Below are 42173 nucleotides of genomic sequence, written 5' to 3'. Positions count from 1 at the left end.
TTTGGAATTTTTGGAATTTTTGGAATTTTTGGAATTTTTGGAATCCCGCCGCCGCGACTTAAAATTTTGGCAGCGGAATTTAGAAAGCTTTGCTAGCTTTAATAGCCCGTGCAAGGCTAAATTTAAACCTTACGCGGTTAGAATTTGTACGCCCGCGCGAAGAATTTTACAACTTATAGTTTGCTCGCATTTTTGCCTAGATAATCCGCGACGCCTTTAGGGTCTGCTTTCATCCCTGCGTCGCCTTTGTGCCAGCCTGCCGGGCAAACCTCGCCGTGCTCGTTCGTAAATAGCATCGTATCGACCATGCGAAGCATCTCGTCGATGTTTCTACCGAGTGGTAGGTCATTGATGACGGCGTGGCGAACGGTGCCGTCTTTATCGAGCAAGAAACTACCGCGAAGCGCTACGGCGTTGCCGAACAGCACGTCGAAACTGCGCGCGATGTCCTTCGTGATGTCTGAGACGAGTGGGAACTGCACTTTGCCGATACCACCTGCATTTACCGGAGTATTTTTCCATGCAAGATGCGTAAATTCGCTATCGCAGCTAACGCCGATAACTTCGATACCCTTAGATTTGAAATCTTGATATCTGTGATCGAATGCGATGATCTCGCTCGGGCAGACGAAGGTAAAATCTTTTGGATAAAAGAATACGACCGCGCCTTTTTCGCCGATATTTTTATAGAGGTTGAAATCCTCAACTATTTCGTTGTTGCCTAAAACCGCAGTTGCCGTGAAATCAACGGCTTTGTTGGTTACTATCATTTGTTTCTCCTTGTTAATAAAATTTATGATGGCGATTATACATTTTAAAACTTTATATTTGCTGAAATTTGATGAAAATTTTTATATAATAAAATTTATTTGCTTGATAATATTAAATTTTATCATTTTTTAAATTTAGTATGTTATCATCACACTTCATTTTTTGATAAAGGAGAAAAAATGGCTGTAAAAATTACCGATATTTGCATTAGCTGCGGCTCATGCATCGACGAGTGTCCGGTAAATGCGATCGTGGACGATAGCGATAACCCAAGCGGCGAGGATAGCTACTATGTATATGCTGATAAATGCGTCGAGTGCGTCGGTTACAACGACGAACCGGCTTGCGCTAGCGCCTGTCCGACCGACGGCTGTATCGTCTGGAGTGACATCGTAGCGGGTCAACCTAGCAGGGATAGTATAGGTGCGGATCTGCGCAGCGGAGATACCCCGGTATTTGCTTAGCAGATAAAATTCCGCGATCAAATGCGCGGAATTTTAATTCATTCAATCCTTAAATAAATTTTAACCTATTTTTCGATACAATCCGCCTTTCACTTTAAGGAGATTATATGCAGCAAACGCTTTCTATTATTAAGCCTGATGCCGTTAAAAAGGGCGTTATCGGCAAAATTATCGATCGTTTCGAAAGCCACGGACTAAGAATCGCAGCGGCTAAAAAATTATGCCTAAGCGCTGAAGATGCGGGTAAATTTTATGAAATTCACAAGGATCGCCCTTTTTATAAGGATCTGATTGAGTTTATGACTAGCGGTCCGGTGGTCGTAATGGTGCTAGAAGGCGATGATGCCGTAGCTAAAAATCGTGCGCTAATGGGCGCTACCGATCCGAAAAAAGCCGATAAAGGCACGATCAGAGCGGACTTTGCGGACAGCATCGACGCTAACGCCGTTCACGGCAGCGACAGCCTAGAAAACGCAAAAACCGAGATCGCATTTTTCTTTGCAAAAAGAGAAATTTGCTAAGAGTACCGCGTGAAGATCGCTTTTGCTAAAATTTCCGCCGCGCCCGTGCCGTTTGAAATTTCGAGGGACGGACTTAAGCTTAGCGGAAATTTAAAACGAAAGGACTCTAAGTTTGTAGAGTGCAAGGGCGAAATTAAGGGTAAAATTCCATACATTTGCGACCGCTGCGGCAAAGAATTTGATCTTGACGTAAACGAGAGCGTAAATTTGCTTTTAAGCGAAGGCGTTTTTAACGACGAAAGGCACGAAAGCTTGGATGTTATGGAGTTTTTCGGCGCCGAAGTTGATCTGGATGAAATTTTAAGAAGCGAAACGGAAGCTTTTAAAAGCGACTATTTTTATTGCGAAGAATGCAAGAACTAAATTTATAAAGGAGAAAAAATGGCAGTTCCAAAGCGAAGAGTTAGTAAAACTCGTGCGGCGAAAAGACGCACTCACTACAAAGTGACCCTTCCGATTCCCGTCAAAGATAAAGACGGAAGCTGGAAAATTCCGCATAGAATAAACAAAACTACGGGCGAATATTAATCCGATGATTTCCGTTGCTATAGACGCGATGGGCGGTGATTTCGGCTGCGAGCCGATAATAAACGGAGTCGTAGATGCGCTGCGAGAGCGTAAATTTAATGCATTTTTGGTAGGCGACGAAGCGCAAATCAAGCCTTTTATTCCACAAGATCAAGGCTTTGAGAAATATATTACTTACGTAGCTGCAAGCGAAGTTTTCGAGATGAAAGAGGGCGCAACCGACGCTCTCAAACGCAAAGAGAGCAGCATCTTTAAAGCGGTCGATCTAGTAAAAGACGGCACTTGCAAAGCCGTGGTATCCGCAGGACATAGCGGCGCTACGATGAGTCTTGCGACGCTTCGCATAGGAAGGCTCAAAGGTATCTTGCGCCCGGCGATTGCTACGCTGATGCCAAATTCCATAGGCGGTCGCACGCTTGTGCTAGATGTGGGCGCTTATGTGGATTGCAAGCCTGAGAATTTGTTTCAATTTGCGATTATGGGCGAAGCATATGCCAAGGAGATTATGGGTTTAAACGCACCACGCATCGGCTTATTATCCAACGGCGAGGAGGATAGTAAAGGCAACGAGGTAACAAAAGAAACCTTTCATATGCTTAAGAAGATGCAAAATTTTATCGGAAATGTCGAAGGCAATCAAATTTTTGACGGCTCCGTGGATGTCGTAGTTTGCGATGGATTTATCGGTAACATTATGCTAAAATCCAGCGAAGGTGTCGCAAGCGCTATCGGAAAACTTATTAAAAACGAAACGAAAAAATCCCCGATCGCCATCGCTGGCTCCATCTTGATGAAGCGCGTCTTTAAGATAATCAAAAAAAGCACGGACTACGACGAATACGGCGGCGCGCCACTTTTAGGCGTCAAAGAATGCGTCATCATAAGCCATGGCAAAAGCACTCCGAAAGCCGTTAAAAATGCGATCTTTCAGGCGCTTAAATTTGCAGATTCCAAAATCAACTCCGCGATAGAAAGCGAAATTTCTTCAAACGAATAGGAAAACGAATGCAAAAAGCCTCGATGATCTCAATCGCAGCATACGCGCCGAGCGAAATTTTAACCAATTTCGATCTTGAAAAGATGGTTGAAACGAGCGATGAATGGATCGTCAAGCGAACGGGCATTCATGAGCGCCGTATCGCAAAGGGCGAAACCACTAGCGATCTAGGCGCGAAAGCGGCGTTAAAGGCGATCGAGCGTAGCGGCTTACAAAAAAACGAGATCGATGCGATAATTTGCGCCACGATCTCGCCCGATTACTTCTGTATGCCCTCGACTGCGTGCGTCATAGCAGATAAACTGGGCTTAAATTTCGGCATCACGGCATTTGATATAAATGCCGCCTGTACGGGCTTCATCTATCTTTTGGAGCTCGCAAAATCCCTCATCGAAAGCGGTGCCAAAAAACACGTGCTGATAATCGGCACGGAAAAACTAAGCTCGATAGTCGATTGGAGCGACCGTGCTACGTGCATACTTTTCGGCGACGGTGCGGGCGCTGCGGTTATCGCGGCGCGCGACGATAACGAAATCATCGACGTTCATACCGCTAGCGACGGCAGCAAGGGTGATCTTCTCATTACCGCAGCCCCAGGCAGCGTCAATCCACTCAGCCAAAAAATCATTGACGAAAAGCTAGGCTTCATGCAGATGGCGGGGCGCGAGGTCTTTAAAATCGCGGTGCCGACGCTTAGTAACGACGTCGTGGAGATTTTGGCGAAAAATAAAATTTTGCCCGAGCAGGTCGATCTTTTCATCCCGCATCAGGCAAATTTACGCATCATCGAGGCGGTTAAGGCGAGACTAGAATTTAGCGACGAGCAGTGCGTACTTACGATCGGCAAATACGGCAACACGAGCTCGGCGTCTATCCCGATGGCGATAAATGACGCTTATGAGAGCGGCAGGCTCAAAAACGGCTCGCTTATGCTTTTGGATGCGTTCGGCGGCGGCTTTACGTGGGGCAGCGCGCTTTTAAAATTCGGTGGCAAGAGCATAAACTAGTGCTTTTTAAATTTCATTATCTTTGAATTTCGCCATATTTAAGAGTTAAAATTCCAAGCTTATTTACAAAACTAATTTCAAATTTATATTTATTCCGAGTTAGGTTTCAAAATTTTAAAATGAAGCGTTTGCGATTGAAAGCATATTATAATCTTGCGCAGTTTGCGTATCGGCTTCTGCGTGAGATAGTAAAACGACGTTAGTCTTAGGTCTGCTGCTTTTTGGTGGCGGGCTTTTAGAATATAAAAGAAATCAAATATGCAATAGCTTAAATGGGTGTTAATTTCAGCTGATTCTATACATTAACGGCTTGTAATTAGCTGCAAAGCTCGGCAAGTATTTTTACGGCGGCGTATGGTGGATCTTTTTAGCGACTTACATATAGGCTGTAGAATAAAATTCAAATACCAAAACGCTCACAACAGCAAGCATCAAATTGCCTTAGATTTGAAATTTAGCATAAATGCCGGTAAATTTAAATCAAATACTACGAATGGAACAATAAAGGACGCTATGCCATGAGCGAAGAGGCGTCGTATCTCTAAATCTATAGGGCGTTAAAATCTCCAGCTATCTCCCGTTATACAATATACATTTATCCCTGTGTAGATAGCGGCGAGCCGGAGGGCGCGTTCACATCAGCTGCATACTAAAGCGGTCAATGCACTTAGCTTTAGTGCGAAAGCTACAGCGATTTATAGGTTTGATGATATGCCTAGCTCAATGTCATTGTAAGCATTGGGAAATTTTAGCACGAAATATCATCTTGCAGTTACGGACGACAGGTATTAAAGCATATTATTAAGGCAATTTTTTATAAATTTTAAGTTCAAATTCCATTCGGATAAAATTTCGATTATTTTTTAAAAAGCGATCCGAAATTATCTAAAATTCCTCCGCTAGCTTGGACTATCTAGCGTTTTACTCGTGTACCCGATTTAAAATTTTAAATAACGTAAAATCCCAAATTCTCGTGCTTAAGGATAATTTTTCTGATCTCTTTTAGTAAGCTGAGCGAGGCTTCGATTTCGACGCGGCGGGTGCTTACGCTCTCGACGTTTGCGCCCACGCTCACCCCTTTTGCGAGGGCGTATTTATAGATGAAATCAAACATCTCCGCGCACAGTGCTGTTGAACTTTGCAAGATATCGACGCTGCTTTGCAGTCGCTGCTGCAGAAAATCTGGCACCGAGATGCCAAGCCATTTCATAAACTCAAGCGTCTTTAGGCTACCGCACGGCGTGAAAGTAAAGATTATAGGCACCTTTTTGCACTCCAAAGCGGCGTAATCGTCGATGAAATCTTTGGCGTTTTGTACATTATAAACCGCCTGAGTGATAAAAAATTCGCACCCGTCCGCAGTCTTCTCCGCGATTTTAAGGTGCTCGTCGCGGCTCTTTTCGTGGCGCTCGGGTATGCAGATGCCGCCTAGACAAAGATGCGGTGCCACGAGTCGCTTGATCTCATAGGCGCGGCTTAGATGCAGTTTGCATTCTTCGTTTTTAGAGCTCGCCCCCACGAAAACACCCAGTCCGCTTGCGGCATGTCTTAGAATTTCGCAAAATTCCGCTTCATCATATTTGCCTACCGCGCGGTAGATGATCGCTTCTTTATCAGTGTGTAGATACTGCGTGTAATAGCGCGCAGGATCGATCGTATGCACAAAAGGGAAGGTCCGCTCATCTTTCGTGCGTGCGCTTTCATCTTGTAGATCGTAGATGACGATGCCGTCGCATTCGCATTCGCCTAGGCGCTGCGACCACGCCGTACCCAGGCGCTCGAGCTCGTCTTGAGAGGACGTGATTTTAGGCGGAACGATGCCATAGAGCAAAATTCCGCTTTTTCCGTTTCTAATTTTTTCTTTTAACACTTACCATTCCTTGATTTTTCGCGCATTTTAGCAAATTTAAATTTAAAAATTTAAATGATATAATGCCGCACAAATTGCAAATTTAAGGAACGCAATGAAAACGCTTCAAGAAAATTTAAAGCTTTTTTATCTGGGGCTTGAAAACGGCGAGCCGTTTTTTTATAAAAACAAGGATCTGACGACTCACGCGCTCATCATAGGAATGACCGGCAGCGGCAAAACGGGACTTGGCATCACGCTGCTAGAGGAAGCCGCGATCGATAATATCCCATCCATCATCATCGATCCGAAAGGCGATCTGACAAATTTAGCTCTTACTTTCCCGCAGATGAGGGCCGAGGATTTTGAGCCCTATATCGACGAGACCGAGGCGCAAAACAAAGGTCTTAGCGTGCGCGAGTACGCCGAGCAAACCGCAAATACCTGGCGCGAAGGGATCGAGGGCTCGTATCAAGACCTGGCGCGGGTGGAGCTTTTGAAAAACAGCGCCGATTTTAGAATTTATACGCCCAAATCAAGCGCAGGGCTTGGGATCAGCCTACTAAGCGATTTTGAAGCGCCGAAAGGCTTAAACGAGGAGGATCTGAATAATTACATCGGCGGTATCGCAACTAGCGTGCTAAGCCTCGCAGGGATCGGCAGCGATAATCTCAGCTCGCCAGAATTTTTACTGATCAGCCAAATTCTCACCTATCATTTTAACAAAGGCGAGGGGGTGAGCGTGGTGGATCTCATCGCGCAGATCGGCAACCCGCCTTTCGATAAGATCGGCGTTTTTGACGTTAATACCTTCTTTCCGAGCGATAAGCGAATGGCGCTTGCGATGAAGATTAACGCGCTCATCGCAAGCCCGAGCTTTAAGCTTTGGTGCGAGGGCGAGCGGCTAAATATCGCCAAGATGCTCTTTGATGAAAACGGCAGGGCGAGGGCGAATATATTTTCCATTGCGCATCTAAACGACGATGAGAGGATGTTTTTCGTCACACTGCTTTTGGGCGAGATGATCAAATGGATGCGCACCACCAGCGGCACTAGCTCGCTGCGCGCGATACTTTATATGGATGAAATTTACGGCTTCTTCCCGCCAAACGGCAATCCGCCGAGCAAAACTCCGATGCTTACGCTGCTAAAGCAGGCTCGCGCTTTCGGTCTCGGTTGCGTATTATCGACGCAAAACCCGGTCGATCTCGATTATAAGGGGCTTAGCAACATCGGTACGTGGTTTATCGGGCGCTTGCAGACTACGCAGGATAAGGAGCGCGTCATCAGCGGCTTAAGCGGTATCGGCTCAAATCCGATCGACAAAAGCGTGCTTATGGAGAAAATTTCAAACCTCAAAAAGCGAAATTTTTTGGTAAAAAACATCAACGAGGACGTGCTGCGGGTAATCGAGACGCGCTTTGCGCTAAGCTATTTAAAGGGTCCTTTAAGCAACGAGCAAATTTCAAATTTAATGAAAGACAAAAAGGCTGAAATTTCGTCCGTGCCGGGTGTTGCGCAAGGCGTCAAATCCGCCGGCGCCGCTAAACCGGTGGTTTCAGCTGAAATTTCGCAGCTTTATAGCTACGGCGCGGGTCTTGAGCTAAGCCCATATTTGTATGCAAGCGCAAAGATGCGATTTTGCGACAAGGGAGTCGATTTTACGCAGCAGCGCTCCTTTTTGCTTTCGCTTTCGGACGGGGGCGAAATAGATTGGAGCGAGGCGAGCACGCGAGAGGTCGCAAATTTAAGCGGACATGAGCAAGCGGGCTCGCTCTACGGCGCGCTTCCTAGCTTCATCGCGGGAGCAAAAAATTTAAACGCTCAGCTTAAAAGCTTTAAGGAGTGGCTATATCGCAATGAAAAGTTAGAACTTTTTAGCGCGCTTGATCTGCTCTCAAAACCGGGCGAGAGCAGGGAGGAGTTTTTCGTGCGCTTAGGCGATAGGGCGAATGAAGCTTTAGAGGCAAAAACCGACGAGATCACGGCTAAATTTGAAAAGGAAAAGGCGCGCCTTGAGGATAAAATTTCGCGCGCTAGCGAAAAGTATGAAAAGGAAAAGGGCGACGTGCTAAGTCGCGGCGTGGATGCGGCGCTAAACATAGGCGGAGCGATCTTAGGCGCGTTTTTAGGTCGCTCGCGCAGCGCTAGCAACATCTCCAAGGCGATCAGCGGCGCCAAGAGCGCACATAAAATTTTAAATGAACGAAGCGAAGCCAAAAATGCCGAAAATAGCCTAAGCGCGCTGCAAGAGGAGCTGGAGGTGCTCACACAGAAATTTGAGGCCGAAGTGGACGCGCTAAAACAGAGCCTGGATCTGAAAAATATTAAACTCGAAACGAAAGAAATTTCGCCGAAGAAAACGGACATTTACGACGAGAAAATTTCGCTACTTTGGAAGAGTTAAAGGGATTTTATGAAAAAATCGGGAATTTTAGAATTTTTACTTAGCATCGTTACGGCGCCGAATTTTTGGTGCTACGTCGCGGCGTATCTGATCGCTGCGATCCCCTTTGGGCTTTTGATCGGCAGATACCTAGGCGGCGTGGATATCAAAAGCGAGGGCAGCGGCTCCATAGGCGCCACCAACGTCCTTCGCGTCTTAAAAACTCGCGATCCGCAAAAAGCAAAAAAGCTCGCGATCCTCACGGTCGCTTGCGACGCGCTAAAGGGCGTCCTGCCGATACTGATCGCGCGGGCTTTAGGCTTTGATGAAAACGTGCTATGGAGCATGGCTGTCTTTGCAGTACTTGGGCATTGCTTCAGCCCGTATCTGAAATTTAACGGCGGCAAAGGCATTGCTACGGGAGCCGGCGTGCTTGCTTGCTTCATCCCTATCGAGCTTATCATCGCGCTTGCCGTTTGGTTTGTAGTCGGCAAGACGGTTAAAATTTCATCCGTAGCATCGCTTGCAGCGGCGCTTGCGCTAGTTATTGCAAGCTACGTGATCCATCCGCAGATGCCCGCGATCAACACTCATGCGCCGATCTTTCTGATAGTTTTCATCGTATTTTACAAACACGCGCCGAATATCGCCAGGCTGCTTAAGGGCGAGGAAAAGCGCGTAGTATGATTAAAATTTTAATCGAAAAGCTGGAATTTGGCACGATAATCGGGACGCTGGATTTTGAGCGCAAGCGCGAGCAGCGCGTCTGGGTGTGGGCGAAGTTCGGAGCGGAGGAATTTATCGACTATGCGCGGGTTTGCGAATATATCAAAGCGGAGTTCCGCGAGAAAAAATTTCGCCTCGTAGAGGACGCGCTAAAATACTTCGCGCAGGAGTTTCACTCAAAATTTCGATCGATGGATTATTTTTATATGAAAATTTTAAAGCCCGAAATTTTACAAGACGCGAGCGTCGGCGCGGAAATAGAGATAAAATTTTAAAATTTCTTTAAAAAATCTTGAAATTTTGCTTAAAATATGTTAAAATCGCCGCAAAATTTTAAGGCAAGGAAATTAAATGAGAATTTTAATAGTCGAGGACGAGGTGACTTTAAACAAGACGATAGCGGAGGGCTTGATGGAGTTCGGCTATCAGACGGATACTTCCGAGAGTTTTAAGGACGCAGAGTATTATATCGGCATTAGAAATTATGATTTGGTGCTAACCGATTGGATGCTAGCTGACGGCAACGGCATCGATCTCATCGCATTGGTTAAGCAAAAATCCGCGCGCACCTCGGTCGTCGTGCTATCTGCAAAAGACGATAAAGAAAGCGAGATCAAAGCGCTTCGCGCTGGCGCGGACGATTTTATCAAAAAACCTTTCGACTTTGATGTTTTAGTAGCGCGCCTTGAGGCTAGACTTCGCTTCGGTGGCTCAAATATCATCAAAATCGACGATCTCATCATCGATCCGGATGAGGAAAAGATCACATATCTAGGTCAAGAGATTGAGCTTAAGGGCAAGCCGTTTGAGGTTCTAACGCACCTAGCGCGCCACAGCGATCAGATCGTAAGCAAAGAGCAGCTGCTAGACGCCATCTGGGAGGAGCCTGAGCTCGTTACGCCAAACGTCATCGAAGTCGCGATCAATCAAATCCGCCAGAAAATGGATAAGCCTCTAAATATCTCTACGATCGAGACCGTTCGCAGACGCGGATATAGATTTTGCTTTCCACAAAAAGCCTAAGAGTCCGCTTTGTAATACAATTAGCATCCGCTTCGTTGATGCTAATTGTCATTTTTTCGGTAATGCTCTATAATTATATGAGAATTACCATCTTTGAAACTCCCGTTCAAAATTTAATCCAAAGAGCGCAAAAAATCGTGGATGCCTCCGTGCCACCGGATAAAATTTCATCTTTTTTGCAAAATACGCCGGGCGAATACGAGAGCAAAATCATCGAAAAGGGAGGGCTGAATAAGCCTAAATTTATCGAAAGCTCCGAGGGCGGTAGGAGCTATTTACAGCTGCACTATCCTTATGGTAAGGATAAAATTTTAAGCATCAAAGCAGACGTGAGCGTCTATGCAAACATCGTAAATCAAATACTCATCGACATCATTTTAGTAAATTTGACTATGATATTTTTGGTGGTGTTTTACGCGATGTTTCTCTCGCGCATGCTGCTGATGCCGATTAAGCTGATCAGCCAAAGGCTCGCTTCGGTGGATGAAAAATTTCTAAAGCCGATTGACGGGGCCGAAATCCCGAGCGAGTTTAATATGCTTTCAAACAGCATTAACCGCCTACTTGAGCGTATCGAGACTTTCATTTTGTATCAAAAAGAGCTTTTTATCGGCATCGCACACGAGCTTAAAACTCCGCTTGCGGTGATGAAAACCAAAAACGAAGTTACCCTCATCAAGCCGCGCGAGAGCGAGAAATATATCGAGGCGCTTAAAAACAATAATGATTCGATCGATAGTATGAATAAGATGATCAGCTCCATTCTGGAGATTGGACGGCAGGAGGGGGCGCAGTTTGAGGCGCCCGAGCAGACCGATATGATCGCGTATCTGCGGGAGCTATGCGTAGGCTTTAAAATTTTAGCGCGTACGGCGGGCAAGGACTTGACGATGGATCTTAAGCCTGAACAGCTTGACATTTCGGTGCAGAAAAGTCTCTTTATGCACGTGATTCAAAATTTTATCCAAAACGCCATAAAATTTTCTCCGGACGGCGAAAAAGTACTGATCGAGAGCGAAATTTCGGACGGAAATTTCATAGTGCGGGTCGCAAACAAAGGCGAGCCGCTTAACGAAGAGATCGATTATTTTGCCCCTTTTAAGCGCTACGGCGGCAAACCGGGAGCCGGGCTCGGGCTATTTTTAGCCAAAAATGCTGCTCAAGCGATGGGCGCGCAAGTAGATCTTAAAAACGACAAAGGGCGCTCGCTAATCGTCGCGATTTTCAAACTTCCGCTAAAAAATTTAAGAAATAGCCCGAAATTCCGCTATTTTAAAACAAAATGAAGCTTTTTATGGTATAAACGCCATAAATTTTTTCGTAAGGTAAAATTATATGTCATTGTTGATTACAAAAGAATGCATCAGTTGCGACGCTTGCCGCGAGGAATGCCCTAATGAAGCGATTTTTGAGGATGAGCCGATATACATCATAGACGCCGATCGATGTTGCGAGTGCGTAGATGATTACTCCGAGCCTGCTTGCATCGTGGTTTGCCCGGTCGAGTGTATCATCACCGATCCCGATAATATCGAGACGGCGGACGAGCTGAAATACAAACACGTCCATATGGAAATTTAAATGCCCAAGCGCGTCGCAGTCATAGATCTGGGCTCAAATTCCGCCAGAGCCGTGATTTTCGAGCGCACGAGCAGGCTCGGATTTTTCATTTTGGCCGAGCACAAGATCAAGATCCGCCTAGGCGAAGGAGCTTACGAAAACGGCGGAATTTTAACCACCGAAGCGATGCAAAAATGCCTGCTGGCGTTTAAAAAATTTAAAACCCTCGTATGCAATTATAAGGTCAAGCGCGTGCTTTGTATCGGTACCTCCGCGCTTCGCGATGCGCCAAATGGGAGCGAGTTTATAAATCTCGTCCGCAAGCAAACGGGCATTACGATCCGCAAGATAGACGGGCAGATGGAGGCGTATCTAGGGGCTTATGCGGCGCAGAATTTGCTTAGCGACTTTTCCGAGGGCGTTACGCTTGACATCGGCGGCGGCTCGACCGAGCTTGCTTACATCAAAAACGGTAGGATAGAAAATAAAATTTCTCTAAATTTAGGCACGGTGCGGCTAAAGGAGCTGTTTTTCGACCGCGGCGACACAAAGGGGCTGGAGAAATACATAAATAGCGCGATCTCGCAGGTAGGCGCCGAGTTTCGCACGCAAAATTTAATCGTAATGGGCGGCTCTGCGCGAGCGCTCTCCGGCGCCGTGATGAGCCTGCAAAACCATCCGCTAAAGATAGTGCATAATTTCAGCTACGATTACGAAAAATACGCGCCGTTTTTTGCCAAGCTGATGAGTGCAAAGACGCTTGATTTGGCGAAATTCCCGATCAAAAAAGACCGCTACGACACGATCAGAGAAGGCGCCATCATCTTTGATAAGATCGTAAGGCGCCTGGGGGCGAAAAAGATCATCACAAGCGGCGTGGGAGTGCGAGAGGGGGCGTTTTTAAGCTCAATTCTGCGCGGCGCAAACCTACCTAGAGGCTTTAATCCGAGCCTAAGAAGCCTCAAAGATCGCTTCGCTTCCGAGCCTAGCGAGGCTCCGAAGTTCGCAAAGGCGTTGTTTTGCGCGCTATCGCCTCTACACGGCTTGGGCGAAAAATATATTAAAATTTTGGAGACCGCAGCATCGCTTTGCGAGATCGGGCGGGCGATCGGCTTTTACGCCAAGCATGAAACTAGCGCAGATATGGTGCTCGGCGGGCTGAACTACCGCACGACGCACAAAGAAAAGGCGCTCATAGCCGCGATCATCTCGATGCACGGCAAGCGCGAGCTGGGCGCTACGTTCGCGCCTTTGAGCGCGATTTTGCCCGATGCCGCCAAGCTTGCGTGGCTCAGCTATATTTTGGAGCTTGCACGCCTCCTAAGCGAAAACGCGCTGAAAAATTTAGAATTTAGCTTTGAAAATTCCACTCTTAAAATCTCCGGTGCCGATAATTTGATAATGCTTAAAGGAAGCCTTAAAAAGCTCGCGAAACCTGCGATTTTCGCCGTAAATTTCGTCTAAATTTAGTCTTAAATTTAACTACTTGCCCCGTATTTGCAGAGCTGCTTTAAATTTTATTTAGCCGCGTTGCGCCTCTTTGCGAAAATTTTAATCAAACATGCAAATATAAATCGGAGCGATTACGCAGAATAATTGCAAAGAGGGGTTTTGCTTTATCTTTTGGTTTGAAATTTAACGCCTGTCGCGATCTGCTAGTTGTGCTCATAGACAGAGCGGCTAAATTCCATAGTTTTAAAATTTCATTGCGCAGTTTACAATATTTCGCAGCGCTATTTGCGGCTATTACGGCTAAATTTAAACTGCGATTCGCGCCTTACGGGGCGGCGTTTTGCGTTTTGGAAAAAAGGAAAGTAGATGGTGAGCGGGTTGGTGCGTAGGCGCACAGACGGGAAAGCAGGCGAGCTAACTAGATGCAGGCAGAGGCACAGGCGGCGCAATTAAATTTAAAATATTGCGCCGCACGGTATTTTGCAAACACAAATCGTTTGATGACGCTCGCCAAATCGCGGTTATGCGGTCAAATTTTAGATCGTGCAAATTTATAACTAAGCGATAATCAAACGACGGTGCGAAATTTAATTGAGTTAAATTTTAAATCGCTCAAATTTAAAACGGCGGCGAGAGTCGCGCTGCAGCATGGATGCCCAGCTATCTACGCAGCGCTCCAGAATTTCGTGCAATATCCCAGTGATCCACGCATCGCTTCAGAATTTAGTGTAGCACTGGGCGATCCACACAGCACTTTGGCTTTTTACGCGGCGCTTCGGACGATTCGCAGAAAAGCACCCCGACAATCCGTGCAGCGTCCGAGGCGATATGCAGAAGCGCCCGACGACGAGTGCAGCGTTCTGGGCAATCCGCAAATATCCTTCGTGCGAGCTCTAAAAACGCCCCAGAGCCTCTTTGACGTGATCCTCCGCCATGTCGATATTCCACATCGGCTCAAAGACGAGATCGATCTCCACCTCACCGATACCATCCACGCTCTCGGCACCCGCGCGCACCCATTCCACCATCATCTCATGCAGCGGGCACGACTGAGTCGATAGCGTCATCGTTACTTTGGCGTTGTTCGCCTCATCTACCGCTACGTCGTAGATGAGTCCTAGCGACACGACGTCAAAGCCCACCTCAGGGTCCACCACGGCGCGAAGCGCGTCGTAAACTTGCTCCTTCGTTACTTTCATTTTTCCTCTCCGAATTTTATGTAGTTAAAGATATTTACGGTGTTGATTAGCACCAAAATTATGCTTACCGCTTGCAAGATCACCGCAGGCGTTAGCGCTCCGAAGCCCGCGCACGCAAGCGCTAAGACGTTCGGCACGCAGGCTGCGTAGGCGATCTTTTTGATTATCATATCCTCAAGCATAGGGATTTTGCGCTTGCCGACGAAGGGCGAGACGTAGTGATACCAGATGAGAAAGGGCGCGATTTTATAAATGTGCGCGACGATGAAGGCGAACAAAAAGCCGTATAGCAGCCAAAACGCCGCCGCATCCGCGCGACCCATGAGCCAAAATGCGCCGCTAAATCCCAAAGCCGCTAGCGAGATGTAGACGTTTAAATTCCAATAATCGATCGCTTTTCGCACCCGCCTGGCTAGGATATAGATCGCCTGAGCCGCAAAGCTCGCAAGCGCGGCAAAGGCGATGAAAATTCCAAAGCCTTTTAGTAAAAACAGCCCCGCGAGCAGATACAGCGCCAGTGAAGCTTTTGCTAGCGCGAAGCTTAGATCGTGCGCTAGGCTAAACATCGGCAGCAGCACGCACGCAGCGCCTACGATGACGAAAAACACAAAGCCCAGCACGAAGTATATGTGATAGGATAAAATTTCTGAAAAATATACTCCGAAAACCTCCACGCCGCTAAGCGCTAGCACGAGCGCGAAGCCAAGGCTGATCCCTACCGCCAAAAACGCAGCCGAGATCGCAAGCGCAACGGCGGGGAAGCTCCATTTGGGCGTGCCGATGAAGCTTAGCGCGTAGCAGATCGTAAAATAAAATAGGCTAAGCAGCAAAACGGCGCCGCCTGCGTGCATCAAATGGATGCTTGAAAGCAGCAATCCCGCGCTTAGCAGCGCCACGCCCGCAGCGTAGACGAGGAGGTTTAAAAATGCAAATTTGACGGTGAAAAATTCCTTTTGGATGATGACGGAGGTGAGCTGATAGAGTGCCCCAATGATTATGCTGATTACAAATCCCAGCAAAAATACGTGAAAAAAGCTCGCCGTCTGCGGCGCCTGGATCGCGCCGAAATCGGCCTTTAAAAAGCTCGCCGCGCTTAGTAGCAAAAAGATAAAGCCGCAGATGAAATAGCCGCCTACGATGCGAAACGGCGGCGAAAAAGTCGTGATATTCATCTAAATTTTAAAGCCCTTTAGCCGTGGCACTTCGCGTCGGTATCGAAGCCCTCATTGACCGCGCCGGGTTTTAGGCTGATGGTGAGCTTGACCGCGTCGCCGTCCAGATCCTCGCGGGCAATGTCAAATTTAGACTCGATTTTTGGGATCAGCCCCATTGGGAATTTATGATTGACCATGACGACCTTTTTGGTTTCGTCTTTTACGAAATTTAACGCCACCAGCGCATTTACCATCGGCTCGGGCGGGACGCATTTGCGCGAATCAAAGCCGATGTACTCCACGCCGCCTTGCGATTTTTTATAAAATTTCACCGTAGCGCCCGCTGCGTCGAACTCCTGCCAGTCTGTGAAAAAATCCATACTTGATCCTTTTTTAAAATTTCGCGCGATTATATAGCAAATTTTAAAATTTTGAAATGAGGCAGGTCAAGTCCTATTCGGAATTTGTAAATTTAGCCGAATTTTAATACACTACGCGTTAAAATTTTAAATCCGAGGACCATTATGCAGACCATCACGATCATCGATACGTTCGGCTTTTTTTTCAGGCTCTACTATGCTATGAGCGGGCTAAAGACCAAAGACGGCAAACCCAGCGGCATGGTGAGCGGATTTGCGAGCTTCATCGCAAATCTTTCGAAGGAATTTAAGAGCGATTATATAATTTTCGCTCTGGATAGCAAGGGCAAGACCTTCCGCTCAGATATCGATCCGAATTACAAAACCAACCGCCAAGCCCCGCCGCCCGCGCTTTTGCAGCAGCTACCGGTCTGCATCGAGATGATCGAAAAGATGGGGCTTTACTCGCTCGGGCGCGAGGGCTACGAGGCGGACGATCTCATCGCAAGTGTCGTTAAAAAGCACGGCGTCACGCATAAAATCAACATCGTTACCTCCGATAAGGACCTGTATCAGCTCATCGGAGAAAACGTTAAAATTTACAGCCACGGCAAAAAGATGCTTTACGGAAGAGACGAGTGCTTGCAGCGCTACGGCGTCTATCCCGAGCAGATCGTGGATTTTTTAGCGATCTGCGGCGACAGCGCCGATAATATCCCGGGCGTGCGCGGCATCGGCGATAAGGGGGCGAAGAAGCTTTTAGATGAATGGGGCTCGCTCGATGGGATCTATTCAAATTTAGACCGCCTGCCGCAAAACAAACAGCGCGAGTATCTGATAGAAGGCAAGCAGAGCGCCTACATAAGCAAGCGCCTGGCCACGCTTTACGACGAGCTGGAAATCCCGCCTTTAGAGGATGCGAAATTTCCGCAGCAAAATCCGCTTTTTAAAATTCGCGAAATTTTAAAAGATTACGCACTAAATAGGCTTCTTTCGGCGTTAAGCCTGCAGGAGCAGAACGGACTTGATCTTTGGAGCGAGGGCAAAAGCGCGGGCGCAAAAAGCTCCGTTTTGGGCGCGGGCGGGAAGGGCACGGGCGCAGAGCCGTCTCGCGGCGGCTCTATCTTGGACGCTGCTGTAGGGGGGCTAGACGGGCAAAATTCTATCCCTAGCGGCTCCTCTTGCGGCGGGCAAAGCTGCGAGAGCGCTTTTAAAACGCCATTTGAACCTATTTGTATCACCGATGCCGCAGAGCTTGCGAGGCTATGCGAGGGAGTGGGCGCCGAGACCTTAGTGAGCTTCGATACGGAAACTACTAGCATCGATAGCAAAAGCGCCAAGATCGTGGGCTTTTCGTTTGCGTTTAACGAGGAGTGCGCTTACTACGTCCCGCTCGCGCATAGCTATTTGGGCGCTCCGGCTCAAATTTCTTCGGACGCGGCAAAGGCTGCGATCGGCTCGCTGTTTCGCGGATATGTCGTGGGGCAAAATTTAAAATACGATTTTGAGATCGTGAAAAATAATTTTAATATCGAACCGCCCGCGCACTTTGCCGATACGATGGTGCTAGCGTGGCTGCTTGATCCCGCAAACGCCGTGGGGATGGACTCTATCTCGCCGCGGTATCTTGGGTACGAGACTGTGCATTTCGGCGACGTCGTCAAAAAGGGCGAGACCTTCGCCTCCGTGGAGCTGGACGCCGCTACGATCTATGCGAGCGAGGATGCGTGGGTGACGCTGAGGTTGTATTTTAAGCTAAAGGGGCTACTTGAGCCCGCGCTTTTTAAGCTCGCGCAGGAGCTTGAGTTTCCATTCGTGCGGGTGCTTTGGCAGATGCAAAGGTGCGGCATCAAGATAGACGCGGAGATGATAAAGCGCCTTATCGGGCGCAACGAAAAGTCCCTGCGAGAGCTCACGGATGAAATTTACGAGCTTTGCGGCGAGCAGTTTAACATCAACTCTCCCGCTCAGCTCGGCACCGTGCTTTTCGAACGGCTTGGGCTTCCTGCGGCGAAGCGCACGAAAACGGGCTATAGCACCGACGAAAGCGTGTTAAAGGATCTTACGGCGCTGCATCCTGCGGTGGGTAAAATTCTAGACTACCGCGAGCTGTTTAAGCTGCAAAGCACCTATTGCGAGCCGCTGCTACAGCTTGCCCTTGCAGATCCGCAAAACCGCGTCAGATCGAATTTTTTGCAGACCGGCACGGCTACCGGGCGGCTAGCGAGCAAAAATCCGAACCTGCAAAATATCCCCGCGCGCGGCACCTTTGCGAAGGACGTACGGGACTGCTTCCTAGCAGAGGGGGGCTACTCGCTGATCTCGCTTGATTACTCGCAGATCGAGCTGCGCCTGCTCGCGCACTTTTCGCGCGATCCTGCGCTTTTGGCGGCGTTTAGGGCGGATGAGGACATTCACGCGCGCACGGCGATCAGTATTTTCGGCGACGCGCAGCCCGCGCACCGCACGATCGCAAAGAGCATAAATTTCGGCCTCATCTACGGCATGGGCGCGGGCAAGCTAAGCGACAGCCTAGGCATCGCGCGCGCCGAGGCGAAGGGCTATATCGAGCGCTATTTCGCGGCGTTTTCTACGATCAAGGAATTTTTGCAGAGCATAAAATCGGATGCGAAAGCGGACGGCTATGTAAGCACGCTTTTTGGGCGCAGGCGCTACTTCGACTTCGCAAACGCGCGCAACAACATGGTCTATGCGAGTTACGAGCGCGAGGCGGTGAATACGAAATTTCAAGGCTCCGCCGCCGACATCATCAAAAAGGCGATGGTTGAGATTTCGCCGCTGCTAAGCGGCGAGGCGCGGCTGATATTGCAGATCCACGATGAGCTGATCTTCGAGGTGCGGGACGAGGCGGCGCAGAGCTTCGGCGAGCGCGCGCAGGAGATAATGCAAAGTGCGGCGAGCCTAAACGTGCCTTTAAAGACGAGCCTAAACATCGCCAAGCGCTGGGGCGAGCTGAAGTAGCTATGCTAAATTTAAAACGCGACTAAAATTTAAGCGGAATTTAAACGGCGCGTAGAATTTTAAATTTTGAGCAGGATAGAGCCTAAATTTGCTTGTTTGATAAATTTAATCGCTCTAAATTTAAACCGAGCGACTGCGAGTGGCTAGCGGATTATACGCGCGCCTCGTAAAATTTAACGAGTGAAAATCCATACAAAATTTAGCCCGCGAAAAATAGACATAGGTTTTGCAAAAAGCAATTTTTGTAAGATGAAATAATCGGCGGCGGGTCTTTACGAACTCGCCCTGCGCGCCGGTCCGTAAAGACCGCGCCCTTATAGCCTCACGAGCGAAGCTATAAGGATTTTGGACGAAATTTTGACTGAATTCTGCGCGCCCGCGTAAATTTTTACAAGCCTGTATAAAATTCTACAAGCTTGCGCAAATTTCGCGCCGCCTATTTTTTAGATTTTTCTAGCGCGGCGGCAAGGTCTGCTATGAGATCGTCCGCGTTTTCGATGCCTATGGCTAGGCGCAGCAAATTTTGACTGATGCCGATGCGCTCTTGCAGCTCGCGCGGATAGCTCTCGTGCGTCATCGATGCAGGGTGACAGATCAGGCTTTCTACGCCGCCCAGACTCACGGCTAGATCAAATAGCTCAAGGCTGCGCGCAAAGGTTTTATAGTCGTATTGCGGCTTAAGCACCAGCGAGATGACCGCTCCGATGCCGCTAGCTTGGCGATTTTGTATCTTTTTTTCGCTCTCAGAGTGCGAGCCTGCGAAATTTACCGCCTCTACCGCAGGATTGCTGCGTAAAAATTCTATTATCTTTAGCGTATTTTCGCTCTGACGGTCGAAGCGTACGCTTAGCGTTTTAAGCCCGCGTATGAGCGAATACGCGTCGGTAGGCGATAGCGTCGCGCCCAGAGTGTTTTTCATAAACTGAATTCTTGCGGCAAGCTCGTCGTCATTCGTCGTAACGATGCCGGCGATCAGATCGGCATGCCCGCCTATGTATTTGGTCGCGCTATAAACCACGACGTCTGCACCGTGCTCTAGCGGGCGCTGATAATATGGGGTCAAAAAAGTATTATCCATAACCACAAGCGCGCCGTTTTTGTGCGCGAGCTCGCTGATGCGCTCAATATCTGTTACGCGCAAAAGCGGATTTGAGGGCGTTTCGATGAAGACCATTTTGACGTCGCTTGGAATTTCGGTGATCAAATTTAGATCATCCACCAAGTCGTAATTGATCCCTTGATTTTTAAAAATCCCGCTTACGTAGCGATAGGTACCGCCGTAGACGTTGTTATTTAGCAGCACGCGATCGCCGCTTTTAAGCAGCGCAAATGCAGCGCTCGTAGCCGCCATGCCCGAGGCTAGCGCGAAGGCGTATTTGCTGCCTTCAAATTTTGCAAAAAGTTCCTCGAAGGCGTTGCGCGTAGGATTTGCGCCGCGCGAATAGGCGTATTTGCCGAAATCATCCAGGCTTTCTTGCACGAAGGTGCTGGCTAGATATATCGGCGGAATCACCGCATTGTGGGGGTTGGACTTAGCCTCTATGCCCTTTACGATTAGGGTATCTATTTTCATCTTTTCTCCTTAAAATTTAATGGATTTAAAAGCTCATCGCTCCGATAAATTTAGCTATGCGCTCGTCGCTGCTACCGAAGAATTCCTCTGCGTCGCCGTCGAATGCGATAACTCCGCCGTCTAAGAATAAAATTCTATCTGCGATCTTGCGCGCAAAGCCCATATTGTGCGTGACGATGATGAGCGAGCGATCCTCTGCGGCAAGCTCGGCGATAGTCTTTAGCACCTGCGCCTCAAGCTCGGGATCAAGCGCGCTCGTAGGCTCGTCCAGTAGTAAAAACTCAGGCTGCATCGCAAGCGCCCGCGCGATCGCCACGCGCTGGCTCTGACCGCCGGAGAGGCGAGCCGGATACGCGCCAGCTTTATCCGCCATACCGACTTTTTTTAGCAGCGTCATTGCATTTGCCTCGGCAAGCTCGCGTGGCTGCTTTAGCACGTGCACGGGTGCTTCGATGACGTTTTGCAAGACGTTGAGGTGCGGAAAGAGATTGAAGCTTTGAAAAACCATGCCCGTATGAGCGCGGAATGGATGATACTCGCTTGTTTTATGCGGAGCGTCGAAATTTATCTTAAACTCGCCTAGCTGTAGCTCGCCGCCGCTTGGAATTTCGAGCAGATTTATGCAGCGCAGCATCGTGGATTTGCCGGAGCCGGAGCTTCCTAAAATCACCGTCGTTTGCCCGTCGCGAAATTCTAAGCTTAGCTCGTTTAGCACGACGTGATCGCCGAAGCGCTTAGTTAAGTTCGTAAATTTTATCATCACATGAACCTTGAAAATCGTCGCTCTAGCTTGGATTGTAAGAACGTAAGAAGGGTGCAGACTGCTAGATAAAATAGCGCCGCCAGCACATATAACGTGAGCGGATCGAATGCCCGTGCAGCAATACGTTGAGCGACCATAAACATATCAACCATCGTAATCGAGGCTACGAGCGAGGTGTCTTTAAGCGTAGAGATAAATATATTTGATAGCGGCGGCAGCGATATGCGCGCTGCTTGCGGAGCGATAATGCGGCGCAGAATTTGAGCGTAGCTCATGCCTAAAGAGGTAGCCGCCTCCCATTGCCCCTTTGGCACTGATAGGATCGCAGCTCGCACCGCCTCTGAAGCGTAAGCGCCGATATTGAGGCTAAAGGTAATGATCGCAGCAGCCCAAACATCAAGTGTGATCCCAACGATTGGAAGTCCGAAATAGACGATAAAAAGCTGCACCAAAAGCGGAGTGCCGCGAAAAATCCAAATATAAATTTCGCTTAGCTGCTTTAAAATTTTAAAATTTGCGATGCGTGCGACCGCCGTCAGCACCGCAAGCACGAGCCCGAGCAGAAATGAGATTATCGTAAGCGGGATCGTAACTTGCAGCAGGGCTAGTGCCATCGGCTCTAGCGAGCTGCTAACAAGCTCTAGAATTCTGCTTGTTTCGTTCATTCACTCACATCTTTGCCGAAATATTTAAGCGAAATTTCTTTTAGCTTGCCCTCGGCTTTGAGTTCGTTTAAAGCTCTGCTGACTTGATCTGCGAGCTCTTTATTGCCCTTTTGCACGATTGCAGCGCTATAATCGACGTCTTTTAGCTTTGCGGCGATTTTAATCGGAGCGTCCGGGCGTTGTTTTAAAAAGTCGTAAAATACGGTATTATCGCGCACGACGGTATCTACGCGGCGAGCGATCAGCAGCTCCATACTTTTAGCGAAACTATCGACGGTTACGTTTTGCGCGCCGTATTTTTTAGCGACTTGCGCCCAGTTGCTGGTAGCGGAGTCTGCATTTTTCTTGCCTTTTAAATCCTCGAAGCTTTTAATGTCGTTGTTATCTTTATGCACGATGATAGCTCCGTAAACGACGGTATAGGGCACTGAATATTCATATTTTTTCTTGCGCTCATCAGTAATGCTTACTTGATTAAACACAGCGTCTGCCTTGCCTGCATCAAATGCTGCAAGCATCGCATCCCAAGGCGCAGTTAGAAATTCTATTTTTAGACCAAGCTTTTCGGCGACTGCGCGCGCGACATCTACGTCGTATCCTACGAGCTCATTTTTGTCGTTATAATACGAAAATGGCGAAAAGGTGCCTTCAGTAGCTACTTTAAGCGTACCTTCGCGTAGCGTTTTAGAGTTTGCGCCACATATTAAAAGCGCGCACGCAAGCAAAGTTTTTATTAAATTTTTCATAATTCCTCCAAAATTTTATGAGCGAAATTTAAAATGCAAAATTCCGCTCAGCTAAGTTTAAAATTCCACGCTTCAACTAAGCGGTTGTAGAATTTACTCCGTAATATCTTTGCCAAAATATTTAAGTGAAATTTCTTTCAGCACGCCTTTTTGCTTTAGCGATTTTAGCGCGGAATTTATCTGCGCAGTCAGCTCGTCGTCCTTTTTAAGCAGCACAGCGGAATAGATCGGCTCATTGCCTTGAGCTGCGATCTTTAGCGGTGCGTTCGGGCGCTGCTTCATATAGTCGAAAAATGTGATGTTATCGTTGATCGTAGCGTCTGCACGACGAGCTATGATGAGCTCCACGCCCTTGCTAAATCCGTCTGCCGTAACGATCTCGGCGCCATAGCTGCGCGCCATGTCAGCCCAGTTACTGGTAGCGGAGTGGACGCTTTTTTTGCCTTTAAGATCCGCAAAACTCTTAATCTCCTCGTTATCAGCTCGCACTACTAGCGCAGCATAAGCCACGGTATAAGGCTCGCTGAAATTATATTTTTTCTTGCGCTCCTGCGTGATGCTTACTTGATTCATCGCTATGTCCGCTTTGCCTGCGTCAAATGCCGCGAGCATCGCATCCCACGGCGCGGTTAAAAATTCCGCCTTTAGCCCTAGCTCTTTTGCTAGTGCGCGAGCGATATCGACATCAAAGCCGGTAAGATTATTTTTCTCGTCATAGAAAGAATACGGCGAGTAAGTCCCCTCTGTGGCTATTACGAGCGTGCCCTCTTTGAGCGTCTTAGCACTTAGGGTGGCGGTGATCAGCGCTGTTGCGAGCAGGGCTTTAAATATTTTCATTGAATCTCCTTGAAATTTAGCTATCGCTCGCGCTGCGAGCAGATGCGCGATTATATCGTGCGGAATATATAATTTTTATTAAAAATTCTAAATTTTAGTAAGATGTGATACAAAATTTTGCCTGTATGGCAAAGCTTTAGCGTCATATATTTTTAAAATTCTGACAGAGGTGATTTATAAAATTTCAGTTTATTAGGTAAAAGTATCACAGAAGGAATTCAGCCTGCGATATAAAATAAAATTTGCAAGTATTTCGAGGCTATTTTTTTGAGTTAGAAGCTAAAATTTTGCGCAAGCTAGATTTCTGCTTGCAGTTGCGAGCGCAAGAGAAGCAAAATTTCTCTCAAAAGCGCTCGCAAGATGATCCTTTTGAAAAAGACGAGCCGCTAGCGAATTTGCCCGCCTCCGCGGACGACGTATTTATAGGTCGTGAGCTCTCTCACCCCCATCGGCCCTCTGGCGTGCAGCTTTTGCGTGCTGATGCCGATCTCGCCGCCGAATCCAAACTCGCTGCCGTCGCTAAAGCGCGTCGAGGCATTGGCGTAGACGACCGCGCTGCCGACTTCGTTTAAAAACCGCTCGACGTTTGTGTAGTTTTCGCTTAAAATCGCGTCCGAATGGCCGCTAGAATGCGCATTTATAAAGCTGATCGCCTCGTTCGTATCCCGCACGGCACGCACGGCTAGTACGAGATCCAAAAACTCGGCACCAAAGTCGCTCTCGCCTGCAAGTTTGACGTTTTTAGCGCCTCGCAGCTCCGACTCGCACGCATTAAAAAGCTCCGAACTCACGCGAAACTCGACCTCTGGCACTTCGCGCACAAGCTCAGGCAAAATTTCGCCCGCCACGCGCTCATGCAAAAGCACGCACTCAACGGCGTTACAGACGCTTGGACGCTGGGTTTTGGCGTTTTTGATTATCTTTGCAGCCTCGCTTAAATTTGCGCTCTCATCGACAAAGATGTGGCAAACTCCCTCACCCGTCATGATGATCGGTACGGTCGCGTTTTGCGCGATAAAATCTTTTAAGCTCTTACCTCCGCGCGGTATCAAAACGTCGATATACTCGCTCATTTTCGCCATTTGCGCTACGACTTCGCGTTCGGCGCTCTCCACGAGCTGCACTGCGCCCGTCGGTAAGCCAAATTTCGCCCCCGCCTCGTTAAATAAATTTAGTAAAAAGATGTTTGAATTTAGCGCACTAGCACTGCCTCGCAGGATCGCTGCATTGCCGCTTTTTAGCGCCAGAGCCGCCGCATCGATGCTGACGTTTGGGCGACTCTCGTAGATGATACCGAGCACCCCCAGCGGCACGCGCACGCGGCTGATTTGCATGCCGTTTGGATGGCTCCAGCCGCCTAGATTTTCGCCCACGACTTCGGCGAAGCCCGCCACATCGCGCACGCCCTGCGCCATAGCCTCGATGCGGGCGTCGGTTAGCCTTAGGCGGTCCAGCAACGCCGCACTCAAGCCCGATTTCTCGCCGTTTGCAAGGTCTTTGGCGTTTGCCGCTTTTATCGCGTCCTTTTGCGCGAGCAGCTCATCCGCCACGGCGTTTAAAATTTCAAATTTAGCCTTGCTATCAAGTTTCAAAAGCTCGCCGCAAGCGGCCTTTGCGCGCTTACAGATATCTAAAATTTCGTTCATTTTCGCTCCTTAATCTATAAATCAAATCGCATGCTACGTATAAAAATGCCGCGAGGACCGCTTCTATCGCGTCTAAAATTCCTGCGCGTTATTATCTGATCCGTGCGCGGCAGCTTAAATTTAGCGCGCTTTGGGTCATTTTATTTCGGATTTTTTTGCGTCAAAATTTCGCTTACTCGCCGGGCATTACACCTAACCTTCCCGTTCCAATTCGCGCAGGGCGCTTTTACGTAATCCGCCGGCTCATATCCGCGCAGTTCAAGAACGTCTAGCTCGCCGTTTTTATCGGCGTCCGGTTCGTCAAATTTTGCCGTCCACGCCGCGCCCGCCAAGAGTAGTGCAAAAAAATATAATCTTTTTCATCTTCGCCCTCTGTTTAAAATTTAAACGCGCGAACACGGCTAAAATTTCATTGCAGCGCGATATTATCCGCATGTATCGCGTCATCGTCGCTTTTGTAGCCTAAAGCCTGCTCTATCTCATCGCTTTTTGCGCCCGCTATGCGCGCAAGCTCGCAGCTTGAATAGTTGCTAATGCCGTGCGCCAGCAGCTTGCCGTCGGTCGCGTAGACGTTTACGATCTCGCCGCGCTCAAACTCGCCGCGCACCTCTGCAATCCCGACCGCAAGCAGGCTTTTGCCCGATTTTATTGCTTTTGCCGCCCCCGTGTCGATAATCACCGCGCCTTTGCTAATCGCGCCGTATGCGAGCCAGTATTTACGCGAGCTAAGCCGCGCTGCGCCCGCGCTAAAGAGGGTGCCGACCTCGTCGCCCGCCGCTATTTTAAGCAAAATTCCGTCCGTACGCCCGTTTGCGATGATCAGGCTAGTGCCGATCTGATTTGCCATTTGCGCCGCCACGATCTTGGTCGCCATGCCGCCCGTGCCGAATTTACTGCCCTCGCCGCCTGCCATTTTTACGACGCGTTCGTCGATTTTTTCAATAAAGCTTAAAAGTTTTGCGTCCGCGTGCTCGCTCGGATTTTTGTCGTACAGCCCGTCGATATCGCTTAAAATCACGAGCAGATCAGCATCGATTAGCCCCGCTACTAGCGCACTTAGCGTGTCGTTATCGCCCACTTTGAGTTCATCTGCTACGACGGGATCGTTTTCGTTTATGATCGGCACGATGCCGCGCGAGAGTAGCTCCGCGCAGACGTTTCGCACGCTAAGATAGCGCGCTCTGTCGCTAAAATCGCCGCGGCTTAGCAGCAGCTGCGCGATAATGCGGTCATGCGCCCAAAACAGCCGCTCGTAAAGATGCATCAGCGCGACCTGCCCGACCGCCGCTAGAGCCTGCTTGCGGCTTAAAATTTTAGGTCTTTGCACGATGCCTAGCAGCCCCATGCCCGCGCCCACGGCACCCGAGCTTACCAAAGCCACGCAAAAGCCCGCATCTTTTAGCTTGCAAATTTGCGCGACTAGACTTTTGATGAGCCGCTCATTTAGCGAGCCGTCCGCATTGGTAAGCGTCGAAGTGCCGATTTTTACGACGATGCGTTTTGCACCGCCCAGAAGCTCTTTTCTACCCATTTTCCGCTCCGAAATTTTTGAAAATTATATCGAAAACGGCTTATTTTAAATTTTATGTTTTGAGTTGTGCGCAGCGTACTTTTGGCTAAAATTTCTAAAACAGTTCTCTTTTTTTCTAAGCATTATATTTGTGGCACCTGCGCGCAGGTTTAAATTTAATTTGGCGTTGTCGCGCTGCGAGTTTTAAATTTTGGCGGAGTAAATTTTATAAATTTGACTTTAAATTTAAAAGTATCGCAGACCGAATTTTCAAATTTAATCTTAAATTTGACCTGCGATACGAAATAAGATTTGCAAGTATTTCGAGGCGATTTTTGGGGTTGCGCGGCTAAAATTTTGCGCAGGCTAGACTTCTGCTTGCAGTTGCGAGCAACGCGAAGCAAAAATTAGTCTGCCAAGCAAAATTTTAGCAAGCTCCGCAAAAAGCGTCCGAAAGACGCCGCAAATTAGCCTATATTCTCACCGGCTATCATACCAAACGTTAGACAATCTGCGATCGCTACGCTACCTAAGCGGCTAGCTCCGTGTACGCCGCCCGTGATCTCGCCTGCAGCAAATAGTCTTGGAATCGGCATCTCTGTTTGTAGCGAGATAACCTGAGCTTTGGTATTGATATCAATACCGCCCATAGTGTGGTGAAGTTTTGGCGTACCTCGCATAGCGTAGAAAGGTGGTTTAGAGATATCTACGCCGTTTGTAGTGGTTTTATCCATAGGTTTGCCAAAGTCTTCGTCTTTGCCTGATTTAACGAAGCTATTATATCTCTCGACGGTCTTTTTTAGCTCTGCGGCAGGGATTTTATAAGCTGCCGCTAGTTCGTCTAGAGTTTCAAATTTCTTTAGTACGCCAGATTCCAGCGGTTTAGTGTAGTGTTCAGGTATGACCATATTTTTTACGCCCTCGGCGTCGCAGAAGTTGATAGGATAGATATCCGCTTTTGCGTCGATTACTTTAAACATAGCTTGAGAGCGTGTGCGGCGGTCTGCCAGCTCGTTCATATAGCGTTTGCCAGTTCTTGGATCTACTGAAATTCCGTAGCGGAAGCTTCCGTTTACGTTAAACATAGAGCCAACGCCGAAGCCTTTTTCATCAGGGCATGCCCATGGACCGAATTGTATCCAGCTTAGCTGCACTGGAGTTGCGCCGATTCTAAACGCCTCTTTCATAGCGCCTGCTGTTGCGCCCGGGTGGTTGGTGCTATCTGTGGTAGGCAAGATAGACGGATCTTGAACCTGTCTAAAGAATACGTCGCGGCAAAATCCTCCTGCAGCTAGTACTACGCCTTTTTTAGCTTTTATAGTCTTTTTAGTTCCGGTAGTGTTTTCGGCGTCGTCTTTTTGGCTCTTTGGATCAAATTTATAATCCTCTCTGATGATCACGCCGTCTACGCCGCCGTCTTCGCCAAGGACGAATTCGTCAAATTTAGCTCTTTGTCTTAGCTCGCAGCCTTGTAGGTTTTTAAAGTATTCTACCATCGGCTGAACGATACCTGAGCCCGAACCGTTAGCTGTTTGAAGCGATCTAGGTACGCTGTGTCCGCCTGCGTGAGTAACTTTATCTATGTATTTAGCGCCGCATTTTAGAGTTAGTTTATATGCGTCTTGAGCGCGAGTAGCGATGGTGTCGATGAGATCTACGTGGTTTAGTCCGCGGCCGGCTTTTAGGCAGTCTTTGATAAATAGCTCGTTGCTATCTTTGATGCCTTCTGCTTTTTGTTTGTCGCTGTTTGGAACGGCAAATATTCCGCCGTTAATTACGGAGTTACCGCCGACGCGTCCCATCTTTTCTAGGATTAGGACTTTATTGCCCTTTTCGGCTGCGGTGATACCTGCTGCAAGTCCTGCAAAACCGGAACCAACGATGACTACGTCCCACTCCTCGTCAAATTTGACGTCTTTAGCGTTAACCGCAGCATTTGCGTTTACGGAGCCGAGCGCTAAAGCACCCGCGCCAACTAGGCTCATTTTGAGCAGATCACGTCTTGAAACGTTTTCCATGATGTCTCCTTTATTTTACCGTTATACGGTTTTTTGATGCCTAATTTTGGAGTTATTGTACCAAAAGTTAAATAAAAGCAAAATAATATTATTTAAAAATTGTTTTTAAATTTTTAAAAAGCGTCGCAGCCAAAAAGCCGCTTATCGGCTGCTTACTAGCTCTAAATTTAGACAAATTTTAAATTTAAATCTCTACATAAAATTTTGTGCGCTATGAAAGCGTGTATCCTGCGCCGGATAAAAGACCCGCAAAAGCAGGTCTTCATTTCTCGCAAAGCTTGCCGCATGCGTCGGCGCGGCATCTGCTGCAGTGAGTCATTTGATGAATGGAGCCGCCGATGAGCTTTCGCATGCTACGAATTTCTTCGTTTGAGGGCGATTTGATATTTGCAAAAGGCGTATCATGCACGGGGATCATCGCCATACAGTTCATGATATCGGCCTGCCACTCCTTGGCCTTTCTCGCGATTTCTGGGACGTGAGCCATATTTACGCCAGGTATTACGACCGTATTGATCTTTACGATCATGCGAGCTTCTTTTAGTTTGCGGATTCCTTCCTCTTGGCGCTCCCCAAGAATTCTAGCGCCCTCTTCGCCGTGGTAAATTTTGTTTTTGTGGCGCACCCACGCATAAATTTTGCCGCCTACGTCCGGCGTTACGGCATTAACGGTCACCGTCACGTGGCTCACGCCGATTCGCACGATATCATCCACGTGCTCGGGCAGGGACAGGCCGTTTGTGGATAGGCAAAGTAGGGCGTGAGGGAAGCGGGCTTTGCATTTTTCAAAAGTCGCTAGGGTCTTGTCGGCATCGCACATAGGATCTCCGGGCCCTGCGATACCGATGACTGAGATATCCTGTCTAAATTTAAATAGATTTTCCACGTATAGCGCGGCTTCGTCCGGGCTTTGCACCCTCCCCGTTACGCCGGGGCGATTTTCGTTAGCGCAGTCGTAGATGCGGTTGCAAAAATTGCATTGGATATTGCAATGCGGCGCTACGGGAAGGTGCACGCGCCCGTAGACGGCGGACGCTTTTTTGCTAAAGCAGGGGTGGTTGTCGAAGGAGGGTTTGGCGAAAAAATTCATCAATCTTTTTTCCTTCCGAATTTTATGGCGTCCGCGTGGCAAACATCCATACAATCGCCGCAGTTCGTGCAGTTCATCTCGTCCGGTCTAGTGCCCATTTCGCATTTGCGCAAACAGGCGTTGCAGTTATCGCAGGCGTCTGTTTTGTAAACGCGAAATATTGAAATTTTACGCAGCAGCTCCATTATGCCGCCGCTAGGACAGGCGAAGCGACACCATAAATTTGCGACGATCAAGGATGCGGCGATGAGAGCTACGACGACGGCAGTGCGAACTGCCCAGTACCAGTCGGAAAATTTAAAGGACATGATAACGGCGTTTAGGTACTCGTCGCTGGTACGGATGGGGATCATGACGCGAGGGTTGCCGTAGATAAAATATACGCCCGCGCTAAGCAAAACGGCTAGAACCATGCCTATTTGAGCATATCGTAGCTTCCTGTTATTTTTTAGCTTAAGCTTAAAAGCGGCAAATTTGCCCAGCATTTGATTGACGAATCCGCCCGGGCAAAGCCAGCCGCAAAACGCGCGCCCGAGGAAAATAACCAGCACGGGGATAAATAGCCAAAAGCCGAAAAACACGGTCGCGATCCGCCCCCAGCACGTGACTATCGGACAGGATTGGCAGTTTACGAAAGGCACAATAAAAGGGCATCTAAAAATCCCATAATACGCCCATTGCCCGATCGCGCCGATAAAAATCAGCTGCACCAAACGACGAATTTTAGTTAGCCTAGAGACTTTTTTCATCTTTGCCATATTTACGATACTAAACATCTTTTACACCAAACCTTTCTATGAGTTCAAGCCCGCGCGCCGAATGGATGGAGGTAAAGCCGTGTCGCTCGAAAATTTCCTGCCCCTCCACGGAGCAGACGAAGTCCGCAAAGTCATCGGCAAGCTTCTCGTTTTTTACGTATTTCATGATATTTAGCGTAAAGGTAAGCGGCCCCGGCGGGATAAGTTTCTCGTCGATAGGTATATATTCGATCTTGTCTTTAAACCTATCGTGCGTCGTTAGGCGCTTTTCGATGATGGACGCATCACCCTTACCATCTACGAGATCGCACATCATCTGGATGACACATGAGCCGTTGGCAATCATATTTTTCATGACCGGCCCCGTGAGGCCTGAATTTTTCAAAATTCCCTTTACCGGTCCGCTACCCGGAGGCGATGCCCTTAGCGGCAGCATCACCCTTACGCCGGGCTCTGCTAGATCCTTCAGATCGCGAACGCCCGCGGGATTGCCCTTTGGCACTACTAAAACGTAGTCGGTAAAACATAGCGGTCTAAAGCGAAGGCTAAGGCCTGCTTTGCGCAGTTTTTGAGACAGCTCCAAAACGCGAGCGCCAAAAACCTCCGTCTTGCCCTGCAAGGCTAGCAGCGACTTTCCGAGCGCGCCCGCAAAGGCGCCAGTGTACTGGATATTATGCCCCGTCCTTGACTCATAAATGGCGTTTAGCTCATTAAATGCTTCGGACAGTCCTCCGCACGACCAAACCTGCAGGGAACCTGGCTTAAACGGCGTATAGCCAGCGAGCATCGCTTCCGGTCCGGCGATGGCGGCAGCCGCCAAAGCTCCTTTTAAAAAGCCGCGACGAGATTCGTCTATCTCCTTAAATTTCATGCAACCTCTCCTTTCTTTGGTTTGTTTTTAAATTTAGAAAATTCTTCATTTTAAAATTTCGAGCGACCCAGCTTAAAGCAGTTCTATAAACGCCTCTAGACGCGTGCGAATTTGCCCGACGTCTTGTTTTGAATAATCAGTCTCCAGCGACATATAGTTTGCTCCAGCTTCACGGCTGGCTTCTTTGATCTTGTTCGTCTCGATCGCGTAGGTGTGGCAGCCGCTTAGCACGACGTCGATGACGCCGTGCGCTTGATACTCATGGATAAATTCCTTGATAATATCCGAGCGTGCGTCGTTTTGATACATCACCGAACAGGGGATTTTGAGATAGCGCTCGGCGATATTTGCAACCAAATCGCCCTTTGTTTGCACTTGGTTTTGATAGCCTTTGGTGCCGGAGCAGTTTTCAGAGGCCACTACATCCGCGCCAAGATCTTCGATCTGCTTGATAACCTTCTCATACACGCCTCCGCTTGGACAGCCGGTGATGATGATCCGCTTTTTGCGAGTTTTCGGCGGCGTCATCTCCTTCGCGGCGGCTATGTAGGCGCGTATCATTTTAAGCTTCTCCTGCTTGTCGTATATAAAGTCGCTCGCAAATGAAATTTGATGAATTTCGCTGCCCGCTACCGGCATCGGATTTAGTTTGCCAAGCTCTAAAAGCTCCAACATCACCTTGCGCTCTTCGTTGTAAATTTGCACCGCATCGAGCAGCGCTTCATCGGTGATTTTCGTATCAAATTTTCGCTCTAAAACTTTGCGAAATTCTCTAAGCTCGTCGGTAAAAAGCTCCAAACTCTTGCCGTCTCTCATATTCGGTAGCTGTAGCACGTGGACGTCCTTGTGCTTTGCCAGCAGCTCATACATCTTTTTCTTACCGTCGCAGGTCGTTTCGCCTATGACGAGATCGCTGGCGTTCATATAGGGGCATTTTTTAGTAACTGCGTAGCCGTAGCTTGCCTTTATTAGCGGGCAAAGATTGCGCGGAAGCTCGGCGTGAGCGGCGTCTATCGGGCTCTCGTCATAGGCACAAAGCCCAACCGGCACGGCGCCTGCAGCGTAAATGAGCTCCTTTGGCGAATAGGTGCAAAACATTCCCACTACGTGTTTGCCTTGCTCTTTTAGATCGTGCAGAGCCATTGCGTTGCGCTTTTTAAGCGCGTCAAAATCCATCTTCATCTCGTCTCCTTTGAAATTTCATTTGCTTTGCGTGCGCCGATAAGCGAAGCACCCATTGCGCCGCAGTAGATTGCGTTTTCGTGAGTAAAAATTTCAGCCCCCAGATGCTCGCCTAGAAGCTGTTTAAAGAGCGGCACGTTGCTAAGCCCGCCGCTTAAAAAATAAATTTGATTTTCCAGCCGTTTGATGAGAGAGGCGACCTTGTGCGCGGAGGAATCCACGATGGCGTAGGCGATCTCGCTAGTTTCAGCCCCATTTGCGCTTAGCGAGACGATCTCGCTTTCTGCAAAAACAGTGCAGGTCGAGCTAATTTTAATCGCGGGATTTTTGCGGGCGGTTTTGTAAATTTCGCTAAGCTCAAGCCCCAAGCGGCCCGCACTGATCTCTAAAAATTTACCCGTGCCCGCCGAGCATTTGTCGTTCATGATAAAATCCGCTGGTTTGCCGTTTTCTATTTTGATCGCTTTGGTGTCTTGCCCGCCCACATCGATGACGGTGCAGTCTTGCTCAAATAAAAAGTGTGCCCCAAGCCCGTGGCATAAAATTTCGCTCATGCTAAGCTGCGCGTACTCTACGCTGACGCGTCCGTAGCCCGTAGCCGTTACGAAGCCCTTGCCGTAGCCTTTTTGCTCTAAAATTTGCTTGATCTGCCGCGCGACTCTAACCGCGCTAAAGCCGCTTGGCAGCAAAAACAGTTCGCAAAATTTGCCGCGTTCGTTCATAACGGCGACCTTTGATGAGGTCGAGCCGATGTCGATACCGATAAAATGCATAAAATTTAAATCCGTCGAAAAATATTTCTACGCCGTAGAACTTTATCGCAATCTTAGCTTTTTAAGACTTTTATATCGCTGAAATTTGGCACGGGCTCGGTGCGTATTTAAATTTAGCCTCGCACCGCGTTTGAATCGGTTTTAGATTTAGCGCTCGCGGGCGATTAAAATTCCGCTTAAAATCACCACCGCGATGCCCGCTAGCACGATCGGACTGGGCAGATGATCGCCTAGCATAATTCCTAGCGCCATGCTAAATAGGATATCGCTGTAGCTGATCGCAGCGACGATGCCCGCTTTGCGCGAAGCGGCGTAGGCGCGCGTCATGTAAATTTGAAAGTAGATACCGCTGACGCCCAGAAGCGCCACTAGCACCCAGCCAAAAAGGCTTGGCGGGTTGAAATAAGCGAGCTTCGCTAAATCCGCGCCGCTGAAAAGTCCTAAAATTTTAACCTCGCTACCTTCAAGCGCCCAGCCCGCAGCCATCATCATCGCGCTTAGAAAGGTAGCGGACGAGACGAAAACCAGCACGATGAGGTTGGTGGCGTAGTGTTTGCGAAGCTCGCGCACGCTCGTGTATGCAAGCCCCGCGCACATGCCGCCGAAGATTCCCACTGCATCGGTTACGCTGATGCCGATGTGCGGGCGCACGACGAGTAAAATTCCGCCAAAGCCGAGCAGTATCGCAAACCAACCGCGCGAGCTTAGCTTTTCGCCTAAGAAAAACGCCGAAAATAGCGCGGTGAAAATGGGCGCCGTCTTTTGGAAGGTAAAAGCGGTGCCAAGATCGATGTGGGCGATATTGTAGAAGGTCGCTAAGATCCCGCAGCTGCCGATAAAGCCGCGAAACGCGAGTAGCCACGGCTTGCCGCCCGGGCCCAGATTTTTTACCCGCCTTAGCGAAAACAGCACGATCGCGATGCCTACGACGTTGCGGAAAAACACGATCTCGGCGCTACTCATCCGCTCCGCCATGACCTTGGCTAGCGCACCGTTTAGCGCGAAATAAAAGCTCGCTACGAGCATATAATAAACGCCAAGATGTTTCAGCCAAAACGCGGAGTAAAGCTTCTGCTTCATCGCCCGCTACTTTCGGTTTGCCACGAGCGCGCCCGCGGCGATGATAAGCGCCATACCCACAAGCGCCATGAAACCGGGCAAGGCGTCGCCTAGCAGCAGCCCAAATAGCGTCGAAAAGATGATGTCTGCGTAGCTGATCGTAGCTACTATGCCCGCTTTGCGCGTCGCGGCGTAGGCCTTGGTGACGTAGGTTTGATAAAACAGCCCCAGCAGCCCCAGAAGCACGGCAAAAAGCCAGCCCTGTGCGTTTGGAATTTTAAATTTGCAAAGCATAAAGCTCAGCGCGGGGGCGTCTATAAATTCCGCCGCGATCATAAGCGCTACGGGCATCAGCGTGCCGGCAAGAAGCGCCGAGAGGATGATCGTATCGGAGCTATAGTATTTACGTAGCCCGCGCACGGAGGTAAGCGCCATCGCGGCGAATAATCCGCTTAAAATTCCAAAAATATCGCTCGGCTGCAAGCCAAACTGCGGCTGAATTACCAAAACGATGCCCACAAAGCCTAGGCAGACCGAAAACCAGCCCATCGCGCCGAATTTTTCGCCGAGGGTAAAGTACGCAATGATCGCCGTCCAAATGGGCGCCGTTTTTTGAAAAGTAAATGCCTCGCCGAGGCTGATGTTGGCGACGTTATAAAAAAATACCATCAGCCCCAAAATCCCGATAATGCCGCGAAACGCGAGCGTAAAAGGATGACCACCTTTGTTTGCGAAGCGCGCCGTACGGGGACGAGCCTTGATTTTATAAAGCAGGATCAAAAGTCCGGGCAGATTGCGAAAGAGCACGACCTCAAGCGATGAAATTTGCGCGCCCAAAAGCTTGGCAAAAACGCCCGTAAGAGAGTTGTAAAAGCACGCCATCAGCATATAATACACGCTTAGATGGTGCAGCAAGAAGTTGTTGTATTTCATCGCGACCCTTTAAATTTGCGGAATTATACACGCATAATGATTAAATTTTAATATTCCGCCGTTTTAATATTTCGCCGCACCGCCTGCTTTTGCGCGCCTGGCGCGACGGCTCGGTTTTGTACTTGGACGCTTGCTTTTGCGTTTCTTGCTCACGGGCGCTAGTTCAGTACTTGGATATTGGGCGCTGCTTTTGTGATTTTTACCGACCCTCTGCTCTGCGCGCCGCCGCTTGCTTGAGCAAAGCAGTAAAATTTGCGCAGCTGCGGGCTTTTATGCTTTCGTGTAGTTGCGTCGGTTTTTAAAATTTATAAGATTTACGCACATCTCCGCATTCTGCGATATGTTCGGCGATGGATAGCGCGTTTTGACGTCTTGCGTCCGTGCGGCGTTCCGCTAGTGTCGCGATAAAATTTCGCTAAATTTAGCGCCTAAATTTTATAAAATTTTACCGCTTAGCTCCGCGAGCGAGCGCGTAGAATTTGGCTTTAATCTATTTTTGGTTATAATCGCGCCAAAAACTACAAGGACGAACGTGAAAAGTTTGATCATCATCGGGCGCCCCAACGTCGGCAAGTCGAGCCTTTTTAACCGCCTAGCGGGCGCTCGCATCGCCATCACGAGCGACGTTGCGGGTACGACGCGCGATACCAATAGGGCCGAAGCCGAAATTTTTGATCGCTGCGTGCGCGTGATCGATTCGGGCGGCTTGGAAGACACCTCCGAGCTGTTTGCGCGCGTGCAGGCTAAGACGCTAAGCGAGGCAAAGAGCGCGGATTTGATAATCTTTATGACGGACGGCAAGCTATTGCCGAGCGACGATGAGCGGCGGATATTTTTCTCGCTGCAAAAGCTCGGTAAGCCCATCGCCCTGGCGGTCAATAAGATTGATGGCAAGCGCGATGAGGAGCGCAGCTGGGAGTTTAACGAATTCGGCGTTAAATTTTTCCCGATCTCCGTCTCGCACAACAGCGGCATCGATGAGCTGAAAGAGTGGATCTACGGCTTTTTGGACCCTGCGCCCGCGCAGCAGGACGAGGATGAAATTTTTGATGATTTTATAGGGGGCTTCAACGACGAGGGCGAGCCGAAAGAGGGGCGCGACGAGGAATTTTACGCTAGTAAAACCATCGGCGTGGGTATCATCGGGCGGGTAAACGTCGGTAAATCGAGCCTTCTAAACGCGCTTGTGGGCTCGCAGCGCTCGGTCGTGAGCGATTATGCGGGCACGACGATCGATCCGGTGAACGAAAGCACGGAATTTGAAGGGCGCACGCTCGAGTTTATCGATACGGCGGGTATTCGCCGCCGCGGCAAGATCGAGGGCATCGAGCGTTTCGCGCTAAATCGCACCGAAAAAATCTTGCAAAGCTCCGACATCGCGCTTTTGGTGCTTGACGCAAGCGAGCCGCTAAACGAGCTGGACGAGCGCATCGCGGGGCTTGCGGCTAAATTTGAACTCGGGCTCATCATAATTTTAAACAAATGGGATCTTTGCGAGCGCGATTACGACGAGTTTTGCCGCGATCTGCGCGATAGGTTTAAATTCCTTTCCTACGCGCCGATCATCAGCGTCAGCGCGACCGATAAGAAGCGGATACATAAAATTTACCCGCTCATTTTGGATGTTTATTCAAATTTTACGCGCAAGCTCGGCACTGCAAGGATCAATGAAGCCATAGAAGCCGCGATAAAGGCGCATCCGATACCTCGCGAGCGGGGCAAATCGGTTAAAATTTACTACGCCGCGCAGATCGGCTTTGCGCCGCCGAAGATCGCTCTTGTAATGAACCGCCCGCAAGCGCTACATTTTAGCTACAAGCGCTATTTGATGAACAGACTGCGCGCAAGCTTCGCTCTTTCGGGAAGTCCGCTAGTGCTGCTGCCGCGCAAAAAAGGGGAGAGCGATGAAGAGCGGTAACATCGTACTCATCGGCTTTATGGGGGTCGGCAAGGGCACGGTAGCGCGGGCTCTGGCTGCGCAAAGCGGGATGTTTGCGCTTGATTGCGACGATATGATCGAAAGCTACGCCAATAAAAAGATCGGGCAAATTTTTAAAGAGCAGGGCGAGCAAAGCTTTAGAAAGATGGAAGAGAGCCTTGCGAAATTTTTAGAAAAGTCCGTCAGGCACGCAGTAATTTCTACAGGCGGCGGCTTTTACGCCGTGAAAAATTTAAACAAAATCGGCACCGTCGTGTATCTGAAATCAAGCTTTGAGGGGATCATTAATCGCTTAAAAAATAGCGAAAACGCGGAGAAAAAATTTGCCAAGCGCCCGCTGTTAGCGGATCTGCAAAAGGCCGCGGCGCTGCACGCTCAAAGAGACGGGGCGTATGAAAAAAAGGCCGACATCGTAATCGACGTCGAAAATAAAAGCGTAAAAAAGATCGTAAAAGAAATTTGCTCCGCCTGCGACGGGCTAAATTTAAAGGGGAAAAAGATGTCTAAACAAAAGCGCTCCGGCGGCGGCAAAAATTCCGAGCCGCGCGGCAAAGAGAGCAAAAGCGATAAGCTTGAAAAGAAAGAGGCGCTAAAGCAAAAGCTGCGTGAGCTACTGGAGGGCTTAGAGCGCGAGGAAATTCCAAAGCGGGTGATCGCGTGGCACTTCGATCTTTACGAGCCTTACGCGCTTGAGCTGGCGGGATCGAGCAGTTATGACGCGGATGACGACGACTGGGCGTGCGAGGACGAGGATGAGTTTTATCCCGAATATTCACGCTTGCAGCTTGAATTTTTAAATGAGCTTTCGTGGCGACAGGTTTTAAAACTGCTCGTGCAGGCTCTGCGCGAGCTGCGAGAGCAGATGCCTAGCGCTAAAATTTTTAAGTGCAAGCACATCGCCGTGGGTTTTGTGGACGGCGATTTGATTTTGATTTAAAGGAGCAATGATGAGAATTTTAACGGGTCTTCAGCCCAGCGGCAAGCTGCATTTGGGCAATTACTTCGCGAGTATCAAGCAGATGGTGGATGCGCAAAACGCGGGCGAGCAGATGTTTATGTTTATCGCAAACTACCATGCGCTCACGTCCGTAAGCGACGGCGCAAAGCTAAAAAACTCCACCTACGAGGCCGCCGCGGCGTTTTTGTCCCTCGGGATAGATCCGAAAAAGACGGTGTTTTGGGTGCAAAGCGACGTGAAAGAGGTGCTGGAACTTTACTGGATTTTAAGCGGATATGCGCCGATGGGGCTGCTCGAGCGGGCGCACGCCTACAAAGACAAGATCGCCAAGGGTTTTGAGAGCAAACACGATCTGTTTAGCTACCCCGTGCTGATGGCGGCGGACATCCTGCTATACAGCGCAGAGGTCGTGCCCGTGGGCAAGGATCAGATCCAGCACGTCGAGATCGTCCGCGACATCGCGCTTAAATTTAACAACGCCCACGGAGAAATTTTAACTATTCCGCAAGCGCGCGTAAATGATGAAGTGGCGATCGTGCCGGGCACCGACGGCGCGAAGATGAGCAAGAGCTACGGCAATACGATCGATATTTTTGCAGATGCCGCGACGCTAAAGAAGCAAATTTCAAGTATCGTAACGACCTCCGAGCCGCTGGAGGCGCCTAAGCAGTGGCGCGGATGCAATGTCTATAACATCGCGAAGCTATTTTTAAGCGAGGCGGAGCAGACGGAGCTACAGGCTCGTTACGAGCGGGGCGGCGAGGGGCATGGGCATTTTAAGGCGTATCTAAACGAGCTAGTGCTCGGCTACTTCAAAGACGCGCGAGATAAATTCGAATACTATCAAAGCCACCGCGAAATTTTAGACGAGATGCTAAGACAGGGCGCGCAAAGAGCGGCCGCGACGGCTGCTTCATTGATGCAAAAGGTTCGCGCCGCCGTGGGGATTTATCGCTAAGGAGAGTGAGATGACGGATTACGCTAGAGAAATTTTATCTGACGGCAAGTTGCTTCGACAGAAGCTGGAAATTTTCTTGCAAACCCCTAGCAAGGTTGAAATTTACGCACGCGCCTGCGAGAAATTTTTCGCCGCGGGCAAGCAGCGCGAGTTAAATTATGTAAGCACGTGGAGCTGGTGGGGATTTTTCGGCACGCTGTTCTTTTTTCTGTACCGCAAGGAGTATAAAATTGCCGCAGCCCTATTTGCCGTTGTGTTAATTTCCTGCTTTATTCCGTTTTTGGATGAATATGATAGAAGTATAGGAATGGCGATTAGCGTCAGTAGCGGAACTATGGCGAAATATTTCGTTTGCTATAGTTTTGTTTCATTGTTAGATAAACAGGACGACGAAGCCCTAAGGCGGGGCGGCGGCGTGAATAGATGGGCGATATGGCTCGCGGTAATATTTTACGCTTTTGTCGCAATTGTATTTGCGCTGATAATTTCAAACGGCGGCAAAATTCAGTAGTTTTGAAGGGCTTCGCGCTCAAAATAGCTAAATAAATTTTAAAAAGGAGTAAGAGTGAAAGCGATCGTAACGGTGATCGGTAAGGACAAGGTTGGCATTGTAGCGGGCGTTTCGGCTAAGCTCGCGCAGCTTGGGCTAAACATAGACGACATCAGTCAGACGGTTTTGGATGAGTTTTTTACGATGATGGCGGTGGTTTCCAGCGACGAAAAGCAGGACTTCACGGCTCTACGCGAGGAGCTAAACGAGCTTGGCGAAAAGCTAAAAGTTAAAATCAACATCCAAAGCTCGGCGATCTTTGACGCCATGCACAACATCTAAGGTGCCGATATGGACATCAAAAACGTAACCGAAACGATCGCGATGATCGAGGAGCAAAATTTCGACATCCGCACGATCACGATGGGCATCAGCCTGCTTGACTGCATCGATCCAGATATCGACAAAGCAGCGGAGAAAATTTACGCCAAGATCACCGATAAAGCTCGCGATCTGGTAAAGGTCGGCAATGAAATTTCAGCAGAGCTTGGCATCCCGATCGTAAATAAACGCGTCTGCGTAACGCCTATCGCCATCATCGGCGCAGCGACGGATGCCGTGAGCTACGTCCCGCTTGCTAAAGCGATGGACGAGGCGGCGCAAAAGGTCGGCATCGACTTTATCGGCGGCTTTTCGGCGCTAGTGCAAAAGGGCTACGCAAAGGGCGATAAAATTTTAATCGACTCCATCCCAGCCGCGCTTGCCGCTACGCAAAAGGTCTGCTCGTCGGTAAATATCGGCTCGACCAAGACGGGCATAAATATGAGCGCGGTCGCCGACATGGGGCGCGTGATCAAAGAGACGGCGCGGCTTTCCGATCTTGGCGCCGCAAAGCTAGTCGTATTTGCCAACGCCGTCGAGGATAATCCCTTTATGGCAGGTGCATTTCACGGCGTGGGCGAGGCCGAAGTCGTCATAAACGTGGGCGTTAGCGGCCCCGGCGTCGTTAAGCGCGCGCTTGAGAAGGTGCGCGGAGCGAGCTTTGACGTGGTTGCGGAGACCGTGAAAAAGACTGCGTTTAAGATCACGCGTATCGGACAGCTCGTCGGCCAAATGGCGTCCGAGCGGCTGGGCGTGAAATTTGGCATCGTCGATCTCTCGCTAGCTCCGACCCCTGCCGTGGGCGATTCGGTCGCGCGCGTGCTTGAGGAGATGGGGCTAGAGCGCGTCGGCACGCACGGCACGACGGCTGCGCTTGCGCTGCTAAACGACGCAGTCAAAAAGGGCGGCGTCATGGCGTGCAACCAAGTAGGCGGGCTTAGCGGCGCGTTTATCCCCGTCTCCGAAGACGAGGGCATGATCGCCGCGGTGCGCGCAGGCTCGTTAAATTTAGAAAAACTCGAAGCGATGACTGCGATCTGCTCGGTGGGGCTCGATATGATCGCGATTCCTGAGGATACGCCCGAGCAGACGATCGCCGCGATCATAGCCGACGAGGCCGCGATCGGCGTGATAAATCAAAAAACGACCGCCGTGCGCATAATCCCAAAAGGCAAAGAGGGCGACACGCTAGAATTTAGCGGCCTACTCGGAAGCGCGCCCGTGATGAGCGTAAATAAAAACTCCTCGGCAGACTTCATCGCCCGCGGCGGCCAGATCCCCGCGCCTATTCATAGTTTTAAAAACTAAATTTAACCGGCCTAAGGAGGAAAGATGAGAGCGTTTGCGTTATTTGCGGCAGTTTTGCTTTTTAGCGGCTGCTCCATAATCTCGGCATTTTATAGCAAGGAGAAAAAATTCGAGCTGGCGGGCTTGGGGCAAGACGGGGTTTATAGGACTTCGGACGACAGCGCAGATACGCTAATAAAAATAACGTCCGCCCGCACAAAAGAGGGCGAGCCGTATCGTATAATCCACACGCTGGAAATTCCTAAAAATTCTACCCAGACGGATTTTGATAGCAACGATAAAGAGGTATTTAAAATAGACTGCTCCAAGAATTATTGTGAGCCCAAATACGACGAAGAGCCGAAAAGAATCGCCATTTCTTGGCCTGCGCCGAATGGAGGCGGCGTTTTTGACGGCGTCATATATCTAAAAAATTTACGGCTCGTAAAGGCGTATTAAATTTGCGGATTTAAAAGCGCGCAAAATTCGTAAAATTTAACGAGTAAAATTCTAAGTCGCCGCGATGGAATTTTTCGGACTTTAAATTCTGTGCTACGGGCGTGGAATTTTGAGTTAGAATTTCGGCTTGAAATTTTGGCTTGAAATTTTACGGCGCGATCCCCGAGGCGCGCTAAAATTTTAAAATTTCGTTGTAAGGCGAGGCGTTAAAATTTCATCGCCGCTCGCGGCGGACAAGCGGCGGGTCTTTTGAAATTTTAAAGCGGCTTGCATTGAAATTTTAAAATTTAAAAGCAACC

The 42173-nt window shown here is 49.1% G+C and carries 40 protein-coding genes and 1 pseudogene; 21 read left to right on the top strand and 20 right to left on the bottom strand.

The genetic code is table 11. The annotated features are described in order from the left end of the window. Positions 1–173 precede the first annotated feature (173 nt). Entirely contained in the window at positions 174–770 is a 597-nt protein-coding gene (locus Q0340_RS05945; protein ID WP_005871241.1) for a peroxiredoxin, read from the bottom strand. A 180-nt stretch (positions 771–950) separates the two neighbouring features. Between Q0340_RS05945 and Q0340_RS05940 the strand changes: the two genes are divergently transcribed. The 6 genes from Q0340_RS05940 to Q0340_RS05915 all read left to right on the top strand — a co-directional run bounded on the left by Q0340_RS05940 (position 951) and on the right by Q0340_RS05915 (position 4288). Then, complete coding sequence (locus Q0340_RS05940) at positions 951–1235, top strand: 4Fe-4S dicluster domain-containing protein (RefSeq protein ID WP_005871245.1); 285 nt, start codon at positions 951–953, stop codon at positions 1233–1235. A gap of 107 nt (positions 1236–1342) precedes the next feature. Further along, on the top strand, positions 1343–1756 hold the full coding sequence (gene ndk / locus Q0340_RS05935) for a nucleoside-diphosphate kinase (RefSeq protein ID WP_177388469.1): 414 nt from the start codon (positions 1343–1345) through the stop codon (positions 1754–1756). Positions 1757–1765: 9 nt separating this feature from the next. Next, a complete protein-coding gene (locus Q0340_RS05930; RefSeq protein ID WP_298082542.1) occupies positions 1766–2119 on the top strand; it encodes a hypothetical protein in 354 nt (117 codons plus the stop codon). Between the two features lie 18 nt (positions 2120–2137). Next, positions 2138–2284: a 50S ribosomal protein L32 gene (gene rpmF / locus Q0340_RS05925; RefSeq protein WP_005871250.1), complete on the top strand. Its 147-nt coding sequence runs from the start codon at positions 2138–2140 to the stop codon at positions 2282–2284. Positions 2285–2288: 4 nt separating this feature from the next. Then, positions 2289–3281 (top strand): phosphate acyltransferase PlsX, encoded by a 993-nt coding sequence (gene plsX, locus Q0340_RS05920; protein WP_297882427.1) that lies wholly within the window; start codon positions 2289–2291, stop codon positions 3279–3281. An 8-nt stretch (positions 3282–3289) separates the two neighbouring features. Beyond that, positions 3290–4288 carry a beta-ketoacyl-ACP synthase III gene (locus tag Q0340_RS05915; RefSeq protein WP_298082541.1) on the top strand — a complete coding sequence of 333 codons (999 nt, stop codon included), beginning with the start codon at positions 3290–3292 and terminating at the stop codon, positions 4286–4288. A gap of 946 nt (positions 4289–5234) precedes the next feature. On the opposite strand, the gene Q0340_RS05910 is transcribed toward Q0340_RS05915, so the two are convergent. Further along, positions 5235–6158, bottom strand: coding sequence for a methylenetetrahydrofolate reductase (locus Q0340_RS05910; protein ID WP_005871254.1), 924 nt, complete (start codon positions 6156–6158; stop codon positions 5235–5237). Between the two features lie 94 nt (positions 6159–6252). On the opposite strand from Q0340_RS05910, the gene Q0340_RS05905 reads away from it, so the two are divergent. From Q0340_RS05905 to Q0340_RS05875, 7 genes are all read left to right on the top strand, one after another. After that, positions 6253–8544: a DUF87 domain-containing protein gene (locus tag Q0340_RS05905; RefSeq protein WP_298082540.1), complete on the top strand. Its 2292-nt coding sequence runs from the start codon at positions 6253–6255 to the stop codon at positions 8542–8544. A gap of 9 nt (positions 8545–8553) precedes the next feature. Next, positions 8554–9210 (top strand): glycerol-3-phosphate 1-O-acyltransferase PlsY, encoded by a 657-nt coding sequence (plsY, locus tag Q0340_RS05900; RefSeq protein WP_297894210.1) that lies wholly within the window; start codon positions 8554–8556, stop codon positions 9208–9210. Then, positions 9207–9524 carry a dihydroneopterin aldolase gene (locus tag Q0340_RS05895; protein WP_291939954.1) on the top strand — a complete coding sequence of 106 codons (318 nt, stop codon included), beginning with the start codon at positions 9207–9209 and terminating at the stop codon, positions 9522–9524. The genes plsY and Q0340_RS05895 overlap by 4 nt, the downstream gene beginning before the upstream one ends. A gap of 76 nt (positions 9525–9600) precedes the next feature. Then, a complete protein-coding gene (hsrA, locus tag Q0340_RS05890; RefSeq protein ID WP_005871260.1) occupies positions 9601–10272 on the top strand; it encodes a homeostatic response regulator transcription factor HsrA in 672 nt (223 codons plus the stop codon). Between the two features lie 38 nt (positions 10273–10310). Continuing rightward, positions 10311–11558, top strand: a complete 1248-nt coding sequence (locus Q0340_RS05885) for a HAMP domain-containing sensor histidine kinase (protein WP_298082539.1) — start codon at positions 10311–10313, stop codon at positions 11556–11558. 49 nt (positions 11559–11607) lie between these two features. After that, the gene (locus Q0340_RS05880) at positions 11608–11853 is read left to right on the top strand and encodes a YfhL family 4Fe-4S dicluster ferredoxin (RefSeq protein ID WP_005871264.1); all 246 of its coding nucleotides are present in this window, start codon (positions 11608–11610) and stop codon (positions 11851–11853) included. Next, entirely contained in the window at positions 11854–13296 is a 1443-nt protein-coding gene (locus Q0340_RS05875; RefSeq protein ID WP_298082538.1) for a Ppx/GppA phosphatase family protein, read from the top strand. It abuts the gene before it with no gap. An 881-nt stretch (positions 13297–14177) separates the two neighbouring features. Here the strand turns inward: Q0340_RS05875 and Q0340_RS05870 are convergent. From Q0340_RS05870 to Q0340_RS05860, 3 genes are read right to left on the bottom strand one after another with little or no spacing between them, the layout of a single operon-like run. After that, on the bottom strand, positions 14178–14483 hold the full coding sequence (locus Q0340_RS05870; RefSeq protein ID WP_298082537.1) for a metal-sulfur cluster assembly factor: 306 nt from the start codon (positions 14481–14483) through the stop codon (positions 14178–14180). Continuing rightward, on the bottom strand, positions 14480–15655 hold the full coding sequence (locus Q0340_RS05865) for a peptidase M50 (protein WP_298082536.1): 1176 nt from the start codon (positions 15653–15655) through the stop codon (positions 14480–14482). The genes Q0340_RS05870 and Q0340_RS05865 overlap by 4 nt, the downstream gene beginning before the upstream one ends. Before the next feature lie 17 nt (positions 15656–15672). Next, complete coding sequence (locus Q0340_RS05860) at positions 15673–16017, bottom strand: hypothetical protein (protein ID WP_005871273.1); 345 nt, start codon at positions 16015–16017, stop codon at positions 15673–15675. A gap of 144 nt (positions 16018–16161) precedes the next feature. Between Q0340_RS05860 and polA the strand changes: the two genes are divergently transcribed. Continuing rightward, positions 16162–18978 (top strand): DNA polymerase I, encoded by a 2817-nt coding sequence (gene polA, locus Q0340_RS05855; RefSeq protein ID WP_298082535.1) that lies wholly within the window; start codon positions 16162–16164, stop codon positions 18976–18978. A 436-nt stretch (positions 18979–19414) separates the two neighbouring features. Here the strand turns inward: polA and Q0340_RS05850 are convergent, their stop codons facing one another. From Q0340_RS05850 to Q0340_RS05780, 15 genes are all read right to left on the bottom strand, one after another. Further along, positions 19415–20551, bottom strand: a complete 1137-nt coding sequence (locus Q0340_RS05850; RefSeq protein WP_298082534.1) for a PLP-dependent aspartate aminotransferase family protein — start codon at positions 20549–20551, stop codon at positions 19415–19417. Between the two features lie 25 nt (positions 20552–20576). Beyond that, positions 20577–21311 carry an amino acid ABC transporter ATP-binding protein gene (locus Q0340_RS05845; RefSeq protein WP_298082533.1) on the bottom strand — a complete coding sequence of 245 codons (735 nt, stop codon included), beginning with the start codon at positions 21309–21311 and terminating at the stop codon, positions 20577–20579. Further along, positions 21311–21979, bottom strand: a complete 669-nt coding sequence (locus tag Q0340_RS05840; protein ID WP_298082532.1) for an amino acid ABC transporter permease — start codon at positions 21977–21979, stop codon at positions 21311–21313. Before Q0340_RS05840 ends, Q0340_RS05845 begins: the two co-directional genes overlap by 1 nt. Beyond that, positions 21976–22725, bottom strand: coding sequence for an amino acid ABC transporter substrate-binding protein (locus tag Q0340_RS05835; RefSeq protein ID WP_298082531.1), 750 nt, complete (start codon positions 22723–22725; stop codon positions 21976–21978). The genes Q0340_RS05840 and Q0340_RS05835 overlap by 4 nt, the downstream gene beginning before the upstream one ends. A 93-nt stretch (positions 22726–22818) precedes the next feature. Next, positions 22819–23562: an amino acid ABC transporter substrate-binding protein gene (locus Q0340_RS05830; protein ID WP_005871289.1), complete on the bottom strand. Its 744-nt coding sequence runs from the start codon at positions 23560–23562 to the stop codon at positions 22819–22821. A gap of 386 nt (positions 23563–23948) precedes the next feature. After that, positions 23949–25208 carry a glutamate-5-semialdehyde dehydrogenase gene (locus Q0340_RS05825; RefSeq protein WP_298082530.1) on the bottom strand — a complete coding sequence of 420 codons (1260 nt, stop codon included), beginning with the start codon at positions 25206–25208 and terminating at the stop codon, positions 23949–23951. Between the two features lie 409 nt (positions 25209–25617). Then, on the bottom strand, positions 25618–26739 hold the full coding sequence (gene proB / locus Q0340_RS05820) for a glutamate 5-kinase (RefSeq protein WP_298082529.1): 1122 nt from the start codon (positions 26737–26739) through the stop codon (positions 25618–25620). A gap of 446 nt (positions 26740–27185) precedes the next feature. Continuing rightward, positions 27186–28736 carry a flavocytochrome c gene (locus tag Q0340_RS05815; protein ID WP_298082528.1) on the bottom strand — a complete coding sequence of 517 codons (1551 nt, stop codon included), beginning with the start codon at positions 28734–28736 and terminating at the stop codon, positions 27186–27188. A gap of 262 nt (positions 28737–28998) precedes the next feature. Further along, positions 28999–29826, bottom strand: a complete 828-nt coding sequence (locus tag Q0340_RS05810; protein ID WP_298082543.1) for a radical SAM protein — start codon at positions 29824–29826, stop codon at positions 28999–29001. Further along, positions 29826–30602, bottom strand: coding sequence for a 4Fe-4S binding protein (locus tag Q0340_RS05805; RefSeq protein WP_122873338.1), 777 nt, complete (start codon positions 30600–30602; stop codon positions 29826–29828). The genes Q0340_RS05810 and Q0340_RS05805 overlap by 1 nt, the downstream gene beginning before the upstream one ends. Next, positions 30595–31455, bottom strand: coding sequence for a substrate-binding domain-containing protein (locus Q0340_RS05800; protein WP_298082527.1), 861 nt, complete (start codon positions 31453–31455; stop codon positions 30595–30597). The genes Q0340_RS05805 and Q0340_RS05800 overlap by 8 nt, the downstream gene beginning before the upstream one ends. A 72-nt stretch (positions 31456–31527) precedes the next feature. Continuing rightward, on the bottom strand, positions 31528–32637 hold the full coding sequence (locus tag Q0340_RS05795; protein WP_298082526.1) for a double-cubane-cluster-containing anaerobic reductase: 1110 nt from the start codon (positions 32635–32637) through the stop codon (positions 31528–31530). Then, positions 32634–33410 (bottom strand): acyl-CoA dehydratase activase, encoded by a 777-nt coding sequence (locus Q0340_RS05790; RefSeq protein ID WP_298082525.1) that lies wholly within the window; start codon positions 33408–33410, stop codon positions 32634–32636. The genes Q0340_RS05795 and Q0340_RS05790 overlap by 4 nt, the downstream gene beginning before the upstream one ends. Before the next feature lie 147 nt (positions 33411–33557). Next, a complete protein-coding gene (locus Q0340_RS05785; RefSeq protein ID WP_298082524.1) occupies positions 33558–34490 on the bottom strand; it encodes a DMT family transporter in 933 nt (310 codons plus the stop codon). Positions 34491–34496: 6 nt separating this feature from the next. Further along, entirely contained in the window at positions 34497–35402 is a 906-nt protein-coding gene (locus Q0340_RS05780) for a DMT family transporter (protein WP_298082523.1), read from the bottom strand. A gap of 532 nt (positions 35403–35934) precedes the next feature. Between Q0340_RS05780 and der the strand changes: the two genes are divergently transcribed. From der to Q0340_RS05745, 7 genes and pseudogenes are all read left to right on the top strand, one after another. Next, positions 35935–37320 carry a ribosome biogenesis GTPase Der gene (gene der / locus Q0340_RS05775; RefSeq protein WP_298082522.1) on the top strand — a complete coding sequence of 462 codons (1386 nt, stop codon included), beginning with the start codon at positions 35935–35937 and terminating at the stop codon, positions 37318–37320. Continuing rightward, positions 37307–37801: pseudogene (locus Q0340_RS05770) on the top strand (shikimate kinase); the annotation flags it as partial. The gene der and the pseudogene Q0340_RS05770, both read left to right, overlap by 14 nt. A gap of 487 nt (positions 37802–38288) precedes the next feature. Further along, a complete protein-coding gene (trpS, locus tag Q0340_RS05765) occupies positions 38289–39257 on the top strand; it encodes a tryptophan--tRNA ligase (RefSeq protein WP_298082521.1) in 969 nt (322 codons plus the stop codon). Positions 39258–39267: 10 nt separating this feature from the next. Then, positions 39268–39768 carry a DUF2628 domain-containing protein gene (locus Q0340_RS05760; protein WP_298082520.1) on the top strand — a complete coding sequence of 167 codons (501 nt, stop codon included), beginning with the start codon at positions 39268–39270 and terminating at the stop codon, positions 39766–39768. Between the two features lie 54 nt (positions 39769–39822). Beyond that, positions 39823–40089, top strand: coding sequence for an ACT domain-containing protein (locus Q0340_RS05755; RefSeq protein ID WP_002944456.1), 267 nt, complete (start codon positions 39823–39825; stop codon positions 40087–40089). Positions 40090–40098: 9 nt separating this feature from the next. Then, positions 40099–41436 (top strand): PFL family protein, encoded by a 1338-nt coding sequence (locus tag Q0340_RS05750; RefSeq protein ID WP_298082519.1) that lies wholly within the window; start codon positions 40099–40101, stop codon positions 41434–41436. Between the two features lie 24 nt (positions 41437–41460). Then, positions 41461–41874, top strand: a complete 414-nt coding sequence (locus tag Q0340_RS05745; protein WP_298082518.1) for a hypothetical protein — start codon at positions 41461–41463, stop codon at positions 41872–41874. Positions 41875–42173: the final 299 nt, after the last annotated feature.

Origin of the sequence: uncultured Campylobacter sp. (assembly GCF_938045595.1) — a bacterium.
GTDB lineage: Bacteria > Campylobacterota > Campylobacteria > Campylobacterales > Campylobacteraceae > Campylobacter_B.
The sequence above is the reverse complement of the archived record's forward strand: the minus strand, read 5'-3'. Positions and strand labels throughout refer to the sequence as shown.

What these genes read in the sequence shown, in the direction of transcription:
- Q0340_RS05895 (WP_291939954.1), top strand. Translation starts at nt 9,207, where the DNA reads ATGATTAAAATTTTAATCGAAAAGCTGGAATTTGGCACGATAATCGGG.
- Q0340_RS05875 (WP_298082538.1), top strand. Translation starts at nt 11,854, where the DNA reads ATGCCCAAGCGCGTCGCAGTCATAGATCTGGGCTCAAATTCCGCCAGA.
- Q0340_RS05880 (WP_005871264.1), top strand. Translation starts at nt 11,608, where the DNA reads ATGTCATTGTTGATTACAAAAGAATGCATCAGTTGCGACGCTTGCCGC.
- Q0340_RS05790 (WP_298082525.1), bottom strand. Translation starts at nt 33,410, where the DNA reads ATGCATTTTATCGGTATCGACATCGGCTCGACCTCATCAAAGGTCGCC.
- Q0340_RS05805 (WP_122873338.1), bottom strand. Translation starts at nt 30,602, where the DNA reads ATGTTTAGTATCGTAAATATGGCAAAGATGAAAAAAGTCTCTAGGCTA.
- Q0340_RS05830 (WP_005871289.1), bottom strand. Translation starts at nt 23,562, where the DNA reads ATGAAAATATTTAAAGCCCTGCTCGCAACAGCGCTGATCACCGCCACC.
- trpS (WP_298082521.1), top strand. Translation starts at nt 38,289, where the DNA reads ATGAGAATTTTAACGGGTCTTCAGCCCAGCGGCAAGCTGCATTTGGGC.
- Q0340_RS05885 (WP_298082539.1), top strand. Translation starts at nt 10,311, where the DNA reads ATGCTAATTGTCATTTTTTCGGTAATGCTCTATAATTATATGAGAATT.
- hsrA (WP_005871260.1), top strand. Translation starts at nt 9,601, where the DNA reads ATGAGAATTTTAATAGTCGAGGACGAGGTGACTTTAAACAAGACGATA.
- proB (WP_298082529.1), bottom strand. Translation starts at nt 26,739, where the DNA reads ATGGGTAGAAAAGAGCTTCTGGGCGGTGCAAAACGCATCGTCGTAAAA.
- Q0340_RS05945 (WP_005871241.1), bottom strand. Translation starts at nt 770, where the DNA reads ATGATAGTAACCAACAAAGCCGTTGATTTCACGGCAACTGCGGTTTTA.
- Q0340_RS05915 (WP_298082541.1), top strand. Translation starts at nt 3,290, where the DNA reads ATGCAAAAAGCCTCGATGATCTCAATCGCAGCATACGCGCCGAGCGAA.
- Q0340_RS05795 (WP_298082526.1), bottom strand. Translation starts at nt 32,637, where the DNA reads ATGAAGATGGATTTTGACGCGCTTAAAAAGCGCAACGCAATGGCTCTG.
- Q0340_RS05840 (WP_298082532.1), bottom strand. Translation starts at nt 21,979, where the DNA reads ATGAACGAAACAAGCAGAATTCTAGAGCTTGTTAGCAGCTCGCTAGAG.
- Q0340_RS05850 (WP_298082534.1), bottom strand. Translation starts at nt 20,551, where the DNA reads ATGAAAATAGATACCCTAATCGTAAAGGGCATAGAGGCTAAGTCCAAC.
- Q0340_RS05845 (WP_298082533.1), bottom strand. Translation starts at nt 21,311, where the DNA reads ATGATAAAATTTACGAACTTAACTAAGCGCTTCGGCGATCACGTCGTG.
- Q0340_RS05870 (WP_298082537.1), bottom strand. Translation starts at nt 14,483, where the DNA reads ATGAAAGTAACGAAGGAGCAAGTTTACGACGCGCTTCGCGCCGTGGTG.
- Q0340_RS05800 (WP_298082527.1), bottom strand. Translation starts at nt 31,455, where the DNA reads ATGAAATTTAAGGAGATAGACGAATCTCGTCGCGGCTTTTTAAAAGGA.
- Q0340_RS05865 (WP_298082536.1), bottom strand. Translation starts at nt 15,655, where the DNA reads ATGAATATCACGACTTTTTCGCCGCCGTTTCGCATCGTAGGCGGCTAT.
- Q0340_RS05825 (WP_298082530.1), bottom strand. Translation starts at nt 25,208, where the DNA reads ATGAACGAAATTTTAGATATCTGTAAGCGCGCAAAGGCCGCTTGCGGC.
- Q0340_RS05810 (WP_298082543.1), bottom strand. Translation starts at nt 29,826, where the DNA reads ATGAATTTTTTCGCCAAACCCTCCTTCGACAACCACCCCTGCTTTAGC.
- Q0340_RS05905 (WP_298082540.1), top strand. Translation starts at nt 6,253, where the DNA reads ATGAAAACGCTTCAAGAAAATTTAAAGCTTTTTTATCTGGGGCTTGAA.
- Q0340_RS05750 (WP_298082519.1), top strand. Translation starts at nt 40,099, where the DNA reads ATGGACATCAAAAACGTAACCGAAACGATCGCGATGATCGAGGAGCAA.
- polA (WP_298082535.1), top strand. Translation starts at nt 16,162, where the DNA reads ATGCAGACCATCACGATCATCGATACGTTCGGCTTTTTTTTCAGGCTC.
- plsY (WP_297894210.1), top strand. Translation starts at nt 8,554, where the DNA reads ATGAAAAAATCGGGAATTTTAGAATTTTTACTTAGCATCGTTACGGCG.
- plsX (WP_297882427.1), top strand. Translation starts at nt 2,289, where the DNA reads ATGATTTCCGTTGCTATAGACGCGATGGGCGGTGATTTCGGCTGCGAG.
- Q0340_RS05785 (WP_298082524.1), bottom strand. Translation starts at nt 34,490, where the DNA reads ATGAAGCAGAAGCTTTACTCCGCGTTTTGGCTGAAACATCTTGGCGTT.
- ndk (WP_177388469.1), top strand. Translation starts at nt 1,343, where the DNA reads ATGCAGCAAACGCTTTCTATTATTAAGCCTGATGCCGTTAAAAAGGGC.
- Q0340_RS05815 (WP_298082528.1), bottom strand. Translation starts at nt 28,736, where the DNA reads ATGGAAAACGTTTCAAGACGTGATCTGCTCAAAATGAGCCTAGTTGGC.
- Q0340_RS05745 (WP_298082518.1), top strand. Translation starts at nt 41,461, where the DNA reads ATGAGAGCGTTTGCGTTATTTGCGGCAGTTTTGCTTTTTAGCGGCTGC.
- rpmF (WP_005871250.1), top strand. Translation starts at nt 2,138, where the DNA reads ATGGCAGTTCCAAAGCGAAGAGTTAGTAAAACTCGTGCGGCGAAAAGA.
- Q0340_RS05940 (WP_005871245.1), top strand. Translation starts at nt 951, where the DNA reads ATGGCTGTAAAAATTACCGATATTTGCATTAGCTGCGGCTCATGCATC.
- Q0340_RS05835 (WP_298082531.1), bottom strand. Translation starts at nt 22,725, where the DNA reads ATGAAAAATTTAATAAAAACTTTGCTTGCGTGCGCGCTTTTAATATGT.
- Q0340_RS05760 (WP_298082520.1), top strand. Translation starts at nt 39,268, where the DNA reads ATGACGGATTACGCTAGAGAAATTTTATCTGACGGCAAGTTGCTTCGA.
- Q0340_RS05860 (WP_005871273.1), bottom strand. Translation starts at nt 16,017, where the DNA reads ATGGATTTTTTCACAGACTGGCAGGAGTTCGACGCAGCGGGCGCTACG.
- Q0340_RS05780 (WP_298082523.1), bottom strand. Translation starts at nt 35,402, where the DNA reads ATGAAATACAACAACTTCTTGCTGCACCATCTAAGCGTGTATTATATG.